Annotated in this window: 43 protein-coding genes; 32 read left to right on the top strand and 11 right to left on the bottom strand. The window is 37.2% G+C overall.

The features are described 5' to 3' along the window. The first annotated feature begins 163 nt into the window (after window positions 1-163). The 6 genes from mnmE (at window position 164) to SOP96_RS08000 (ending at window position 5,884) form a co-directional block, all read left to right on the top strand. The gene (gene mnmE / locus SOP96_RS08025) at window positions 164-1,549 is read left to right on the top strand and encodes a tRNA uridine-5-carboxymethylaminomethyl(34) synthesis GTPase MnmE (protein WP_326320467.1); all 1,386 of its coding nucleotides are present in this window, start codon (window positions 164-166) and stop codon (window positions 1,547-1,549) included. 38 nt (window positions 1,550-1,587) lie between these two features. Continuing rightward, window positions 1,588-2,340 carry a helix-turn-helix domain-containing protein gene (locus SOP96_RS08020; protein WP_326320466.1) on the top strand — a complete coding sequence of 251 codons (753 nt, stop codon included), beginning with the start codon at window positions 1,588-1,590 and terminating at the stop codon, window positions 2,338-2,340. Between the two features lie 22 nt (window positions 2,341-2,362). Then, window positions 2,363-3,523, top strand: a complete 1,161-nt coding sequence (locus tag SOP96_RS08015; protein ID WP_326320465.1) for an FAD-dependent oxidoreductase — start codon at window positions 2,363-2,365, stop codon at window positions 3,521-3,523. A 144-nt stretch (window positions 3,524-3,667) separates the two neighbouring features. After that, a complete protein-coding gene (locus tag SOP96_RS08010) occupies window positions 3,668-4,123 on the top strand; it encodes an Hsp20/alpha crystallin family protein (RefSeq protein WP_326320464.1) in 456 nt (151 codons plus the stop codon). Window positions 4,124-4,212: 89 nt separating this feature from the next. Further along, window positions 4,213-5,385 (top strand): cation:proton antiporter, encoded by a 1,173-nt coding sequence (locus SOP96_RS08005; protein WP_326320463.1) that lies wholly within the window; start codon window positions 4,213-4,215, stop codon window positions 5,383-5,385. Between the two features lie 250 nt (window positions 5,386-5,635). Continuing rightward, window positions 5,636-5,884, top strand: coding sequence for a hypothetical protein (locus tag SOP96_RS08000; RefSeq protein ID WP_326320462.1), 249 nt, complete (start codon window positions 5,636-5,638; stop codon window positions 5,882-5,884). Between the two features lie 245 nt (window positions 5,885-6,129). On the opposite strand, the gene SOP96_RS07995 is transcribed toward SOP96_RS08000, so the two are convergent. Then, window positions 6,130-6,474 carry a helix-turn-helix domain-containing protein gene (locus SOP96_RS07995; RefSeq protein WP_326320461.1) on the bottom strand — a complete coding sequence of 115 codons (345 nt, stop codon included), beginning with the start codon at window positions 6,472-6,474 and terminating at the stop codon, window positions 6,130-6,132. A 1,151-nt stretch (window positions 6,475-7,625) separates the two neighbouring features. Here SOP96_RS07995 and SOP96_RS07990 point away from each other — a divergent pair. Next, complete coding sequence (locus SOP96_RS07990; RefSeq protein ID WP_326320460.1) at window positions 7,626-10,568, top strand: sensor histidine kinase; 2,943 nt, start codon at window positions 7,626-7,628, stop codon at window positions 10,566-10,568. On the opposite strand, the gene SOP96_RS07985 is transcribed toward SOP96_RS07990, so the two are convergent. Both SOP96_RS07985 and SOP96_RS07980 read right to left on the bottom strand, forming a co-directional pair. Further along, window positions 10,569-11,204 carry a response regulator transcription factor gene (locus tag SOP96_RS07985; RefSeq protein ID WP_326320459.1) on the bottom strand — a complete coding sequence of 212 codons (636 nt, stop codon included), beginning with the start codon at window positions 11,202-11,204 and terminating at the stop codon, window positions 10,569-10,571. A gap of 299 nt (window positions 11,205-11,503) precedes the next feature. Beyond that, entirely contained in the window at window positions 11,504-11,974 is a 471-nt protein-coding gene (locus tag SOP96_RS07980; RefSeq protein ID WP_326320458.1) for an Lrp/AsnC family transcriptional regulator, read from the bottom strand. A 143-nt stretch (window positions 11,975-12,117) separates the two neighbouring features. Here SOP96_RS07980 and SOP96_RS07975 point away from each other — a divergent pair, with 143 nt between their 5' ends. Both SOP96_RS07975 and SOP96_RS07970 read left to right on the top strand, forming a co-directional pair. Continuing rightward, entirely contained in the window at window positions 12,118-13,503 is a 1,386-nt protein-coding gene (locus SOP96_RS07975) for an MFS transporter (RefSeq protein ID WP_326320457.1), read from the top strand. A gap of 139 nt (window positions 13,504-13,642) precedes the next feature. Continuing rightward, the gene (locus SOP96_RS07970; protein ID WP_326320456.1) at window positions 13,643-14,389 is read left to right on the top strand and encodes a metallophosphoesterase; all 747 of its coding nucleotides are present in this window, start codon (window positions 13,643-13,645) and stop codon (window positions 14,387-14,389) included. A gap of 107 nt (window positions 14,390-14,496) precedes the next feature. Here SOP96_RS07970 and SOP96_RS07965 read toward each other — a convergent pair whose 3' ends face one another. The 4 genes from SOP96_RS07965 to SOP96_RS07950 form a co-directional block, all read right to left on the bottom strand. Further along, window positions 14,497-16,761, bottom strand: coding sequence for a glycoside hydrolase family 3 C-terminal domain-containing protein (locus SOP96_RS07965; RefSeq protein WP_326320455.1), 2,265 nt, complete (start codon window positions 16,759-16,761; stop codon window positions 14,497-14,499). 218 nt (window positions 16,762-16,979) lie between these two features. Next, window positions 16,980-17,786, bottom strand: coding sequence for a methionine ABC transporter substrate-binding lipoprotein MetQ (metQ, locus tag SOP96_RS07960; RefSeq protein ID WP_326320454.1), 807 nt, complete (start codon window positions 17,784-17,786; stop codon window positions 16,980-16,982). A 198-nt stretch (window positions 17,787-17,984) separates the two neighbouring features. After that, window positions 17,985-18,641, bottom strand: coding sequence for a methionine ABC transporter permease MetI (metI, locus tag SOP96_RS07955; protein WP_326320453.1), 657 nt, complete (start codon window positions 18,639-18,641; stop codon window positions 17,985-17,987). Further along, the gene (locus SOP96_RS07950; RefSeq protein WP_326320452.1) at window positions 18,634-19,662 is read right to left on the bottom strand and encodes a methionine ABC transporter ATP-binding protein; all 1,029 of its coding nucleotides are present in this window, start codon (window positions 19,660-19,662) and stop codon (window positions 18,634-18,636) included. Before SOP96_RS07950 ends, metI begins: the two co-directional genes overlap by 8 nt. 465 nt (window positions 19,663-20,127) lie before the next feature. Here SOP96_RS07950 and SOP96_RS07945 point away from each other — a divergent pair, with 465 nt between their 5' ends. The 15 genes from SOP96_RS07945 to SOP96_RS07875 all read left to right on the top strand — a co-directional run bounded on the left by SOP96_RS07945 (window position 20,128) and on the right by SOP96_RS07875 (window position 35,279). Then, complete coding sequence (locus SOP96_RS07945) at window positions 20,128-21,057, top strand: ring-cleaving dioxygenase (protein ID WP_326320451.1); 930 nt, start codon at window positions 20,128-20,130, stop codon at window positions 21,055-21,057. Window positions 21,058-21,160: 103 nt separating this feature from the next. After that, complete coding sequence (locus tag SOP96_RS07940; protein ID WP_326320450.1) at window positions 21,161-21,454, top strand: GNAT family N-acetyltransferase; 294 nt, start codon at window positions 21,161-21,163, stop codon at window positions 21,452-21,454. Between the two features lie 49 nt (window positions 21,455-21,503). Next, window positions 21,504-22,451, top strand: coding sequence for a VOC family protein (locus tag SOP96_RS07935; RefSeq protein WP_326320449.1), 948 nt, complete (start codon window positions 21,504-21,506; stop codon window positions 22,449-22,451). 2 nt (window positions 22,452-22,453) lie between these two features. Next, a complete protein-coding gene (locus SOP96_RS07930) occupies window positions 22,454-23,074 on the top strand; it encodes an alpha/beta hydrolase (protein WP_326320448.1) in 621 nt (206 codons plus the stop codon). Window positions 23,075-23,106: 32 nt separating this feature from the next. Continuing rightward, window positions 23,107-23,265, top strand: coding sequence for a hypothetical protein (locus SOP96_RS07925; RefSeq protein ID WP_326320447.1), 159 nt, complete (start codon window positions 23,107-23,109; stop codon window positions 23,263-23,265). Window positions 23,266-23,627: 362 nt separating this feature from the next. Beyond that, on the top strand, window positions 23,628-25,238 hold the full coding sequence (locus tag SOP96_RS07920) for a Na+/H+ antiporter (protein ID WP_326320446.1): 1,611 nt from the start codon (window positions 23,628-23,630) through the stop codon (window positions 25,236-25,238). A 171-nt stretch (window positions 25,239-25,409) separates the two neighbouring features. Beyond that, window positions 25,410-25,721 carry a hypothetical protein gene (locus SOP96_RS07915; protein ID WP_326320445.1) on the top strand — a complete coding sequence of 104 codons (312 nt, stop codon included), beginning with the start codon at window positions 25,410-25,412 and terminating at the stop codon, window positions 25,719-25,721. A 9-nt stretch (window positions 25,722-25,730) separates the two neighbouring features. Continuing rightward, window positions 25,731-26,315, top strand: a complete 585-nt coding sequence (locus SOP96_RS07910; protein WP_326320444.1) for a Crp/Fnr family transcriptional regulator — start codon at window positions 25,731-25,733, stop codon at window positions 26,313-26,315. Window positions 26,316-27,468: 1,153 nt separating this feature from the next. Next, the gene (locus tag SOP96_RS07905; RefSeq protein ID WP_326320443.1) at window positions 27,469-28,344 is read left to right on the top strand and encodes a pirin family protein; all 876 of its coding nucleotides are present in this window, start codon (window positions 27,469-27,471) and stop codon (window positions 28,342-28,344) included. 185 nt (window positions 28,345-28,529) lie between these two features. Next, entirely contained in the window at window positions 28,530-30,647 is a 2,118-nt protein-coding gene (locus SOP96_RS07900; RefSeq protein ID WP_326320442.1) for a type IA DNA topoisomerase, read from the top strand. Between the two features lie 316 nt (window positions 30,648-30,963). Next, window positions 30,964-31,386 (top strand): PaaI family thioesterase, encoded by a 423-nt coding sequence (locus SOP96_RS07895; protein WP_326320441.1) that lies wholly within the window; start codon window positions 30,964-30,966, stop codon window positions 31,384-31,386. A gap of 64 nt (window positions 31,387-31,450) precedes the next feature. Then, window positions 31,451-31,795: a phage holin family protein gene (locus SOP96_RS07890; RefSeq protein WP_072884219.1), complete on the top strand. Its 345-nt coding sequence runs from the start codon at window positions 31,451-31,453 to the stop codon at window positions 31,793-31,795. Window positions 31,796-31,985: 190 nt separating this feature from the next. Next, window positions 31,986-33,980 (top strand): S9 family peptidase, encoded by a 1,995-nt coding sequence (locus SOP96_RS07885; protein WP_326320440.1) that lies wholly within the window; start codon window positions 31,986-31,988, stop codon window positions 33,978-33,980. Between the two features lie 82 nt (window positions 33,981-34,062). Beyond that, window positions 34,063-34,551, top strand: coding sequence for a DNA-deoxyinosine glycosylase (locus SOP96_RS07880; protein WP_326320439.1), 489 nt, complete (start codon window positions 34,063-34,065; stop codon window positions 34,549-34,551). After that, a complete protein-coding gene (locus SOP96_RS07875) occupies window positions 34,548-35,279 on the top strand; it encodes a hypothetical protein (protein WP_326320438.1) in 732 nt (243 codons plus the stop codon). Before SOP96_RS07880 ends, SOP96_RS07875 begins: the two co-directional genes overlap by 4 nt. A gap of 49 nt (window positions 35,280-35,328) precedes the next feature. On the opposite strand, the gene SOP96_RS07870 is transcribed toward SOP96_RS07875, so the two are convergent. Next, a complete protein-coding gene (locus SOP96_RS07870) occupies window positions 35,329-36,021 on the bottom strand; it encodes an AIM24 family protein (RefSeq protein WP_326320437.1) in 693 nt (230 codons plus the stop codon). A 174-nt stretch (window positions 36,022-36,195) separates the two neighbouring features. Between SOP96_RS07870 and queA the strand changes: the two genes are divergently transcribed. The 5 genes from queA to SOP96_RS07845 all read left to right on the top strand — a co-directional run bounded on the left by queA (window position 36,196) and on the right by SOP96_RS07845 (window position 41,717). After that, complete coding sequence (gene queA / locus SOP96_RS07865) at window positions 36,196-37,245, top strand: tRNA preQ1(34) S-adenosylmethionine ribosyltransferase-isomerase QueA (protein ID WP_326320436.1); 1,050 nt, start codon at window positions 36,196-36,198, stop codon at window positions 37,243-37,245. Between the two features lie 119 nt (window positions 37,246-37,364). Continuing rightward, window positions 37,365-38,399: a dual-specificity RNA methyltransferase RlmN gene (gene rlmN / locus SOP96_RS07860; protein WP_326320435.1), complete on the top strand. Its 1,035-nt coding sequence runs from the start codon at window positions 37,365-37,367 to the stop codon at window positions 38,397-38,399. Window positions 38,400-38,473: 74 nt separating this feature from the next. Next, complete coding sequence (locus SOP96_RS07855) at window positions 38,474-39,403, top strand: sterol desaturase family protein (RefSeq protein ID WP_326320434.1); 930 nt, start codon at window positions 38,474-38,476, stop codon at window positions 39,401-39,403. 269 nt (window positions 39,404-39,672) lie between these two features. Beyond that, a complete protein-coding gene (locus SOP96_RS07850; protein ID WP_326320433.1) occupies window positions 39,673-40,551 on the top strand; it encodes a hypothetical protein in 879 nt (292 codons plus the stop codon). 188 nt (window positions 40,552-40,739) lie between these two features. Further along, on the top strand, window positions 40,740-41,717 hold the full coding sequence (locus SOP96_RS07845) for a polyprenyl synthetase family protein (protein ID WP_326320432.1): 978 nt from the start codon (window positions 40,740-40,742) through the stop codon (window positions 41,715-41,717). Window position 41,718: 1 nt separating this feature from the next. On the opposite strand, the gene SOP96_RS07840 is transcribed toward SOP96_RS07845, so the two are convergent. After that, window positions 41,719-42,012 carry a hypothetical protein gene (locus SOP96_RS07840; protein WP_326320431.1) on the bottom strand — a complete coding sequence of 98 codons (294 nt, stop codon included), beginning with the start codon at window positions 42,010-42,012 and terminating at the stop codon, window positions 41,719-41,721. Window positions 42,013-42,149: 137 nt separating this feature from the next. Here SOP96_RS07840 and SOP96_RS07835 point away from each other — a divergent pair, with 137 nt between their 5' ends. Further along, on the top strand, window positions 42,150-44,582 hold the full coding sequence (locus SOP96_RS07835) for an alpha-ketoacid dehydrogenase subunit alpha/beta (protein ID WP_326320430.1): 2,433 nt from the start codon (window positions 42,150-42,152) through the stop codon (window positions 44,580-44,582). Between the two features lie 201 nt (window positions 44,583-44,783). Next, window positions 44,784-45,323 carry a hypothetical protein gene (locus SOP96_RS07830; RefSeq protein WP_326320429.1) on the top strand — a complete coding sequence of 180 codons (540 nt, stop codon included), beginning with the start codon at window positions 44,784-44,786 and terminating at the stop codon, window positions 45,321-45,323. Between the two features lie 9 nt (window positions 45,324-45,332). Here SOP96_RS07830 and SOP96_RS07825 read toward each other — a convergent pair whose 3' ends face one another. Beyond that, window positions 45,333-45,722 carry a winged helix-turn-helix transcriptional regulator gene (locus tag SOP96_RS07825; protein WP_326320428.1) on the bottom strand — a complete coding sequence of 130 codons (390 nt, stop codon included), beginning with the start codon at window positions 45,720-45,722 and terminating at the stop codon, window positions 45,333-45,335. A gap of 500 nt (window positions 45,723-46,222) precedes the next feature. On the opposite strand from SOP96_RS07825, the gene SOP96_RS07820 reads away from it, so the two are divergent. Continuing rightward, window positions 46,223-47,284, top strand: a complete 1,062-nt coding sequence (locus tag SOP96_RS07820) for an NADH:flavin oxidoreductase (protein ID WP_326320427.1) — start codon at window positions 46,223-46,225, stop codon at window positions 47,282-47,284. 279 nt (window positions 47,285-47,563) lie between these two features. Here the strand turns inward: SOP96_RS07820 and SOP96_RS07815 are convergent, their stop codons facing one another. After that, window positions 47,564-48,766: a C1 family peptidase gene (locus SOP96_RS07815; RefSeq protein ID WP_326320426.1), complete on the bottom strand. Its 1,203-nt coding sequence runs from the start codon at window positions 48,764-48,766 to the stop codon at window positions 47,564-47,566. Window positions 48,767-48,930 lie beyond the last annotated feature (164 nt).

The raw sequence follows: 48,930 nt of genomic DNA, 5'->3' as shown, positions 1-48,930 counted from the left end.
GCAGCGAAGCCCCCCCCCCGAAACAATCTAAATAGCGAGTGCGGAAAGCCGGAAAAAGCTCCTGATTCGGTTTGTGGGCTTAGCGTTTAAGATTTGAGTTTTATGAATGACCGCAATAGAAAAAGGATATTTTTGTTTGCGGTGAAAAACGTAAATTTGCACCATGAATAACGATACCATTTGTGCACTGGCTACGGCCAACGGAGTAGGAGCTTTGGGAATCATCCGGGTTTCCGGAAACGATGCTTTACCGGTCGTTCAGAAAAGTTTTCCGGGAAAAAAATTATCGAAACAGAAATCGCACACGATCCATTACGGATATTTTATGGATGGTGATGAAGCGATTGATGAAGTGATGCTTTCTATTTTTCTGGCTCCTAAAAGCTTTACAACAGAAAATTCGGTGGAAATTGCTTTTCACGGATCTCCGCACATTGGTAAGCGTATTCTGGAAACGCTCATTAAAAATGGCGCAAGGATGGCAAAAGCCGGAGAATTTACCCTGCGTGCTTTTATCAACGGTAGAATTGATCTTTCCCAAGCCGAAGCAATTGCCGATGTTATTGCTTCTGAAAATGAGGCTTCCCGAAAAGTGGCAATCAGTCAGCTAAAGGGTGGAATTACCAATGAAATTTCCCTGCTGCGAACCGATCTTCTGAATTTTGTTTCGCTTATAGAACTGGAGCTGGATTTTGCAGAAGAAGATGTGGAATTTGCAGACCGATCTGCATTGACGCAGCTGCTGAATAAAATTGAGGTAAAGCTTCATTCTTTAATTGAAAGCTTCCAGTACGGAAATGCCATTAAAAATGGAACTGCAGTGGCCATCATAGGAAAACCCAATGCCGGAAAATCTACCCTTCTGAATGCTTTGTTAAAGGAAGAGCGGGCTATCGTCAGCAATATTGCAGGTACAACGCGGGACACAATTGAAGAAATTCTGCATATTAAAGGCCATGCTTTTCGCCTTATCGATACGGCCGGACTTCGGGAAACAGTCGACGAAATTGAAGCTATTGGTGTGAAAAAAGCAAAAGAAAAAGTAGAAAATGCAAATATCCTTGTTTATCTTACAGACGCAGGAACGATAGATTTCTCTGAAGATATCGACATGCTGAAATCTTTATTGCGTGATGATCTGAAACTTATTATCTGCGCTACAAAAATTGATGAAGTTGTTCCGACTCAATATGAAAAAATGGAAGATATTTTCAGAAAAGAGATTGATCATGAGTTTGAATTTATTACGATTTCTGCGATAGAAAATCAAAACATCCAAGATCTGAAGAATGAATTATCCTCTTACGTTGAGCAGTTAAAATCTTCGGAAAATAATGTGGTAATTACTAATCAGAGACACTTTGAGGCGCTGCAGAAATCTCTGAATGCTGTGGATAAAGTTAACGAAGCCATCTCTTTCCAGATCTCCACCGAACTTCTAGCCTACGAGCTAAGAAATGCGCTGGAGCATCTTGGAGAAATTTCCGGTGAGGTAACGAATGATGAGGTCTTGGGGAATATTTTTTCTAAGTTTTGTATCGGAAAGTAACGGATCAATATAACTTATTGTAGAAATTGTCCTAAGAAATGCACCCATCCCTACAATATCAATTTAAAAAGCCAGCCGAGCAGCTTGCTGATTTTGTATATGGATTTTCTTCATTAAGCAATATTTCCCATTGCAAAGAAGGAGTCATCATTCCGAATGGAAGAATTGATCTTCTTTTATGCCGTACAACAGACGGCTGTTTTTTTACAGTATTGATGGGTCTTGAAACAAAACCTAAAACGATGCCGCAGCAGAATATTTCCATGTTTTTCTCCATCAGTTTTAATCCGCTGGCGTTGGAATATATTCTTAATGAATCAATTGCTAAACTGGTCAACAACGGAAAAGAACTTCCTGAAAATTTTTGGGGTTTCCGGGAAGAGGATCTCGATAATTTTGAAGAATTTTGCTGCAAAGCTTCCGATGTGATAAAAAAGCATCTCAGCAATTCAATTGATGAACGAAAACAAAATTTATTCCGACTTATTTTTGAGGCGAACGGTGAGATCAGTATTAAAGAATTGTCAGAAACCATACATTGGAGCGAAAGACAGATCAACCGATATTTTACAAAATATTTGGGCGTTACCTTGAAAATGTATTGCAAAATACTGCGTTTTCAGAAATCCTTAGAGTATATTAAAGATGGGATTCTTTTTCCCCAGCTCAATTTTTCGGATCAGTCGCATTTTATCAAAGATGTTAAAAAACTTTCAGGCGTTTCACCAAAAGAGCTTTTTAAAAACAATAATGACCGATTTTTACAATTTTTAGTTTTTCCTAAGAAATAAATTTGCAGCATAATTTACAACTATGCTGATAAAAAATAAATTCGTTGCCATCATCGGTGGCGGCCCCGGAGGATTAATACTGGCCAGACTTTTACAGATGAAAGGAGTACAGGTAAAAGTTTATGAAAGAGATTTTGATAAAAATGCCCGCGTTCAGGGTTCTCTGCTTGATATGCATCAGGATTCCGGACTGGCTGCAATCCGTGCTTCAGGTTTGCTGGAAGTATTTAAGAAAAACTTTATGATTGGAGCGGATAAAACGCAGATCATGGATGAACAGGCGAAGGTTTGGTTCAGCGATGATATTAAATCTGATGAAAATTTTGAAGAAGAACACTTCCGGCCGGAAATCGACCGAGGAACTTTAAGAAAAATCCTTCTGAATTCCCTGGATGAAAATACCGTAGTGTGGAACAGTCATTTTGTGTCGATGGAGAAAGAAAGTGAAGGCTGGATGCTGCATTTTAAAAATCAGCCTCCAATATATGCAGATATTGTGATCGGCTGTGATGGTGCAAATTCAAAAGTCCGTCCTTATATCACGGAAATCAAGCCTTTCTATACGGGAATTGTAATGTTGGAGGGAAATATTCCGGATGCTGATGTGAATGCTCCTGAAATTAATAAGATGTTGAAAGGCGGAAAAATTATGGCTTTCGGAAACCAGAAAAATCTGCTGATCGGACAAAAAGGAAAAAGAGCAATCGGTTTTTATGCCAGTTTTAAGGCTGATGAAAATTGGAACTCCACAAACGGACTGAATTATTCCGATAAGGCTGAAGTCATTGATTGGTATAAAAAAACATATCCTGAATGGAACAGCATCTGGCTTGAATTGTTTAAAAGTACGGAGGTACCGTTCATTCCACGTCCTATTTACTGTATGCCGTTGGATCAGTACTGGAAGCCTTCAGGAGATGTTACGCTGATTGGCGATGCAGCACATGTTATGCCTCCGTTTGCGGGAGAAGGAGCGAACATGGCGATGAAGGATGCACTGGATCTGAGCAAATTTTTAACCTCGGAAAACTATTCAACAGTACAAGAAGCTATTGCCGGCTATGAATCGGAAATGCGAATTAGAGCATCCTTAGCTGCAGAAGAATCCGTTAAGAATGGTGAGATCATGCATTCTGAAACGGCTTTACAATCGATGCTGGATTTCTTTGGCAATTTTAAGTGATTTCAGAGTGAAATTTTTTCATACTGACTGTCAGTTTTTCAGTTTAAAAATGACAAAATTTCAGAATTTAATGGTGGTATGTTGTTTGTAATTAAAGTGTTACGATCATTAGTATATTGTTTAACCTTTAAAAACTCGTACATTATGTCAATCGTTAAGAGAAACAATGGCAGTTTGCTCCCTGCAAATCCACGTACACTGTTCGATGACTTTTTTAGCCGCGAACTTTTTAACTGGGGCAACAACAATTTTTCTTCAACCCTTACCACACTTCCTTCGGTGAATATCCGTGAAAATACCGAAAATTTTGAAGTGGAACTGGCTGCTCCGGGAATGGAGAAACAGGATTTTGAAATTACGCTGGAAGGAAATTTACTCACTATTTCTTCCTCACGAAAAAATCAGAAGGAAGAAAAAGATGAGAACTATATCCGCAGAGAGTTCAGTTATCAGTCGTTCCGAAGAAGCATTGAGCTTGCTGAGAATGTAGTGGATGAAGAGCACATTGAAGCAAAATACGAGAACGGTGTTCTGAAACTCACCATTCCGAAATCGGAAAAAGCGAAAAAACAGGCGCCTCGCCTTATTGAGGTTCAATAATCAATTATTATTCAGTTTATAGATTGGTTTTCCTTTTGGGAAAACCAATTTTTGTCGTACCTGTTTCATTTTATTCTAAACAATAAGCTATGAACGGATTACTTTGGTCAGTATCAATCCTATGTCTTACAACGTTAGGAATTATGTTTATTCTTAAAAAATTTAATCAGCCTTATCTTATTGCCTATATATTAGTGGGGATTATTCTCGGTCCTCATATTTCAGGAGTTTTTACAGATCCGGAACAGACGGAGACAATCGGTGAAATAGGAATTCTGCTGCTGATGTTTTTCCTCGGAATGGAGATTAATGTACCGGATAACAGGAGTCTGCTTGTAAAACCGGTTGTAGCTCAACTTATCAAGATTGTTCTGAGCATAGCCTGTGCATTTTTGGTAGGGCATTTCGCCGGGTTCCATATGAACAGCATTTTGCTTATTGCTATTTTATTCATATTCAACAGTACGGCGGTGGTCAGCGAATTTTTAAACAAGCATAAGACTTTGAAAACTACCTTCGGAATTATGGTTTTGAATATATTGATATTCCAGGATCTGCTGCTGGCTCCTGTGCTTACTTTATTGAAAGCATGGAATAAGGATGATTTTCATATTTCCAGTATCATTTTTCCGGTTGTGTTGTGCGGTGCTATTTTCCTCATTCTCAAAAGGATCAGAACAGTGCGTGAAATCAGGCTTCCGAAATTTTTCGTTTCGATTGAAAAAGATCATGATCTGCAGGTATTTTTTGGGTTGTTTGTATGTCTTATTTCCGGGTTGGTAGCTGAAGCAGCAGGAATGAGCAGTGCGCTCGGAAGTTTTATAGCTGGTGTTTTAGTAGGAAAAGTAAAGACATTTAACTGGCTGGAGCATTCTTTAGCACCTTTTAAAGTATTTTTTGTTACGCTCTTTTTTGTTTCTATAGGGTTAAGACTTGATATTCCCTATCTTTTTTCCAATTTCAGTATCATTCTTCTGGGAACTTTTTTTGTTTTGATGAGCAATAGTATTATGTCTGCATTAATTTTCAGGATGTTGAAATTCAATTGGAAGGAAAGTTGGTATGGCGGTGCTTTGCTGTCGCAGACGGGTGAATTTGGAATTCTGGCTCTGTCGGTTGCCTATAAATCAGGGATTATAGAATATAGTCTTTATAAATCAGGGCTTGGAATTACCTGTCTTTCACTTTTATTTTCAACTGTTTGGATTGCTGTGCTCAGTGAGATAATGAAAAAAAGTAAGTTGATAAGAAAAGTTGTATAAACATGCTCTCAGGTGAATTAATGTAACATAATTATTACAAAATGTAATAATTATCAGGAGGATTGAAACAATAAAGTTGTACAGGCTTTTTTTTATAAGTGTTATAAATTTAACTGTGATCATATTAAATGCATCAATACTGAAAATCTGATATAAATTTTTTTGCATTTCACATCCGCATGACGGATGGCCGTTTCTTTAGGATTAATGGTAACCTCTAATATTGTGATTAACATAAACATAACCTGAAATGAAAAAAAGAGCTAAAAAAAGTGAAGAAAATTCTTTCATTCCCAATCTTCACCACATGAGCAAGGAGGAAGTGCTTGCTACTTTTGAGCTTTACACAAGAGTTATGGACAATGAAGATACTTTGATATTTCAGCTCAAAAAAACCTGGTACGGAGAGAAAACCCTGCTGTATGTTTTTTTTAATGAAAATAAAGTCGAATGGTACACGAAAAGATTTCGTTTGTGGTTCGAAAAATTATCGCTTTAAAAATTTTAAAACAATCTTTATAGAAAAAGGGGAAGTGATATAATAAATAAAGCCTTTCAGAACAGCGGGAATCATTAAACTATCAACCAATTTATCCCGGTAAATGCATTAAACATTTTACTTTCTGCACTGTTTGCGTACATCGCTGAAACCCTGATTGTACCGAAACATTTTTACAGTAAGAATCTGTTCTGAAAAAGGCTGTTAGTATGTTCTTTTTGACCTTTTGAAACGGAAGAAATACTTCAGAGAAAATTATTTTGTGCAGATGAAGAAAATGTTTTTTTCCATTTGCTTACGGTACTTCTGCTTAGATTGAAGTGTTTTGATACTGCAACATTACTGAGGTTGTTTTCTTTCTGGTAATTAAGAATTTTATGTATTGTATCGGTATCGTAGCTTTTGTGCTTTTGATTTGTGCTTTCCGATTCTCTGTTTTTATCAAATATAATATCATTAAGCTTAAGGACATCCATCGTAGAGATTTCACTTTTATTAAGAAGGTGTGCACAAAGCTCATATTTCTCAGGACACTTTCTGCTGATGATGTCTTCGAAGATTCTTTTATAATTAGGTACAGATCTTTCCATAAATTTATTATGATATCCTAAACTAAATTCTTATGAAGCTGAATAATGAGCCGATTAAAAAAGTAAACTTGTAAAATCAGACATCGGAAGGTTAGTCATTATTAATTTTCAATTTTAGTACACTTTTTTTGTCTAATTACTGGGGGTGAAACTGATATTTTATTTATACCGATGCCTGATTTCTGAATACTTAAAAGAATAGTTTGGGTTGTTGTTAATATTTTATTTGTATTATTCTCAAGGTGTGATGATTAAATCCAGTGGTAGTTTCTTTCAAAAGATGCAATACACTTTGGGTTTTGAGCTGCGGAACGAAGTAAAGTATTCTGCTTAACGATTCGTTCCGTAGAATGAACCTCTTAAAATCATCTGGGAAATTATATACTCAAAATTTTAAAGAAGACATTTGTGTATATGGGAGTTTATTTTTTTTCATCATCTATATTTTTGGTTGTTGTTGTTTCTTCATCTAAGTTTTCAGACTGCAGAGTATAAATCTCTGCGATGTCTGAATACTTATTGATCATTATGTGTTTTAGAATCTTATAAGGGATTTCGTTTCATACGATAAGTTTAATTATTATGATTTCTTCTTTTTAAACTTATCTGATTTCTTTTCGATTTCAAAAGATTATGATGCTTCCTTTCGTAAATTTGTGATAATGAAATGGTGAAAATCATAATATTTCTTTTTAAATCGTATAATACTTTCATAGAATTGAGTATAGTTGTAATCATTATTCAACTCCTTATTGAAACGTATTGTATTCATTTCTTATACCGTTTCCAAAGATGACCTGATTTCTATTTGTCTTTTACAGGCCATCTTAAGATCCGGAAATCCGAAGTTAATTTTTTCTCATTATTTGCTTTTTTTAGGCTCCTATATTTAGGCTGTGTTTTTATTTTTAATATTGTATTAATTATTTTGTTTTAATTGTAATATTTTTATCATACTATTGATGTGAAATAGTATAAAAAAATGTATTTTTGATGTATATTTTATAGTTAGCTAACTGTAAAACTACAAGCACAAAGTTATTTTTATGAAAAGATAGAGTATGTAATACTATTTTAATATTTATTAAGTATTTATACTACACACTGTAGTATTAGTATTACAAGTATTAACTGTCTTATTGCAACACAATATGAAATATCTCTGCTTATTATCCCTCGTCCTTCTATTTGTGCGATTTTCTGCGCAGCAGGAAACTTACTATGAAAAATGGTATAATGCTGATGAAAGCAAACTTCCTCAAAATACCATAAAATCTATTGTAAAAGATAAATATGGATTCATTTGGCTTTCTACCGAAAATGGTATCGTAAGATATGACGGCAGAAGTTTTCTCACCTACGATATCAATGTTCCGTCTGTAGAAAACAGAACTCTGATGATAGATGGCTCTGCAGATGACGACTGGCTGTTTACATTTTATAATTCAGGAGAAATCCCCGCGCTTATTACAAAAAGAAAATTTTCTGTAATTTCTGATACCGGTTCACTCATATTTAAACAGTTAAAACCGCACGGTACTGAGAATCTCTGGAAAGTTTTAAAGGAAAGCCCTGAATTTATACATAAAGGGAAATTCTTTTTTTATATCTCAAAGAATGAGTTTTATTATATCGATAACTATAAGCTTTTTTACCAAAAAAACGGTAAGAAGAAGTTCGTAAGGAATGTAAAAGGATACCTCTTCTACCGCTTCTTTTTATTGGAAAACCAGCTGTTCTATTTAAAGGATGATGCTGTGATAGAAAAAAATGAAAAAACCGGGTTAGTGGAGGAACATCAGTCTGGAATAGTATGCAAAAAAGACTTCGATTACTTTATCAATACGCCGAACAAACAGCTTCTGATTAGAAATGATAATAAAATTTATTTAATTGAATATAAAAATAAAAAGATATTATCTACGCTCGTCTGTAGCAGTAAAACAATTAAAGGGCTTGCTGTTACCTGCATGTATTATGATAAACCTACCCGAACGCTTATCGTCGGTACTGTTTCCCAGGGATTTTTATTAATCAGGAAAAATTTTATCAATTCCTATAATGCTCCGGATCAAACCATTTTTCATGCATTGGCACCCTACAGTGCTGAAGAAATAATTACAAGCAGAGGCGATATCTTCGGCTCAAAAGGATATGTTAAGAAGCTTCAGTTCCCTAATAGAGACCCTTATGGCATTCTTGCACTGGGTAAAGATGAATTTATTTTGAAAAATGAACATGGCATAGTATTGTGGTCACAAAATAAAGCTAAAACACTTCGATATTTCGGTAAAGACGCAGCGGTAAACGGATTCAGCACCATTCCCGGAAATAAAATATGGATTTCGCTATTTTCGGGAAATAAGAATCTTCTCGGCTATATTGTCGTTAAAAATCAGGAAATTATAAGAGAGAAATTTTATGCAATCAATATTCCTGTAAGAGGAATTGCTCAGGTTGATAATGAAGAATTCCTTCTTGCAGCTCACAACGGGCTTTATTTGTTTAATGAAAAGAAAAGTACCAGAAAAACACTCGTCAAAGACATAAGTTTCAGAAGTATAAATAACAACAACGATAATCTTTTTTGGGTACAGACATACGGAAAAGGGCTCTATCTTTATAAAGAAGGCAGGCTTTATGGGCCGCCAAAGAAAAACAGCATACTGTCATCCGTGCACAGTGTAATCGATGATGGGAAAGGTTATTACTGGCTGTCATCAAACAAAGGCCTTTTTCAGGTAAAAAAAGATATTTTAATACGCTCTTATATAAAGCAAAATTCAGATTTTTATATTCATCGATACAGCCGTAAAGACGGTTTGCTTACTTCTGAATTTAATGGAGGGGCCAATGTCAATGGCTTACTAAACAATGGCTTTGCCATATTTCCATCCATGAACGGACTGGTATATATTAACACGAAAAATGCTTTTCCTGTTCTGCCCGGTTCAGAGTATTACATAGACAGGGTTGCGGTTAACGAAAAAGAAAAAAATGTTGCCGGCGTTCTAAATCTTGAAAATAATTTCGGATATGTTAAAATTTTTGTAGATTATATCAATTTCGGAAATCAGGGAAACGATTATATCGATTATAAGATAGACGATAACAAATGGCAGCCGTTGCCGGATAACAGGGTTATCAGTATAAATTCCCTTACTCATGGAAATCATAGGATATATGTAAGGAAGCTGAAAGATTTTTCGTCAAATTATCATTATAAAACACTTGAGATATTTGTAAAACCGGCATTCTGGGAAACAACTTTTTTTAAGTTATTTGCAGTTATAATAATGCTGTTGATATTTTATTCGTTTTACAGGATAAGGCTGAAACAAATTGAAAAAGAATCTCTCATTCTTAATGCAAAGATTGATGAACGAACCCGGGAGCTCAAAGAAACAATAGGTTCATTATCGAAAACCCGGGAAGAACTCTATGCACAGCTTTACCGGCAAAAAAAGCTTGTGGCTGCTATAAGCCACGATATCAAAAGTCCGCTCAAATTTATCAATATGAGTACCGAAATTCTTGAAGATAGTATTGATGATGATTGCTATGAAAAAAAGGTCATTGCATCCATAAAAGAATCTTCTGCACAGATCCTTGATTTTATAGATTCCACCATCAATTACAATAAAATTTTTATTTACGATAATTATAAAACCAGGGAAAATATCAAGCTGCGGGATTTTATTTTCCAAAGAATGCGGCTATTTACCAATACTGCAGACTTTAAATTTATCCAAATACAAAATAACATCAGTGAAAACGATGTATTGGTAAGCAATCCTGATGTTTTAAGCATTGTCATTCACAATATTCTGGATAACGCCATCAAATACACCGATCAGGGCTTTATTTACATTTACGGAATTACCAATGAATGCCGTTATGATCTGGTCATTGAAGATACGGGGCTTGGAATGTCGGAAGAAGAGCTGGCAAAAATAAAACCTGCTCAGGATTACTCAGGCTCAAGGCTGGGCATGAAGATTGTAAAGGAACTTTTACCTTTAATCGATGTATCCTTTGATATTGAAAGCAAAAAAGGAGAAGGAACGAAAATAATTTTAACGTTTGAAGTATAATTAATTAAGATTGAAAATATTCAGAAGAGCAGGGATGTTGTTAATTCCAAGTTTCTCAAAAATTCTGGTCTTATAAGTGCTTACCGTAGATTTGTGGATGTAAAGTTTGGATGCAATTTCATTATTTGAAAATCCGGCAACCAGAAGCCTTGCAATTTCAAGTTCACGGCTGGACAACATTTCGATAGGTGAAATACTGCTTTTTCGGATCATATTGTCAAGAAGCCTTTCTTTAAGCTCATCGCTTAAAAATTTGCCCGTATCAAAAAATTTATTAAATGCCCTTACGATTTCTTCCTGTTCGGAAAGCTTGCTCAAATATCCATGGGCACCCGCTTTTATAAAATTGAATGCATAAATAGTTTCTTCAAGCGCAGAGAAAATAAGCGTTTTGATGCTGTCGCCGTATTCTATGGAAAGGTTTTCAACAAAATTTAAACTGTTGCCTTCGGGAAAATTAATATCAAGTATGATGAAGTTTATATTCTCCTTTTTAATGATTGCTTTCCCGTCGCTTAATGTAGACGCTTCAAATATATCGGTGTTTGCAAAATGCTTTCTGATGAGCAGATAAACGCCCTGCCTCACAATACTGTGATCGTCAATAATTAAAACTTTCCTTTTGTTGGTCTCCATTGATGCAGTTTTCACCATGTTTACAGTTCAAATATATTAATATTTTTTCTAAATACGGTGAATCTTTGAATTTGTGTGGAATGAATTTTATGAGATATTGTTTTAATAATTAATTTAAATGGATGCCTGTAATCATTGAAAGGCCTTCGAGTTCTTCGCTGAGTGTTATAGCTTATCCTGAAACTGCCGAAATGCCTTCCAAACCTAAAAACAGTTCATAATAAACAAAATCTTGCGGAATCATTGCATTAAAATAAAAACGATGATTAATAACAGATAATCAATTAATTAATAATGAATTAAAGAATCTGTACGCTTTCCTTAATGCTGTTCATCACGAAAATACTTTTTGTCTGTCCGATTCCCTCAATTTCTGAGAGCTTGTTTACAAAAAATTCATGAAACTCATCCATGTTAGGAGCCAGGATCTTCAGCATAAAATCAAAATCTCCGCTGATGTTGTAGAACTCAACCACTTCTTTCAGCTTTGAAACTTCTTCAATAAATTTTCCTGCCATTTTTTTATTGTGCGCATTCAGGGCGATCATGCAGATCACCATCATTCCTTTATTCACTTTTTTACGATCCACCACCGTTGTGTATTCTTTAATAATTCCTGATTTTTCCAACCTTTTAATGCGCTCATGCGTCGGTGTGGCACTAAGGTTTATTTTTCCCGCAATATCCCGCACACTCAGCTTGGCGTCTTTCTGAAGAATTCTCAGGATGGCAAGATCTTTCTCATCCGGAATATAATTTTCTGTAGCCATTTGTTCTGTTTTACGATATTAAAGTTTAAATATAAGAATAAATGTTCTTTAAATTTGTTATTATTTTTTAATTTGTTCTAAATTCTAAGTTAAATTTTAATAAATGTTCTATTATAACTAATTTTGCAGCATAAATGAACTATATGGACAGAAAGAAGCTCATACTGATGGTTGCATCGGCAGGAACGTTTGTAGAAGCGTTGGATATCGCAATTATTAACCTTTCAATTCCCGCCATTCAGGAGCAGTTTGGTATCGGTATCGAAAACGTTCAGTGGCTCCAGACCCTGTATGTGCTGTTTTTCGGAGGATTTCTCATTATTGGCGGAAAGCTTTCGGATCAGATCGGGCGAAGGAAAATTTTTCTGTCAGGTTCATTCATTTTTATGCTGGCTTCTTTGGGCGCAGGTTTATCCACGGGCTTTGAAATGCTGGCCATATTTCGGGCATTGCAGGGATTGGGTGCAGCATTCATCATGCCTTCCGCAATGTCTATCGTTACCAATACTTTTACCGAAGACCAGGAAAGAAACCGTGCGGTTGGGATCTTCAGTTCATTTGCTGCCATCGGTTCCGGAAGCGGACTTTCTTTAGGTGGAATTATCAGTACTTACCTCAGCTGGCATTGGGTTTTTCTGATTAATATTCCGGTTTTAGCAATCACTTTGATACTTGCCTATTACTATCTTCCGAAAGACAAAAGTTTAGAAAAATCAAAAAAAACAGATGTTTTATCAGGTATTTTGCTTGTGCTGGGATTATTAAGCCTTACTTACGGAGCACATGAACTTATTCATATTACTGAAAATACGGCAATAGTTGTTTCTTCCTTTATTGCAGCTGTTTTATTATTAGCCATACTGTTTTACCGTTTAAAATCTGTATCACAGCCACTGATCGATTTATCATTGATAAAAGAAAAATCATTAAAAGTTTCCGGATTGGGTTTTGTAGCATTGGGAGCTTTTTTTATAGGCTTTTTATTTCTGATTTCATTAATGCTCCAGAAAGATATGAGGCACAGTGCGGCTTCGGCAGGATTGATGCTTGTTCCGTTCAGTATCATGTCTGCACTGGTGGCAAAATTTATTCTGCCCTATGTTTCAAAAAGGCTTGATTCTGCACAGATGGCTGTTTTCGGATGGGGTTTTATGCTAACAGGAGCTTTACTGCTTTTGATTTCAGTTTTTGCCGGACATCCTTTACCGTTGGTTTTAATCGGGGCAGCCTGTATTTCCGGTATCGGAATGACGTTTTGCTTTACCGCACAGTCGGTATTAGGCGTTCAGGATATTCACCCTTCAGATTACGGAGTAGCTTCAAGTGTAGGATCTACAAGCTATTTTTTAGGTGCCGGAATTGGGCTTTCGTTCATGACTTTAATGAGTCAAATGTTTCCATCGGAATGGGCTGTCGGAAATTTAAGTTTAATGATTCTGATTATGTATGCTTTGTCTGCAATGGGAATATTATTCTATTTTATCACCGTGAATATAAAAATAAGAAAAGCGAAAGTAGTGGTTGAATAGTATTTTACATTATATCTGGCGGATAATTAAAAGATTATATCTTGAATATTGCATTCAATTTTACAATTTAAAAATACCTTTATGATGAAGGATAAAAAGCATCTGAGCAAAGTGCAGGTTATTTTTTTATTTTAGCGGAATGAAAATACAAATCATCAGTGATCTGCATCAGGAATTTGGGGTAACCGATTTATCTTTTGATAATTCTGATGTGGTAATACTGGCTGGAGATGTCAACCTGGGAACAAAAGGAATTGAATGGATTAAAAACAAGATTCCTAAACAACCTGTAGTGTATGTGCTTGGAAATCATGAATATTACAAAGGCTCTTATCCTAAAACTTTACATAAAATAAAAGAAGCTGCCACAAATTCCAATATTTTCGTTCTGGAAGATAAATTTGTAGATATTGAAGGCGTGCGTTTTCACGGATCAACTTTATGGACAGATTTCTCAATTTTCGGGGATCCCAGATATTACGGATTTCTTTGTCAGACAGGAATGAACGACTATAAGCTGATCCGTCGAGATCCTTCCTACTCAAAAATCAGATCGATTGATGTCTTTAAAATTCATCATTTCTCCAAAGCCTGGCTGAAAGAAAGTCTGGAAAATGCTAAAGAATTTCGCAATATTGTTGTTACCCATCACGCTCCAAGTCTTCAGTCGGTACCGGAACATTTCAAAAAAGATCCGCTGACTTCAGCCTATGCTTCAGATCTGGAAGATTTAATTCTCGAATATCAACCGTTATACTGGATTCATGGGCATATTCATACGCCTTGCAGGTACAAAATCGGAGAAACCGAAATCATCTGTAATCCGCATGGTTATGTTACGGAAAAGTACAACGGATACCAGAAGGAATTGATTGTTGAAGTTTAATTTTAAATTAAAATAATTGTTTGATAGTGTCAAATGATACTGCCACACCATAAAAATGCCCGGATCTTTTCCGGGCATTCACGTTTTAGAAATATAAATAAGTAAAACTACTTTAAAGTAAACTTCACCTTGGTTTTAATAGCATCCGAAGAATTGCCTATTAAGGCCTCAAAATCTCCGGGTTCTGCAACCCAGTCGTGTTTTTCGGCATCGAAGAAACTTAAAGCTGTTTTATCGATAGTAAATGTTACTTCCTTTTGCTCTCCCGGATTCAGGAATACTTTTTCAAAACCTTTCAGTTCTTTGGCTGGCCGCTGAACGGATGATTTAAGATCGCTGATATAGAGTTGTGCCACTTCGGCTCCCGCTTTTTTACCAGTATTTTTAACCGTTACCGCAAAAGTGATTTTGTCTTCCTGCGATATTTCTTTTTTATCTGCTTTTGCTTTTCCGAACTCAAAAGTGGTGTAGCTCAAACCATGTCCGAAACTGAATAAAGGTTTGATTTTTTTCGTATCGTGCCATCTGTATCCTACCAAAATCCCTTCATTGTATTTGATATTGATCGGATTTTTCTGATCTTTTCCTTTTCCGGCAGCCAGCTCTTCTTTATTTCCCGGATATTCACCCATTTGGTGAGCTGCATTGTCTTCAAGCTTTACAGGAAAAGTAAACGGCAGCTTTCCGGACGGATTGGCATCGCCCGCCAATACGGCAGCCAGCGAATTTCCTGCTTCAGAACCCAAATACCAGGCCTGAACGATTGTAGGAACTTCTTTCACCCACGGCATAGCAACTGCATTTCCGGATACCAGAACTACGGCAAGATTTTTATTGGCTTTTGCTAATGCAGAAATCACGTTATCCTGATTGTATGGCAGTCCGTAGCTTTTTCTGTCGTTTCCTTCACTGTCCTGGAAGTCAGCTTTATTCAATCCGCCTACAAAAATGACGTAATCTGAAGATTTAGCCAATGCTACAGCTTCTTCCAGAAGAGCTTCTGGAGAGCGGTCTTCCTTCAGGTTTTGTCCGGATTTCACGCCGTTGTATTCTCCGCCAATGTCTCCTACATATCCTCTTGCATACTGTACATCTGCCTGTTTCCCGAATCTCGCCTTAATTCCGTCCAAAGGAAGCGTTTCATATTTTACCTTTAAAGAGGATGAACCTCCGCCAACAGTCATTATTTTGATGGCATTTTCTCCGATAACGGCAATTTTTTTAGCTTTATTAATATCAATCGGAAGAACATTTCCCTGGTTTTTCAACAGTACAATCCCTTCCTCACCAATTTCTCTGGCTACAGCTTTATGCTCTTCAGAGGCAATATTTCCGAAAGGCTTATTCCTGTTCATTGTGGTTTTATAGGCAAGACGTAAAAGTCTGGTCACTTTATCATCAAGCTCTTTTGTTCCTACTTTTCCTTCTTTAATGAGCTTTAAATAAGGTTGTGCTAAATAATAGCTGTCATACGCATTGGAATGCCCTTCTGATAAACCGTTGGTCCAGCTTCCAAACTCAAGGTCAAGACCATTGTGGATGGCCTGTTCGGTATTGTTTACCGCGCCCCAGTCTGAAACAACAACACCTTTGTAGTTCCATTCTTTTTTCAGAATATCATTAAGGAGGTATTGATTCTGGCTTGCATATTGCCCTTTGTACATATCATATGCTCCCATTATCGTCCAGGAATCTCCTTCGGTAACGGCAGCTTTAAAAGGCGGAAGATAAATTTCATACAACGTTCTGTCGTCTACAATGACATTGCTGGTGTGACGGAACATCTCCTGATTGTTCAGGGCAAAATGCTTTACGGAAGTTGCTACGCCGTTGGATTGTACTCCCTTAATGTAAGGCACCACCATTTTTGAGGTTAGAAAAGGGTCTTCTCCCATATATTCAAAGTTTCTTCCGTTGAGGGGCGTTCTGTAAATGTTGACGCCTGGTCCCAGAAGAATGTCTTTTTTTCTGTAACGGGCTTCTTCACCCAATGCTTTACCGTAATTCCAGGACATGTTTTTATTCCATGTTGCGGAAAGTGCGGTGAGGGCAGGATAGGCAATGATGGAATCATTGGTCCATCCGGCCTGGTCCCATTCGTCCCATTTTACTTCAGAACGTACGCCGTGCGGCCCGTCGGTTGTCCAGAATTCAGGGATTCCCAGTCTTGGTACTCCGGGAGAGCTGAACTTGGATTGTGCATGAAGCATGGCAATTTTTTCCTCAAGCGTCATTTTGGAAAGAGCATCCTGAATGCGCTGTTCAACAGGTTTTGATTCGTCTAAATAAACGGGAAGTGTCTTGGTATTTTGAGCCATATACGAAGCGGAAATAAGTGTAAATAAACTTACAATGGCGGTTTTCTTTAACATAAAAAGCCTTTTTTAGATTAAAAGCAAAAGTAGGGAATTTTTTTATTATCTCAAATTGAGAAAATGTAATTTAATACAATTGGTTATCTTTCAGGATTTATAAAAAACAAAAAGCACCATTTCTTGAATAAAATGATGCCGCAAAAATATTTAAATAGCAAAAATTTTCACCAAACAATTATCTTAAACTGGAAGTGATATTTACTCCTGAAATTGTTTTAGTTCCAGCCTTTAACAGCGCCGCCTTTGAAAATTTCTTCTGCCTTTTTCAATACCTCATCAGATTCGTAAGCCTTTACAAAATTTTTCACTTTTTCTGAATTTTTATTATCCTCTCTTGAAACAATTACATTAACGTACGGAGAATCTTTATCTTCTTTTAGAATTCCCTGCTTTTCTGCATCCAATCCTGCCTGTGCTGCAAAATTATTGTTAATGATTGCCAATACAACTTCCTTATCATCCAATACTCTCGGTAGCTGCGGTGCTTCAATTTCAATAATTTTTAACTGTTTTGGATTTTCAGTAATATCAGTGACTTTAGGAAGCAGGCCGACGTTATTTCTCAGATTTAGCAAACCGTTTTTCTGCAACAATAGTAAAGAGCGCCCTCCATTGGTCGGATCATTTGGAATCACAACGGTACTTCGATCCTGCAGCTCGCTGATATTTTTGATCTTTTTGGAATAGGCAACAATAGGATAAACGAACGTATTTCCCACAACAGCCAGTTTGTATCCCCGCTGTTTCGACTGTTCATTCAAATAGGGTACATGCTGAAAAGCGTTGGCATCGATATCTCCGTTGTTCAGCGCTTCGTTGGGTACAACATAATCATTGAAGGCAACGAGTTCCACATCAAGGTTGTATTTTTCTTTGGCTACTTTTTTGGCAGTCTCAGCAATTTCCTGCTCCGGACCTGAGGTAATACCCACTTTAATGGTATTGGGATTATCTTTACCGGAATTACAGGATGCAAATAAAAGCGCTGCACTAATGAGTCCTAAAATCTTTCTTTTTTTCATTTTTTAAATTTTTCTTTTTTTCCAATGGTAAGAAAGCGAAAATCACGGAAGAGTATTAATCTCAGGGTGCCCCGGAAATTCGCTCTTTACCACCAGTGACAAAGTTTTGCAATGCCACCACACTATTTCACATTCACATTATATCAAATCTTTAAGCTAATATTTTAGCTTACATTATTATCTTTTCTTATTAATAATTTATCGGTGGTCAAATCTTTTAGCCAGTCGGTCACCCGAAAACTGGATGATAAAAACAATAGCCACCAGTAAGCCAAGCACAAGATTCATAATGACTGCATCATAACCGATATACCCGTACTGATAACCAATCTGTCCCAATCCGCCGGCTCCCACTGCTCCGCCCATTGCAGAATACCCTACTAAAGTTATTAAAGTAATCGTTGCATTGTTGATTAAAGAGGGAAGTGCTTCCGGCAACAGAATTTTCCTGATGATCTGAATTGGGCTGGCTCCCAGTGCTCTGGCGGTTTCTATTAGTCCGGACGGAACTTCCAGCAGGCTGTTTTCAACCAGTCTGGCAATAAATGGTGCTGCCCCGATGCTCAGTGGAACCAATGCTGCATTCACACCTATTGATGTTCCCACCAGACCTCTTGTGAAGGGGATCATCCATACAATCAGAATAATAAAAGGTATAGAGCGGAAAATATTAACCAGAACCGACAAAATTCTATTATAAATACTGTTTTCCAGAAGCTGTCCTTTTCTCGTCAGGAACAGAAGGATCCCAACGGGCAGGCCTAAAACAAATCCGAAAAATCCGGATACAAATGTCATAAAAACTGTCTCCCAAACTCCCTTTGAAAGGAGCGCAATCACCGTATCACTAAGCATAACCTCTTACTCTGTTTTGGATTTTGTTCTGATTCAAATAATAAATCGCCTGCTGGTTTTCTTCTTCACCGCCTTGCAGCTGTAACAAAAGCTTACCGAAATTGGCATCACCCAAGTATTCTACATCTGCTTTCAGAACTTTATAAGGGATTTTGTATTTATCATACACAATGGAAAGAAGCTCTTCAACAGAAATGGCTTCGTTTACTTCTACTTCTATGAGAGGAAAAAGACCGTCTTTCGGTTCCTTTTGCATTTTTTTATTAAGTTCTTGCGGTATGTTCATAACACCTGAGTTTAAAAATTGTCTGATGATGGGATGATCTTTTTGTGAAATAATTTCACGTAAAGTTCCTTTTGTAATAAGTTTTCCTTTGTCTATAACAGCAACATGGTTGCAGACCGAGCGAATAACTTCCATTTCGTGGGTAATCAGCAGGATAGTAATGCCAAGCCTTTGATTAATATCTTTTAAAAGCTGTAGGATTGACAACGTTGTGGCGGGATCCAGTGCACTGGTTGCTTCATCGCAGAGCAGAAGATAAGGATCATTGGCAAGCGCCCTGGCAATTGCTACTCTTTGCTTTTGGCCTCCCGATAGGTTTTTCGGGTATTCATTAGCTTTATCTTCAAGTCCGACAATCTTAAGCAGTTCATTGACTTTTTTATGAATTGCCGCTTTATCCGCCCCATCCAGTTCCAGCGGTAGGGCAATATTTTCAGAGACAGTTCTCGAAGAAAGAAGATTGAAATGCTGAAAAATCATTCCTATTTTCTTTCGTTCTTTAGCCAATTCCCTGGATTTTAATCGGGTAAAATCTTTTCCATTGATGATAATTTCGCCTTCATCCGGTTTTTCAAGCAGATTGACCGTTCTGATCAGCGTGCTTTTTCCGGCTCCCGAAAATCCGATGATGCCAACGATATCACCTTTTTCGATACTCAGGCTGATTTGATCCAGCGCTTTAAAAGACTGCTTTTTCTGATGGAAAGTTTTTGATATATTTTTTATTTCTATCATGTTTACGATTCATTATTAAACAAAAAAGGCTCTACAACTATAAGTGGTAAAGCCTTCAAAATATGTCATATAAAAGTAAGGTCAGTCACCACGATGCTCTATTTCAGGCATACAGCAATACATCATCATTGTTCTGATGGTATGCTTGATGATGAAAATATTTTTCAAACCTGTATTCACTGTTTTTTATCTTCTGATTACGGTTGCAAATATAGGACATAAATTTTCATTAGTCCACTAAAAAAGTAGACTTTTTGTAAAATAATTTTAAATTTAATTTTAATCTGTTGATTTTTAAATATTTATTTTTTTGTAAATAATATTCATTAAACAGTTTTAACCAATCTTTAATCTTAATTTAAAAATAATCACATAAATCGTCATTCAAGATAATCTCATTTATTAAACTAGTTAAATGTGAGTAAAGAGTCAACATACTACATTTGTATTATAAAATTAAACAACATGAACAATAGAATTTTAGGATTGCACCATATTACCGCAATTGCAGACAATGCCAAAAGAAATTTAGATTTTTATACTCAGGTATTGGGAGTAAGACTCGTTAAGAAGACCGTTAATTTTGATGATCCGGGAACCTATCACTTTTATTTCGGAAACGAAGAAGGAACACCCGGAACGATTCTTACATTCTTCCCTTGGGAAGGAATAGGTAAGGGCACCAACGGATCAGGGCTGGCTACTCACATCGGATATTCAGTTCCGAAAGGAAGCCTCGGTTTCTGGAAAAGCAGGTTGCAGCAGTTTAATGTTAATGTAGAGGAAGGAGAAATATTTGGTGAAAATTTAATTTCATTTCAGGATCCGGATGGTTTGCAGCTTCAGTTTATCGAATCTTCCACAGACGAAAGAAAAGTCTGGACAACAGCGGATATCAAAGAAGAAAATGCCTTGAAAGGATTTCATAATGTAACGCTTTCATTGAAAAAAGCAGAACCTACCATTAAGATTTTGACCGATATCTTCGGATATGATCTTCAGAAACAGGAAGGCAAAAGATACCGTTTTGCCACAGATGCTGTAGAAACGGCCAATCTCGTTGATATTATTGAGAACGATAAATTATTAACCGGAAGAAATGCGGCAGGAACCAATCACCACGTAGCTTTCAGGGTTAAAGATGATGCTGTGTTGATGGAATTTCGCGAAAAAGTACTTTCCGCAGGACTGAACATCACTCCTAAAATCGACAGAGATTACTTCTACTCACTATATTTCCGCGAACCGGGCGGTGTTTTATTCGAAATTGCTACCGATAATCCGGGATTCACGGTAGACGAACCTTTAAACGAATTAGGAACAAGCTTAAAACTCCCTAAACAGCATGAAGGTTTACGTCAGAAAATAGAAGAAGTATTGCCGAAGTTATCATAGATCATCAGCCATTTTCAGCAAACGCAGTAATTTAGCAGTAAGGAATAAGCAATAAACAATTTGCTATTAACAAACAACTATCAACCAACAACTAAAAAATATTATGGAAACAACGAAAGTAGTTTTAGGAAACGTAAGAGGAGAAATACAGCTTTTTTCAGACGACAGTAAGGCCGGGAAAATGGATATTTCAGTAATAGGAAAAAAATTAACAGTATATCACACCGAAGTAAACGAAGAATATTCAGGAAAAGGTTTTGCCAAAATATTATTGGATAAGCTGGTCTCCTATGCAAGGGAAAATGATCTTAAAATCGTACCGTTGTGTCCGTATGTTCATGCCCAGTTCAAAAAAAACCCGGAATTGTACAACGACGTTTGGTTAAAAGAAGAATAATTTATTTAACTTCAACCTCAACCTCAACCATAAATCAAAAACCATGACAATGATCACAGGACTTCACCACGTTACAGCCATTACCGGCGATACACAGGAAAATATAGACTTTTATACCGGAATTTTAGGACTCCGGCTGGTAAAAACAACCGTTAATTTCGATTATTCAGAAGTATATCATTTTTACTTCGGGGACGAATTCGGAACTCCGGGAACCATTATGACCACCTTTCCATACGGAAAAGGACTGGTCAACGGAAGACACGGAAAAGGAATGCTGAATACAACAGCGTTTTCCGTATCCATCGATGCGCTGGATTACTGGGTAGACCGCCTGAATCAGTTTAATATTCCTTTCAAGCAGCCTCAGCAAAGATTTTCCGGTGAAGTATTTATTTATCTTGAAGATTTTGACGGGCTCGGACTGGAACTGGTTTTCAATGATAAGGATGAACGTAAAGGCTACAATAACCATTTTATCCCTAAAGATTTTGCCATTAAAGGAATTCACCATGTGGAAATCTGGCTGGATGCCTACGAGAGAACAGCAGCATTATTAACTACTCAGATGGATCATCAGCTTATTAAAGAAAGTTCAGACCGGTTTAGATACGCAGTTCAAGATGCTCCCGGAAAATATATAGATCTCGTTTGCACTCCGAATGCTCTGAAAGGACTTGCCGGAAGAGGAACGGTTCATCACGTTGCCTTTGCTACGCCGGATGCGCAAACCCAGCTTGAAATGATTGATAAGCTCAATATATTCGGACTGGAGCATACTGAAGTGAAGGACCGCAAGTATTTTACTTCCGTCTATTTTAAAGAGCCGGGTGGTGTTTTGTTTGAAATTGCTACTTCAGGTCCCGGGTTTGATGTTGATGAGGAGCTCGCTTCATTAGGTGAACATTTAAACCTTCCTCCACAGTTTGAAGAAAAAAGAGAACATTTGGTGGAAGTTCTCCCGAAATTTAATTATCCAACAGAAAAATACAGATAAACATGGCCCATATTTTAGATATAAAAACAGCAGGAAAACCATTGAATGAAGCAGAAAAAGCTTTAATTATGATACACGGAAGAGGTGGAAGCGCACAGGATATTTTGAGTTTATCGCAATATTTAAACATAAAAGAATATGCATTGCTTGCTCCACAAGCTACCAATGGAAGCTGGTATCCGCTTAGCTTCATGGCTCCGGTAGAACAGAATGAACCCTGGCTTTCATCGGCATTGGAAATTATTGGAAAAACCGTGGAAAAAGCTTTAGCAGAAGGAATTAAACCTGAAAATATCTATTTTTTCGGATTTTCACAGGGAGCCTGTCTTACCCTGGAGTTTTTAGCCAGAAATGCTCAGAAATTCGGTGGGGCAGTGGCAATTATCGGCGGAGTAATTGGTGAAAAGATCAACCGGGAAAATTATAAAGGCGACTTTGCAAAAACCCCTGTTTTCCTCGGAACCAGCAATCCCGATTTTCATGTGCCGGTAGAAAGAGTATATGCGACGGCAAATATTTTCAGGGAAATGAATGCAGACGTTACCGAAAAAGTCTACCAGAATTTTGGACACTCTATCAATCAGGAAGAGATTGAAATGGCGAATTCACTGATTTTTGTATAGATAAAAACTTACTATTTATTTTTCTAAACGTCATGATGATCACAAGAATATTTAGTGATGAAAAAGGAGAGTCTCATTTTGAAGATCTCGACATTCCTTTAATCGATCAGGGGGAAATAGGATATTTATCTGAGAACTTTGAAGTTAAAAAATTACAGTTCAGTTTCAAACCGGTGAAATTTTTATGGTAGAAGACACAGCCGGAAAAGGTCATAAAACCAGAAACCTGGAAAAGAAGGAAAGAACGTCATTATTCATACATTTGTAAGAAAAAGACCGGAAGATAATAGACGAATAGATAGTAGATAACCAATAACAAAAGAGTAAATAAGTTAAAGAAAACGACCTGTGAAGCTGAAGCGTAAAGAAAATTACTTTTGCGAACATAAAGAAAATTCTACTGTCCGAAGCGCGATAAAAATATAAAACCGAAGAACCAGCATTGAATTTGCAAGTTTTAGAATTTTAGAGAGCAGAAGAAATTTTTAGCGTAAGGTTCCAGTCTTGAACTTTTTTAAGACAAAAGAAAATAATACATAGAAAAATAAAAACCATGCACGAACAACTACTCCTTATATTGGGTCTTCTCCTCATTGTGATGCTCCTCGTCATGCTGGCGCAGCACATAAAAATTGCATATCCTATATTTCTGGTATTGGCCGGATTAGGTATCAGCTTTATTCCCGGAGTTCCTGTTCTAAAATTGGATCCGGAAATTATATTCCTGATTTTCCTTCCGCCGATTTTATATGAAGCAGCCTGGTATACCTCCTGGAATGACTTCTGGAAATGGAAAAGAACCATCGCACTTTTAGCTTTCGGATTGGTTTTTTTTACTTCTCTGGTCGTGGCATTCGCTTCACAGGCTTTAATTCCGGGCTTCACATTAGCATTAGGCTTTTTGTTGGGCGGTATTGTATCACCTCCCGATGCGGTTGCCGCAACAACAGTTCTGAAAGGATTGAAAGTTCCCAAACGTACCATTGCCATACTGGAAGGAGAAAGCCTTATTAATGATGCTTCATCACTTATTGTTTTCAGGTTTGCCCTTGCTGCGGTAATGACCGGTGTATTTTCCATGCAGGAAGCAACCGGGCAGTTTTTTCTGGTGGCAGGAATGGGCGTAGTGGTAGGTATTGCCGGAGCGCACGTTTTTTATGCTATTCATCGGTTTCTGCCCACAACTCCGGCAATTGATGCAGCACTTACCGTAATTACACCCTATATTTTATTTTTGTCTGCAGAATATTTTCACTTTTCGGGTGTTATGGCGGTGGTGAGCGGCGGGTTGTTTATGTCATTCCGTGCCCATGAAATATTTAAAACCGGTACAACAAGGGTTAATATGTTAGGCGTCTGGAATACCCTTATTTTTGTGATGAATGCATTGGTCTTCGTACTGATTGGGCTTCAGCTTCCTGATATTATAAACGGCCTCGGAGAAACCTCATTATTAGAAGGCATAAAATACGGCCTTATCATCAGTGCTATTGTCATTGTCGTAAGAATGATCTGGATTTATCCCGTGGCGCATATCCCGAGATGGCTTAGCAAAAATATCCGAAAAGACCCGACACCGGGCTGGAAAAATCCGCTGATTATCGGTTGGGCAGGAATGAGAGGCGTTGTTTCACTGGCAACAGCGCTTTCAATTCCTGTAATGATGAACGAACAGTCGGAATTTCCTATGAGAAACCTCATCCTGTTCATCACCTTTGTGGTTATTTTTGTGACCCTGGTATTTCAGGGGCTTACGCTGCCTTTAATTATAAAACTTATCAGAATTGAAGAGATCGATCCTATTCAGCCATCCCATGAACAGCAGGCGGGAATACAGATCAGGCTTGATAAACTGGCACTTAACACACTTCACGAAAAATATCAGGAGCATATTAATCGTAACAGCCTTGTTGAAAATTTTAGAAATACTGTTGAAAGCGATATTAAGCTTAGAAAAAACCACTTAACTTCAATCGAAATGTGCACGAACAGGCAAAAAGACCTTAAGGAATACCATGAAATCATGCTGAAGATTTTTGCGCTTCAGCGGAAAGAATTGTTTAAAATGAAAAGAGAAAAAAGCTTCAGCGACGACGAGATCCGGAAAGCAGAATCACAGCTGGACCTGAACGAACTAAAAATCACAGGAAGTAAACATTTGTAAAGCAATTATTGGAAATGAAAAATCCAATGATTTGTAATCTGTCATACTCAAGAATCGTGATCTTTATTAGGTGAAATGACTTTGTGTAACTTAAAGCAGAAAATATCTAAAAATATTTGTGCCCCCTTTACATTTTAAAAAATCTGGCAAATAATAAATAAAAAAGTAAAAATGAATACCTTACAATTCTTAGTCATCGGAAAAAACCAGGAGATCCTTGATACCCTGAAAAGAATCATTGAAAACAATGAAGGCTGGAAAGCAGCCATCCAGACTGATGAAAATTCATGCTATGATGTGATCAGAAATAATGATATTGACGTTGTCCTTCTAAGTTCCGGTCTCGACGAACAGTTTGAAAAAGATATTAAAGTATTTTGCAAAAATCTGGAAAAAGAGGTAAAGATAATTGACCATTATGGCGGAGGAAGCGGATTATTAAAGAACGAAGTTTACACACTTTTTCCTAATTTGCAGCCTTAAACTGCAACTATGTCTGAAAACATCATTGGAAACGTAACACGATTCATTACTCTCGATCCTAAAGAAAAACAATTTTTTACAGATTTACTTACCCTTCAGACCTTTCCCAAAAAGACTGTGCTGCTACGCGAAGGAGAAATCTGCCAGTTTGAAGGATACATTCAGAAAGGCTGTGTAAGAGTATATTATCTTGATGACAATGGCTTTGAAGTCACCATCCTGTTTGCCATAGAAGACTGGTGGATCAGTGATATTGCTTCATTTCAGGATCAGAAGCCATCTCATTTATACATTGAAACGCTGGAAGATTCGGAAATTTATATGCTGAATCCGGAAACCAAAGAAAAACTATTAACCGAAATTCCCAAATTTGAAAGGGTTTTCAGAATGCTCGTTCAGAGGAACCTTTCCACACTCCAGCACCGTCTCGTGAATACCATTTCCAAAAGTGCTTCAGACCGTTACCTGGAATTCATAAAAGTCTACCCTTCCATTCCGCAAAGAGTGGCACAATACTATATTGCTTCCTATCTCGGCGTTTCCAAAGAATTCGTAAGCACCATCCGAAAACGCCTCGCTTCAAGACAAAAATAATGTTCAAAATTCAATAACGCGCGCGCAATTCCCCTCCTCCAGAGGGGTGGCAAAATTTGGAGAATTTTTGACGGGGTGGTTTTATCATCACAATTTCTTTTCATGTTTAATGTTGCACGCTGTCATCCTGAGCGCGAAGCAGTCGAAGGATCTCTAATATAACGCTATAAAAAAACGAACTAGGAAACTGAAGCGTGAAGAAAAATAGTTTTATGAACGTAAATAAAATCCCACTGTCTGAGTGCGACAGTAATAATAAACCGAAGAACCAACAGTAAATTCGCACGAGTTTTGGGATTTTTAGAGAATAAAAATATTTTTTAGCCTTCAGGTTCCAGTCTTGAATTTTTGTTTCTTTTGTTTTAAGACAAAAGAAATTAACAGATAATAATCTTTGTTATCATTGAATTTCATTTTCACGACAAAAGAAATTGAAAAATGCTTGTTGAGATTCTTCCAGAATGACCAACTTTAATATGCCCACTATAAAATTGACCCAGGAAACTGAAGCGTCAAGAAAAATAGTTTTATGAACGTAAAGAAAATCCCACTGTCTGAGTGCGACAGCAATAATAAACCGAAGAACCAACAGTAAATTCGCACGAGTTTTGGGATTTTTAGAGAATAAAACTATTTTTTAGCCTTCAGGTTCCAGTCTTGAATTTTTGTTTCTTTTGTTTTAAGACAAAAGAAATTAACAGATAATAATCTTTGTTATCATTGAATTTCATTTTCACGACAAAAGAAATTGAAAAATGCTTGTTGAGATTTTTCCGGAATGACCAACTTTAATACACCCACTATAAAATTGACATAGGAAACTGAAGCGTTAAGAAAAATAGTTTTATGAACGTAAATAAAATTCCACTGTCTGAGTGCGACAGCAATAATAAACCGAAGAACCAACAGTAAATTCGCACGAGTTTTGGGATTTTTAGAGAATAAAAATATTTTTTAGCGTAAGGTTCCAGTCTTGAATTTTTGTTTCTTTTGTTTCAAGACAAAAGAAATTAACGACTAACAATAAACAATTCTTTTTAGCATTGAATTTCAATTTCAAGACAAAAGAAATGAATTTATTAAACTAGTTAAATGCACAGGAATTTCCATCCACCTAATTTTGTCCTACCAAAAGAATAAATAACATACAGATATGGACAGAAAAGATTTTTTAAAAAAAGGATTATTGGGAACAGGAATGTTCGTGGCATCAGCATCGTTAGGAAATACGATGAAAAATGAAATTGATGAAATTGAGCCGCTGGAACCGATTGGCTACAACCATCTTCCCAATCCCGATTCAAAAATAAAAGACAACTCTGTTATTCATAAAGCAGATACAAGAGGGAAAGCAGACCACGGCTGGCTGGTGAGCCATCATACCTTCAGTTTTGCCAATTATCATAATCCGGAAAGAATGCATTTCGGGGTATTACGAGTTTTAAATGATGATAAAGTAGAAGCGGGAAGGGGTTTCGGAACACATCCTCACGACAATATGGAGATTATCAGCATTCCATTGGAAGGCGATCTGGAACATAAAGACAGTATGGGAAATACAGCCGTTATCCGAAGCGGTGATATCCAGGTAATGAGTGCCGGAACAGGAATTATGCACAGTGAATTCAACAAAAACCAGGATCAGCTGGTAAAATTTCTTCAGATCTGGGTGTATCCGAATAAAAGAAATGTGACGCCAAGATACGATCAGATTACTTTAGATAAAACGAAAAGCAAAAACAAATTCCAGCAGATCCTTTCTCCGAATCCCGATGACGAAGGGGTATGGATTCATCAGGATGCATGGTTTCATTTAGGAAGCTTTCAAAATAACAGCGAAACCACCTATCAGATTAAGAAAAAAAGCAATGGCGTGTATGCATTCATCATCAAAGGAAGTGCTGAAATCGAAGGCCAGAAGCTGGAAGAAAGAGACGGCTTCGGCGTTTGGGATATTTCGGATTTACAGATTAAAGCAACATCAGAAAATACGGAAATTCTTCTCATGGAAGTTCCGATGACAATGTAAAATAAAATAAATTCATGAACCTGGTTCATAAGTATTGTTGGTGAGCTCTCTTTTTAAGGGAGCTTTTTATTCAACGGCCACACACTCAGCAATCAACCATCAACCAACACTCATCCGCCATCAACAAATTAGCAAAATCCAAAAAAAATCCCGATTTTTGCCCTCTTCAAAACTCCAAAAAATTCATGAAACTTTGTATTGCCGAAAAACCCAGTGTTGCCAGAGATATTGCCAAAGTATTGGGCGCCACCACTCCCAAACAGGGATATATGGAAGGAAACGGCTATTGTGTGACATGGACATTCGGGCATCTCTGCACCCTTAAAGAACCGCACGATTACGGTCCGCAGTACAAATCCTGGAATCTTTTTCTGCTACCCATTATTCCCCATAATTTCGGGATCAAATTAATTCCGAATAAAGGGGTTGAAAACCAGTTTAAAGTTATTGAAAAATTAGTAGCCGAATGTGATGAGGTCATTAACTGCGGGGATGCCGGACAGGAAGGAGAGCTCATCCAAAGATGGGTATTGCAGAAAGCGAAATGCAACAAACCCATTCAGCGTTTGTGGATTTCATCTCTTACCGAAGAAGCCATTAAGGAAGGTTTTGCCAGTCTGAAACCAGCCGAAGACTACAAAAATTTATATCTCGCCGGAAATGCAAGGGCGATCGGCGACTGGCTTTTAGGCATCAATGCAACAAGGCTTTTCACCAAAAAATTCGGGGGAAACAAAGCGGTGCTTTCTATCGGAAGAGTGCAGACTCCTACACTGGCCATGCTGGTTCAGCGTCAAAAGGAGATTGATGCCTTTACCATAGAAGAATATTGGGAACTGAAAACGAAATACAGAGACGTTGTTTTTAATGCCGCCATCGACCGTTTAAAAACATTAGAACGCGCCGAAAAAGGCCTGGAATATTTAAAAGAAAACCTTTTTGAGATCGTTTCTTTCGAAATTAAAGAGGGTAAAGAAAAAAATCCGAGATTGTTTGACCTTACCGGACTTCAGGTCGAAGCCAACAGAAAATATGGTTATTCCGCAGAAAATACATTGAATTACATCCAAAGCCTTTACGAAAAAAAGCATGTCACCTATCCTCGTGTAGATACAACGTATTTATCTGAAAGCTTATATCCGAAAATAGAGGGAATCCTAAGAAAAATGACATTCTACCAGGAGCTTGTTTCACCATTGCTGCAGGCACCTATTCCCAAATCCAAAACGGTTTTTGATGATACGAAAGTCACGGATCACCACGCGATTATTCCTACGGAAGTTCCGCCTTCCCAAAATCTGAGCAGAGAGGAAAAACTGGTGTATGATTTAATTGCTAAAAGATTTATTTCTGTTTTTTATCCTGAATGTAAAATTTCAAACACCTTGGTAGAAGGAAAAGTAGGAACCATTCCTTTCAAAACCAGCGGAAAACAGATTATCGAACCGGGATGGAGAGCATTATATGCGAAGGAACCGAAAGATGAATCGGAAAAATACAAAGATAAAGAGGAAGAACAGACCGTTCCGGAATTTACCGTAGGAGAAATCGGACCGCACGATCCGATGATCCATCAGGGTAAAACCTCACCGCCAAAACCTTACACTGAGGCAACACTTCTCCGGGCCATGGAAACAGCAGGGAAACAGGTGGAAGACGAAGAACTCCGTGAATTGCTTAAAAACAACGGGATCGGAAGGCCATCAACCCGAGCCAATATCATCGAAACTCTTTTTAAAAGGAAGTATATCGAAAAGAAAAGGAAAAACCTCATCGCTACCCAAACCGGTATTCAGCTTATTGATACCATCGAAGACGAACTCCTGAAAAGTCCGGAACTTACAGGAGAATGGGAATTCAAGCTCCGAAAAATTGAAAAGGGTGAATATGAAGCCAATCAGTTTAAAGAAGAACTGATCCGAATGGTAACGGAACTTACAGAAAAGGTAGTATATGGTAAAGGAAAAGTAATTAATCTGGAAGAAGAAAAAGCAGGTAAAGAAAAGAAAAAACGCGAACCTGCCGTTAAAAAAGAGCTGCAATCCTGGGAAGAAACAAAATGCCCAAAATGTAAAGAACACCATCTTATGAAGGGGAAAACAGCTGTAGGATGTTCAGACTTTAAAAACTGCGGATTCAAAGTAACCTTTGAAATATTCGGTAAAAAATTATCGGATAAGCAGCTGATGGATTTGGTATTAAAAGGAAAAACTTCAAAGTTAAAAGGGTTTATAACCCATCCCGAAAGTTTGGCGGAAGGTGTTTTGTCTATGGATGAACATTTTCAGATTATTTTAAATTAATTAAGGTAAGATTTTTACCTCCGCTCAGCAAAGGCTGTTACAAAATAGTATTAAATAAGAACTGTTAGTATTTGCAATGTCATGCTGAGCTTGTCGAAGTATCTGTACAACAAGCAAAGAATAGAATTTTTCACTGCGAACATCAATAGCAGCGGACTTTAGTCCGCTTTCAAATAAAAACTTCAAACGGCTTTAGCCAAAACTTACTGCAATCTTAACTGCTTAGATTACCATAATGGTTTAATCAAAATAATAACGGAAATATATTTGCATTGTTTTTTAAAATTGTATTTACATTTACCTTTAAAATCAAAACATGACCCCCGAAAAAAAACAGCTCATCACCAATAGTTTCAACCGCTCCGAAACATTGAAATTCTACAAAGCAGAACTTTTGGAAGTTGAAACCGACTTTATCTCCATGAAAATTCCTAAAATGGATCTGATGACCCGAAAAGCCGGAATGTTCAATGGAGCCATGATTGCTTCTTTGGTTGATGTCTCTTCCGGATATGCTGCAGTAAGTCATTATGAAGAAGATTGCTATGTTGTAACCGTAGAATTAAAAGTGAATTATCTGAGACCGGCCATCGGTGATGCATTGGTTTCAAAGTCGTACGTTATCAAAGGTGGCGCAAAAATCAGCGTTATTCGTACTGAAATCTATACTGTTGATGAAAACAATGAGTCTGAAAGTCACGTTGCCACTTCACTCGTTACCATGATGAAAATAAAATAATTTTCGAAAATTTTGCTATATTTAAAGTAACAAGTTTTTTGAACTGAACTAAAAAAATAAAAATATGAACTTAATTATTCGCCTGCTGGTAACAGCAATTGTAGCTTATCTGCTCACCATGATTTTACCGGGAGTCCATTTTTCAGGATTCGGAGGTGCTATTATCTTTTCCATCGTATTGGGAATTTTAAACCTCATTGTAAAACCGATTCTTAGCCTTTTGGGCTTGCCTTTAACGATTATTACTTTAGGATTATTTGCCCTTGTTATCAATGCCATTATCATTCTTATTGCAGATTACTTTATAGACAGTATGGTCGTCGACGGATTCTGGTGGGCGCTGATTTTCAGCATTCTTCTTTCCCTGATCACTTCTCTGGCCAATTCGATGTTTTCGGACGGAGATTAATTGTAAATCTATCAAACGTTGATAATGAGTGGGCTTCGGTTCACTCTTTTTTATGAAGACAATACACGATTTTGCTTAAATTTTATATCTGAATATTCTCTCCGTGTATGCTAAAAATAAGTACCTTTGAAAACTTTGAAATAAACTGGATTATGAGCTTTATATCATAATCAAAAATTCGATCAACAATATGAAACTTAAGTACAGTCTGCTCGCTTTAGCAGCGCCGCTCTTAATGAATGCACAAAAAGTAATGACGCCTGAAATCCTCTGGACTTTAAAAAAAGTCGGAGTACAGGCCGTTTCACCAGATCAGTCTTCGCTTATTTATAAAGTGGGACAGGTAGATCTTAAAACAGAGAAAACAAAAAACGAAAGCTATTTCCTGAATGTCCTCAATAACCAGTCCGCAAAAATGGATTTGGGTAAAAAAGTTTTGATTCAATGGGATAAAAATGGGATCTATGCCCAAGAAGGCGATAAGATTTTTCTTTCTAAAGACAACGCCAAAACCTGGACGGAATTTTATATGATCGGGGAAGCAGATAATATTGTCATTTCTCCCGACGGTAAAAAAATAGCCTTCAGCAGACAGGTACTGGTGGAAAAAGTAATGGGGAAAGACAAATATTCCGATACCCCGAAAACTACAGCACAGGTGTATACCGACCTCAATCACAGGCATTGGGATTATTTTAACGAAGGAAAATACAATCATGTTTTTGTGGTGAATATTTCCGATAAAGCTGATGCAGCAAAAGATCTTCTTGAAGGTAAAATGTGGGACGCTCCGCAAAGACCGTTCGGAGGAGCTGAAGATTTTATCTGGAGCCCGGATTCTTCACAGCTCTTATATGTAACAAAAGCGAAAAGCGGAAAAGAGTATTCCACCAGTACAAATACAGACATCTTCGCTTACGATATTGCAACAGGGACTACCAGAAATTTAACGGAATCCAATAAAGGCTATGATGTGAATCCTAAGTTCAGTCCGGACGGAAAATCACTCATTTGGCAGAGCATGGCAAGAGACGGTTATGAAGCAGATAAAAATGATGTAAAAATCATGGACTGGAAAACCGGAAAAGTGACAAATCTCACTGCCGGATGGGACGAAAGCGTTTCCGGTGACGTCTTCTGGAGCGCAGATTCCAAAACGATTTATTTTACGGCTGCTTTTAGAGGGACAAAACAGCTTTTTTCATTAGATCCGAAAAACGCTAAAGTTCAGCAGATCACAAAAGGTGATTTTGATGTGAATGAAATATTTGCGGATCAGAAAAAATCTTTATTAGTAGGAAGAACAGACATTAACCACGCAACGGATCTGTTTTCGGTAAATATCAAAAACGGAGAAATGCAGCAGGTAACCGAAGTCAATAAAGACACGTACGCAAGCCTGGCACAGGGGAAATCTGAACTTAAAATGGTGAAAACTTCCGACGGTAAAGAAATGGGGGTATGGTTCCATTATCCTCCCAATTTTGATCCGAATAAAAAATACCCGACACTGGTATATTGCCAGGGCGGACCACAGTCTGCATTAACACAATTCTTTAGTACAAGATGGAATTTCGCCTTAATGGCTGCCAACGGATATATTGTTGTGGCACCAAACAGAAGAGGAATGCCGGGCTGGGGAACAAAATGGAATGAAGAAATATCCAAAGACTGGGGAGGCCAGCCGATGAGAGATTACCTTGCCGCAACGGATTATGCCAAAACATTGCCTTATGTAGATGGTGAAAGAGTAGCCGCGGTAGGCGCAAGCTATGGTGGTTACAGTGTATTCATGTTAGCCGGAATTCATGAGAATAGATTCAAAACCTTTATTGCACACGACGGATTGTTTGATATGAAATCATGGTATCTTACAACGGAAGAACTTTGGTTCGCCAACTGGGATCTCGGTTCGCCTTGGGAAAACCCCCTTCCGAAAGCATACACAGAGTTTAATCCAAGTAATTTTGTGGATAAATGGAATAAGCCGATCATGATCGTTCAGGGAGGAATTGATTACAGGGTTCCTTACGAGCAGGGACAGGAAGCTTTCCAGGCCGCCCAGCTTAGAGGTTTGAAATCAAAGCTGGTATATTTCCCGAACGAAAACCACTGGGTGCTTCATCCACAGAACGGTCTTGTTTGGCAGAGAGAATTTTTCGAATGGTTAAAAGAAACACTATAAAATATCAATAGAAGCGGGCTTTAGCCCGCTTTTTGTTTGTGAAAAATGAAAAGGCTTTAGCCAAAATATAAAAACCTTAATCATGCATAACAGAATTTTCTCTTTTCCTCCAATTATTGATGATCATTCTGAAATTATAATTTTAGGTTCAATTCCAGGTATTCAATCCCTGAAAAAACAACAATATTACGGCCATCCGCAAAACAAATTCTGGAAGATTGTTTTTGAATTGTTCAATGAAGAATTTACGGAAGATTATGATCAAAGAATTCAGATCTTAAAAAAACATCATATTGCGCTTTGGGACGTCATTGATTCGTGCGAAAGAAAAGGAAGCCTTGATTCTGAGATTAAAAACGAAGAAGCCAATCAGATTGAAGAACTGTTGGAAAATCATCCCAATATAAAAGCCATATTTTGCAACGGTGGAAAATCATATAAAAATGTGCAGAAAATTTTAGGAAAGAATTATAAAATTCCGGTATTTTTGCTGCCCTCAACAAGCCCTCTTCATACGGTTTCTTTTGAAAGAAAACTTGAGGATTGGATGAAGCTAAAACAATATTTATGAAAAAACGGACCCTGTTATTTTTCTTTATTTTTATTTCTGTAAATATATTTTCTCAACACTACGAATTTAATTATTATATAAGGTCAAAAATTGAAAATACCGGTACAAAATACATACAGGTTGAAGATAATCTTCTCAATTCAAATGAAAAATCGTATTTCGCTAAGATAAATGATGCTTATGAGAAAGGTTTTCGGGAGATTACGGTTTTTGATTATAAAAGAGAATTAATACATTTTTTCAGGATAAAAAGTACAGGTAACATATTTGAGTCAAAGAATTATACATATTATTACAGTGCTTATCTTATAATCGATAATTCTGAAAAAGATAAATTGTCAAAGCTTATTTACAAGCAAAATGATATAAGTTCTGATTCAGGTGTTAAAAAAGTAACAATAGAAAAATATAAAAAGGCAACATCTCAAAAACCACAGCTTACGATCACCGCAGAAATGAAAAGATCCAAAGGGGATTTAAGAAATTTAGCAATTATGTTTTTAATGTCTACACCATTCCCATATATCAATTTTGAAGCACAGGATAATGTATTTATCAGTCATGCAGATATGAAAATCAATAAAGCAGATATCAAATTAGATTCAGAAATACTGGATGAAGGAAACCTCGAACTGGTTGTACGTCCTTACGAAATTAAGCTGCCGAAAGAAAAGCCGGGACCAGTACAAGATCATATTGAAAATATTTTAAAAGGCATCAAAAAATAAAAGCAAAAGCAGAATTTTTGCTTTTGCTCTTACTAATAGTAGAATTATATTATTTCTCAATTCTGTACACTTCCTCATAAGGCTGTATCAAAACCCATCCGTTACCGGAAAATTTCATCTGGAATTCCTCACCGCTCCCTCTACCCATAAGACTTTTAAACGAAACGTTAGTCTTCAATTCCGGAGTTAAATTTCCCGACCAGGCAACCGTTGCATTAGGATCTGTGAAAACCGGAGCATCCGGAGTGACCAGTAAAGTCAATGGCTCACCATGAGTAGTAATGGCAATATGCCCCGTTCCGGATAATCTTACCTGGAACAATCCGCCGGACATAACGCCTGCAATGCTTTTCAGCATGGTGATATCACTTTTTACGCTCTGTTCGTGTGCCAGTACATCATTTCCGTTTACACAAACCGCTTCATTGTTAAGATAAAGAATTCGAACTTTTTTTCCTTCGTCAGCAACATATAATTTTCCGGTTCCTTCGGCTTTCATCAGCCGCGCTCCTTCACCGCTTATTGCTTTTTTCAGGAGATTTCCCAAGCCGCCCGAAAGCATTCCCTGTCTCTCAAAATTGATATTTCCCACATAGCTTACCATGCTTCCGGCCTTAGTCCATACTGCCTGATTATTGAGATTGATTTCAAGCAAAGCAGGCTTTTCCAGCTCAAAATAATCACGCTCATTAGGATTTTCCTTAGTTTCGTTTACGAAAGATTCAATTGAATATTTGCTCATAAGTGTATATTTTAAACCGCAAAATACAACTTTTCAGCCTTAATCTTCCCCGTAAAATCACGGTTTTTTGCCCGATTGTAAATAATACTTGACAAAGGGGTGCCGAATGTTGTATATTTGCAGTCCGAAAATTACATCTTGTAATTGGTTAATTTTTAAACCGTAATTTAAAAAATGAAAACATCAGATTTTAATTTTGATCTTCCTGCAGAATTATTGGCAGAACACCCATCCGAACACAGAGACGAAGCAAGGTTAATGGTTTTGAACAGAAAAACCGAAACCATCGAGCATAAACTGTTCAAGGATGTTGTCGATTATTTTGATGAAGGAGATCTTTTCATCTTCAACAATACCAAGGTTTTTCCGGCACGTCTTTATGGAAATAAAGAAAAAACAGGCGCAAAAATCGAAGTTTTCCTCTTAAGAGAACTTGATAAGGAAACCAGAGTTTGGGATGTATTGGTAGATCCTGCAAGAAAAATCAGAATCGGAAATAAATTATTCTTTACCGAAGACGAATCTCTGGTAGCGGAAGTTATTGATAATACCACTTCAAGAGGAAGAACATTAAGATTCTTATTCGACGGTTCTTATGAAGAATTCAGAGCTAAATTAAAAGAGTTGGGAGAAACACCGCTTCCGAAATATATTAAAAGAGAAGTTGAACCGGAAGATGCAGAAAGATACCAGACCATCTACGCAAAAGTGGAAGGGGCGGTTGCTGCACCTACGGCAGGACTTCACTTCTCAAAACATCTGATGAAGAGACTGGAAATCAAAGGAATTGATTTTGCAGAAGTAACTCTTCACGTTGGATTAGGTACATTCAACCCGATTGAAGTGGAAGATCTTTCCAAGCACAAAATGGAATCTGAGGAAATTTTTATTGATGAAAAAAATGCCCAGATCATCAACAATGCCGTTGATGCCCATAAAAGAGTTTGTGCTGTAGGAACCACAACAATGAGAACACTGGAAACTTCCGTATCTTCAAACAAGAAAATTTCTGCATTCCACGGTTGGACAAATAAATTCATTTATCCTCCTCACGAATTTGGGGTTGCCAACTGTATGATCACGAATTTCCACACGCCGAAATCTACATTAATCATGATGATTGCAGCATTTGCAGGAAGAGATTTCGTAATGCATGCTTATGAAGAAGCCGTGAAAGAGAAATATAAATTCTACTCGTACGGAGATGCAATGTTAATTTTATAAAAAAGTAAAAAGAGCCAGGTTAAAAGTAAAAGATAGTGTTGAAATAAGAGTAAACGTTTTAGTTTTCACTTTTAACTTTTCACTTCTTACTTCTTACTTTTAACCTAGCCTTACATAGTATGAAAGATATCAGAACTTTATCACTCGACCAGCTTAAAGAATATTTTGCTTCTTTAGGAGAAAAGCCTTTCCGAGCGAAGCAGGTGTACGATTGGCTGTGGAGCAAAAACCTCCATTCGATTGATGAGATGACGAATCTTTCGAAAAACCTTCGTGAAAGAATTTCCGAAGAATATACCATCAATCCGGTATCTGTTGACCAGCTCCAGAAAAGCACCGACGGAACCATCAAAAACGGAGTAAAGCTACATGACGGTTTATTGGTGGAATCTGTTTTAATTCCTACGGAAACAAGAACCACTGCCTGCGTTTCTTCCCAGGTAGGATGCTCCTTAAACTGCGAATTCTGTGCAACCGCAAGGCTTAAAAGAATGAGAAACCTTGAAGTGGCAGAAATTGTAGATCAGGTTGCCTTAATCGACAGCCAGAGCAAAATGTATTTCAACAGGCCGCTTTCCAATATCGTTTTTATGGGAATGGGAGAGCCGATGATGAACTACAAAAATGTGGTGGAAGCCATCAGGAAAATCACACAGCCGGAAGGTTTAGGAATGTCACCTAGAAGAATTACCGTTTCTACATCAGGAATTCCTAAAATGATCAAAATGCTTGCTGATGATGATTTAAGAGTGAAACTTGCCTTATCACTTCACTCTGCTATCGAATCAAAACGTAATGAGATCATGCCGTTTTCCGATAAGTTTCCTTTAACGGAAATTATGGAAGCACTTCAATACTGGTATCAGAAAACAGGTTCTGTCATTACTTTTGAATACTGCGTATGGAAAGGGATCAATGACGGAGATGAAGATATTAAAGCACTCATTAAATACTGCAAACAGGTACCTTCTAAAGTTAATTTAATTCAATATAACCCCATTGGTGACGGAAAGTATGACCAATGCAACAAGCAGGCAGAGGAAAACTATATCCGCCAGCTTGAAAATGCAGGTATTGTCTGTGTCGTACGAAAAAGCCGTGGCGGAGATATTGATGCAGCCTGTGGACAGCTTGCCAATAAAACTGCGGATTAAAATTTTATTAAATATTCTCGAAATATTCTTAACGTTTTCTTTAAATCTTACCTTTGTGCCAAATAAAAGTGACGATGGTAGATTATTTTTTTGGTAAAGACGGTCTTGAAAACGTCTATGCCTGGTCAATTCCGGTTCACGCTACAATTATTCTTGCGGAAATGATTTACAGTCATGTCGCAGAAGCCAAACTCTACAATGGCAAAGATGTCGCTACAAGTATTTATCTTGCAGGGCTGAATTTCACTTTGGATCTTGTAATGAAAGCTTTTGCCATGGGCTTTATGTTTTTTTTCTTCAACCACAGGATTTTTTCATGGGAATATACGATCTGGTACGGATTACTTTGTTTTATCGTTACAGATTTTGCCTATTATGTCCTTCATTATGTAGACCATCATTCCAGAGCTTTCTGGGCGGTTCATATTACCCATCATAATTCCGAATATTTTAATATAACAACAGGTTTCAGAAGTCCGGTTCTGCAGCCGCTGTACCGGTATCTTTATTTTTCACCATTGGCGTTTTTAGGATTTAATCCGTGGCACATTATGGTGGCTTATGCTATAGGCCAGGTCTATGGAACATGGGTTCATACACAAGCGGTAAAAAGGATGGGAATTCTGGAATACATTCTGGTTACGCCTTCTCATCATCGTGTTCATCACGCCTGCAATATCAAATATCTGGACAGAAATATGGGAATGTGCCTGATTATCTGGGATAAAATTTTCGGGACTTTTGAAAAAGAAGATCCCAATGTACCTGTAAAATATGGTATTTATCCTAAAATGCCTGACAATAAGCCGGATACCGTTCTTCTGTATGAATGGCGGAAAATCTGGAAAGATATCAAACAACCGGGTTTGAAATTTTCCGACAGGCTCAATTATATCTTCAATTCTCCCGGATGGCGACACGACGGGACCGGAAAAACAGTAAGACAATATCAGAAAGATTATTGGGCCAAGAAGAACCAGCAATCTAAGAAGAAAACGGCGTAAGTTTTTATACCATTAATAGATTTCAATACAATCTATATAATCAATTCAGGCGGTTTTGCCCGTCTTTTTTATTGAATTCTTTGATATTTATATAGACTTTGCTGAATGGAACATTAATTAGTAAAAAATAAATTAATATCAGATTTTGCTGTCATTCGCTGAGTGAAACGCCTTTGCGAAGGAAAAATAAACAAATTATTTTTTTTTAAAAATTGCGTCCATTGCGTTAAAAAGATTACCATTACCGTCATTTATAATATTTTTACCTAATGAAAAAGCTTTTCTTTACTATTGCAATCACAATTTTTACGTTCTCATTTTCCCAACAATCTGAACCATTAAAGATCAGGAAGTTCAGAATTGCTTATCTGGATGAAAAAATTAAGGAAACATCAGGTTTAAGCTTATTGAACGGAAAGCTGTACACCTTCAACGACAGCGGAAATTCACCGGAAATTTTTGAGTTGGATAAAACCACAGGAACAATCATCAGCACCATACAAATCAACACTGAAAATAAAGATTGGGAAGCGCTGACTAACGACGGGAGCAATTTCTACATCGGGGATTTCGGAAATAACGGAGGGACGAGAAGAGACCTGGAAATTTATAAAGTACCATCTGAAAACGAATCTTTTAAAAACGATTCTATTACATTAATTCCATTTGAATATCCTGAACAAAAAGAGTTTACACCTAAATATTCATCAACAGATTTTGATGCGGAAGCAATGATCTACCTCAACGGGAAAATTCATCTTTTCACAAAGGAATGGAGCGCAAAATCAACGACACATTACACTATTGATCCTAAAGTTCCGGGAAAGCAGCAGGCATTGAAAACAGAAACTTTCAAAACCAATTTTTTAGTGACCGATGCTTCTTATTACAATAAAAAGCTGTACCTCATCGGCTACACAAAAAAGACGGAAGTATTCCTGAATATTTTCAGGGAAACCGAACCGGGCGTTTTTTTCAATGAAGATCCGGAAAGATACTATCTTGGAAGTTCCCTTTCCATCGGGCAGATTGAAGGAATTGCTGTAGATGAAACAGGTGTTTATATTTCCGGTGAAAAATTTCATTCGCCTTTCGGAACGGCAAAACAGAGTCTGTATTTTATTCCAACTGACAAGCTCAAAGATTAATAATTTAAACGTTTGTATCACTTGCTGAGCTAAGCGCCTTTGCGGATGTAAAAATATTCAAATAATTATATAATTCTCTGCGACTTTGCGTTAAAACTAAAAAAATGATATTCGTATTAAATTACCTTAAAATTGCCTGAAAAAAATTATCTTTGTGGTAATTAATAATTTATCCATCATCAAAGATTGTGGCGAACACTGTAGAAGAAATTAAGCGACCGATCAATGAGGAAATGAAACTTTTCGAGCAGAAGTTTTATGAATCCATGCAGAGTAAAGTACCTTTATTAGATAAAGTCACACGTTTTATCGTTACTACAAAAGGGAAGCAGATGCGCCCCATGTTCGTTTTTCTTTGTGCCAAGCTTGTTGGAGATGTTAATGAAAAAACCTACCGAGGTGCTTCCATGATAGAGCTTATTCATACTGCAACGCTGGTACACGATGATGTGGTGGATGAAAGCTTTAAGCGACGCAATTTCTTTTCAATCAATGCGTTGTGGAAAAATAAAATTGCTGTTTTAGTCGGCGATTACCTGTTGTCAAAATCGGTTTTATTATCAACAGACCATAAAGATTACGATTTACTCGGAGTTATTTCCAGAACAATCCGTGAAATGTCTGAAGGTGAGCTTCTGCAGTTGGAAAAAGCGCGCAAACTGGATATTACGGAAGAAGTGTATTACGAAATTATCCGTCAGAAAACCGCAACCCTTATTGCAGCATGCTGCGAAATCGGCGTTTTGTCAAACAATGCTGATGCAGATCTGGCTAAAAAAATGATGGATTTCGGAACCTTTACCGGAATGGCTTTTCAGATTAAGGACGACCTTTTCGACTACTTAAGTTCTAATGTTATCGGAAAACCTGTAGGCATCGATATCAAAGAACAGAAGATGACTTTACCACTGATTTTTACCCTGCGAAACGCCACCGAAAAAGATAAGAAATACTATTTCAATACTATTAAACGCTACAATACCGATCAGAAACGTGTGAAGGAACTTATTAGCTTTGTGAAAAGTTCCGGAGGGCTGGATTATGCCATTTCTGTGATGAAGGATTTTCAGCAAAAAGCCAAAGATATCCTCAATGAATTTCCCGATTCTGAAGCCAGAAAATCTTTACATATTATGCTGGATTACGTAATTGAGCGAAAATTTTAAATTAAATTATTTTCATCGTTACAATAATAACAGCTGAAACTATGCAAAATAAAGCGGTTAAAAATAAATAATCCGCAATAGTTTCAAACTTGTTGCCACGCTTTTCGTGTGTGGATCGTATTGCCAGAAAAGAAAAGAAGCAGCTGAACGCAAAAAACAGGCAGGCTACCCCCGCAAATTCGTCCAAATGTGTACTATGGCTCATTTTAGTGATCTTCAAAGAAGTGATAATCACCAGTGAAAATCCCAGTAAATTACTCGAAGCATTCAGAATATGAGTGGATTTCTTCTCCATCTGTACAATTTTTTTTCAATATAAATACAATTTTTTTTATTATCAAATTTTTAAAAAAGATTATTAAAAATTAAAATTAATTTAAAAAGTGTATATTAGCAAAATACTTCAAGAATTATAAAATTTTTTATCGGGCTATGCAGACAACCTATATTGAAACACAGCAAATTTCCTTTCAAGACTTTAAAAATCAGATACTTGAAGATTATAAGTTAGGAAGGGTTTCTCGCGAAATGTCATATTTGGGCAGAAGAGAAGTTCTTACGGGAAAAGCTAAATTTGGTATTTTTGGGGATGGTAAAGAACTTCCTCAGCTTGCAATGGCGAAAGTTTTCAAAAATGGAGACTTCCGTTCGGGATATTACAGAGATCAGACCTTTGCGCTGGCTGTTGATGCGTTAACTGTTGAAAGTTTCTTTGCACAGCTGTATGCAGATACCAATGTTGAAAGAGAGCCTGCTTCTGCGGGAAGACAGATGAACGGGCATTTTGCTACGCGAAGCCTTAATGAAGACGGAAGCTGGAAAGATTTAACAGCTCAAAAAAATATTTCTTCAGACATTTCTCCCACTGCCGGACAAATGCCAAGATTATTAGGTTTAGCGCAGGCTTCCAAAATATATAAATCAGTAAAATTTGAAGGTTCGGAAAAATTCTCCAAAGACGGAAACGAAATCGCTTTCGGTACCATCGGAGACGCCTCCACAGCAGAAGGACACTTCTGGGAAACGCTGAACGCTGCATGTGCGCTTCAGGTTCCGATGATTGTTTCAATCTGGGACGATGGATACGGAATTTCAGTTCCTACCATGAAGCAGAGAGCCAAAGCAGATATTGCGGAAATGTTAAGCGGTTTCCAGAGAAAAGAAGGTGAATTCCAAGGATGTGAAATTATTCAGGTGAAAGCATGGGATTATCCTTCATTGCTGGATGCCTACGCCAGAGCAGAACAGTTTGCAAGAATGGAAAGCATTCCGGTAGTAGTTCACGTGGTAGAAGTTACGCAGCCTCAGGGACACTCTACTTCAGGATCTCACGAAAGATATAAAAATGAAGATCGTCTTGCTTGGGAATCCCAGTTTGACGGATTGGTTAAATTCAAAGAATGGATTTTAGATTATTCTATCGAAATCGACGGAAAAGAAGAAGTATTGGCAACGGCTGAAGAGTTGGATGCTATTGATGAAGAAGCTAAAAAAACGGTAAAAGCCGGACAGAAAGCTGCCTGGGAAAACTATCAGAAGACCATCACGGATTTAATCAGTTCTGTATTGCCTTTTGTTGAAAATCTTAAAGGACAAAATTCTGATATTGAAAACTATATCAGCCAGTTTAACAAATTGGTTTCCAAAGCGAAAAAAGATGTTTTCCATTTGGTGAGAAAATCTTTGCTGGCAACAAGAGGAACGAATTCTGCAGAAAGAAATCAGCTGATGCAGAAATACAATGAGATTTTCGAGGTGGAAAAAGACAATTATTCGTCTCACTTATATTCTCAGTCTCAGTGGAAAGCTGAAAACGTAAAAGAAATCAAGCCAGTCTATTCTGAAAATTCTGAAGATGTGGACGGAAGAGTAGTAGTAAGAAATAATTTCGATAAAATTTTCGAAAAATATCCTGAAACTTTAGTATTTGGTGAAGATGCCGGAAATATCGGTGACGTCAACCAGGGACTGGAAGGGATGCAGGAAAAATATGGCGAAGTTCGTGTAGCTGATACCGGAATCCGTGAAGCTACGATTCTTGGACAGGGAATCGGTATGGCGATGAGAGGTTTGAGACCGATCGCTGAAATCCAATATTTAGACTATATTTTATACTGTTTGCAGGGAATGAGCGATGATCTGGCGACGGTTCAGTACAGAACCAAAGGAGGACAGAAAGCTCCGGTAATCATCAGAACAAGAGGTCACAGGCTGGAAGGGGTTTGGCATTCCGGTTCTCCGATGGCGGGAATTCTTAATCTTTCCAAAGGGATTTTAGTTTTGGTTCCGAGAAACCTTACAAAAGCTGCCGGATTCTATAATACCATGCTTCAGAGCGATGATCCTGCCGTAATTGTTGAATGTCTGAATGGATACCGATTAAAAGAGAAACAGCCGGATAATTTGGGAGAATTCACCGTTCCTGTAGGCAAAATTGAAGTAACCAAAGAAGGAAAAGATGTGACGTTGGTAACGTACGGTTCTACGTGGAGAATTGTTATGGAAGCAGCCGAAGAGCTTGAAAAATTAGGAATTTCTGCGGAAGTGATTGATGTTCAGTCATTGATTCCATTCGATTTAACCCATGAAATTGCTGAATCTGTGAAGAAAACCAACCGATTGGTGGTGATTGACGAAGATGTGGAAGGTGGAACCTCAGCGTTTATTTTACAGCAGATTTTAGAAAAGCAGAAAGCCTTCAGGTTTTTAGATTCTGATCCTTTGACGATCTCTGCAAATGATCACAGACCGGCGTATGCAAGTGACGGAGATTACTTCTCTAAGCCATCTTCAGACGATATGGTAGAAAGAATCTATACGATGTTTAATGAAACAAATCCTCAGAAATATCCCGCGATATTTTAATTGAGATTTTACATAAATTTTGAAACCGCTTCTTTTGGGAGCGGTTTTGTTATAAATATATTATGAAATTGATTAAATTAGATTATGAATAAAAAAAACTTATCTAAATAAGAAATTAAATTTTATGAAAGTATATTTATTTTATATAAATGTAAGCAAGCCATCAATAATTTATGGAATAAATTAAAACAAGATAATGGCTTGCTAAAAGGATTAGATTATTCTGATACACCATTATTGTATCATATAATTCTTGAAGTTGTTAATTTTAATGAAGAATATAATTCATATTTTAATAAAACGTACTTAAATATCTATGAAGATAGAATCCAAGAAATAAGGGATATAAATAAGCCTATTTTTAAAAAAATTAATCAATGGAAGTTAAAGTATTTTAGAAATAATATTATTGCTCATACATGGAGAAATAAAAATAAATTTGCCCATCCAGACTCTGATGTTTATTTCATTCCAAAAAATGCACTTGAATTTTCATTGCTTGTAAATTATATTAATTATGCATGGAACTTAATAGAAAATGAATTTGAAATTGAATTAAATCATGCAATGAATTACATGATTTCAATTGCTACTAATATTCCGAATAGAGATAAGAATTATAGTAATTTAAATAATGAGCAAATTAAGTTGGTTGATGAGGTTAATTTAAAATGTATGGAGTATAAAAAAAGTTATCGTTTAAGTGTTTATTTATTTGACTTTTCTGAAATTGAAAAATAGTCAATACCATTACACAAAACTCTTCTGCATCTTCTTTCCTTCCATAATCATCTTACAATCCTTCTCTTTTTCCGGATCGTACACATGATATTTCGTTTCCCATTCCTCAAGCTGGTACAAAATAGGAAGCAATGCCAACCCTTTCTCCGTCAGAGAATATTCAACCCTCGGCGGAATTTCCTTGAATTCTTCACGAATCACCAATCCGTCGGCTTCCATCTCTCTCAGTTGATCGGTCAAAACTTTTCTGGAAATAACATTGATGCGCACTGCAAGTTCTCCAAAACGCAGTTTCCGGTCTTTGATCACCAATACAATAATCGGTTTCCATTTGCTTCCCAGTGCAGACATTGCTTTACCGAGAGGACAGCTGTATTGCATTAATTCGTTCTTTTTCATAAAAAGTTTATTTTAAATTTTGTTGGTCTTTTTTGAACACAAAGGCCACAAAGATTTTTTTAAATATGTTCTGTTTTTAAGTCTCACAAAGCCGTTCTGCTTATAAGAGGGCGCAGAGATTCTGATTCGATCAATTTCCACGATATTCGAGCTGAACTCATCGACATCTTTTAACCTTAATCTGCCATCTTCCTGAACACGAAGCTCACAAGAATTTCTATCTGCTAACTGTTTTAAGTTTCACAAAGCCGTTCTGCTTATAAAAGTGTACGATGGGTTTGAACTTATGTATTCTTAATATGCAGTTTTATATAAAATAAGCATACGCTTATCTTTTGTTCCTTTTGAGGTTAAAACCAACTTACAGAGTAGCCTTAAGTGTTACTTTAAAGTTACTAATGTAAGTTACCACAAAGTTACTACTTTTTTTCTTTAAAAGATACAAATATGAACTATTATTAGTTACTTTGTGTAACAATTATAAAAAAGTAAATCTAAAAATGAGTACAGAATCCTTATTTGCCCCTTTTAAATATAAAAATTTAGAATTAAAAAATAGAATCGTAATGGCTCCGATGACGAGAGCTCAATCCGACAATGGAGTTCCTACACAGCAGATCACAGACTATTATGCAAGAAGAGCGGCAGCAGAGGTCGGGTTAATCCTTTCTGAGGGAACCGTAATCAACAGGCCTGCTTCAAAAAACATGCAGAATATCCCGGATTTTTATGGAACAGAAGCTTTAAACGGATGGAAAAACGTCATTAATGCCGTACACGAAAACGGTGGGAAAATGGGACCTCAGATCTGGCACGTAGGAGACACCAGAAATAACCCTGATTATCCGGCTGTAGACATGGAAAAAGCGTCTACAATGACACTGGAAGACATTCAGGATACGATTGCTAAATTTGCTGAGTCTGCAAAATCTGCAAAAGATCTTGGTTTTGATGTGGTTGAAATTCATGGCGCACACGGTTATCTGATTGACCAGTTTTTCTGGGACGGTACCAATACCCGAACTGATCAATACGGCGGAAAAACCATTAAAGAAAGAAGCCGGTTTGCAGTAGATGTTGTAAAGGCAATCAGAGCGGCTGTAGGTGAAGATTTCACCATCATCATTCGTCTTTCCCAATGGAAGCAGCAGGATTATTCAATCAAATTAGCCCATACCCCTGAAGAAATGGAAGACTGGCTGCTGCCGTTAAAAGATGCCGGAGTCGATATTTTCCATTGTTCGCAAAGAAGATTCTGGGAACCGGAATTTGAAGGTTCCGACCTCAACTTTGCAGGCTGGGCCAAGAAAATTACCGGACAGCCAACCATTACAGTAGGATCGGTGGGCTTAAAGGGAGATATTACAGGTTCTTTTGCAGGCCAGGGGACAGAAAAAGAAGATTTAACTGAACTTACAAGAAGACTCGAAAGGGGAGACTTCGATCTGGTTGCTGTAGGCCGTGCGCTGCTTCAGGATCCGGAGTGGGCAAAAAAAGTTAAAGAACAAAATACCGAAGCGCTTCTTGACTTTTCTGCAGAAAGCCTCGGCGTATTATATTAAAGTTTGATTATCAATGGTGAATCTGCTTTTCTGCCCATTTGATTTTGACAACTTTTCTGAATGAGCAGTTCCTATTCACTTACTGAGCAAAATTCACTATTGATGATTTTACCATATCTTGATTACCTATTTAAATTTTTTTACCAAAAACCGCCTGAAGATTATTTCTGAAGGCGGTTTTCTTTGAAAAGCAAAACCACTTTCCGGAATATGGAAAGTGGCTTTTTTAACAGATTTAAATATCTAAAATGTCAGATTTGATTCTGACAAAAAGTGATTTTATAAACCGATACTTTTAGTAGGCTTAAGTTGCTTTCTGATGCTTTTAGGAAGCGCATCTTTGTGAACAAGAATAGCGGTAGATTTGTACTCCACGTAAGGTTTTGTAACATAAATATAACCTTCAAAATCATTCGTTACGCCCCAGGAATTTTTTACCATGTAATATTCTTTTCCGCTCTGGTCTTTTGCCAGTCCTACGATATGCATGCCGTGATCGTCGGTTGTTGAAAGGTTGTTTAAAGCCTGCTGGCGCATATCTTCCGTAATGGTCTTATCTTTTTTAGGCTCGGTGAATAAAGTCACTTTGTTCTCATTATTGATCTGGTCAAGATTCATATCCGGAACGTAAGCCACCCCGTTTTTATACGAAAAGTACGGTTCGGAAACATCAGTTGCCCAGCCTATGGAATAACCTTTGTTTACAGCATTATCGATAATCGCTGTTAAATCTTTCATCGGAACATTCCAGTCGGAATCATGGCTCCAGTTATCCGGAATCGGAACAACGAATTTTTGGTAATACGGATAATCTTTGTATGAAGAAATTTCAACATAATCTTCCGGGTTAATTCCTACAACTTCTTTTGCAAAAGATTGCGGCGTGTAAGATTTTCCTTCATAGGTAAAATTAGCCGGAACTTTTCCCAGGTATTGATCTAAAATCGCATCTACGGAAGCCATCCAGTTATCCGATAATTTTCCCTTAGATGATGCCTGTACCAAGCTGTCCAGAACAGGTTTCAGTTTACCCTGCATTTCAGAGAAATTATTCAGGGTCTGTCCCTGTTTCAATCCAGTGTAAACATCCTGTGGAACAGCACCGTATTTTTTGTACATATTGATCACATCGTGCAGCTCACCGCCGTCGCCCCAGTTGATTGCTCCGTTGTTTAATACATATAATTTTGCTTTGTCGTGGTAAGAATTTCTTGCCGTGAAGATTTCTGCAAGATCAACAGGATTTTTGCCCATTCTCTGCATTTCAGACTCCAGGAAAGAGTTTCCCGAATAGCTCCAGCATGTTCCTGAAGAACCCTGGTTTTTTACCGAAGTCGCGCCAACGTCTTTCAGTGTGGTAAACTGGAAATTGGCATTTTGAGACTGGTTGTTTTTTAGCTTATTGATTAAGTCATCCTGAGCAAACATCATACTTCCTGCAGACAAAACAAAAAGTAATGATACAAATTTGGTATTTTTCATTACTATAAAATATTATTTATACAAATAGTCGTTCATATTACAAATTTGTTACAAAGACAAAGGTTAAATTTAATCCTGAATTTTAGGAGCTGTTTCGCGCTTTCGCTACTCGCTTTTTTCTGGATTCGGGGGGGGGCAAGCCGCCGCCCRAAACAGAAAAAAAA

This window comes from Chryseobacterium salviniae (assembly GCF_035819015.1).
In the GTDB taxonomy this organism is placed as follows: Bacteria; Bacteroidota; Bacteroidia; order Flavobacteriales; family Weeksellaceae; genus Chryseobacterium; species Chryseobacterium salviniae.
The sequence above is the reverse complement of the archived record's forward strand: the minus strand, read 5'-3'. Positions and strand labels throughout refer to the sequence as shown.

Bases quoted from the DNA above. Each gene is read 5' to 3' on its own strand.
- SOP96_RS07890 (WP_072884219.1), top strand. From the start codon at position 31,451: ATGAACTTAATTATTCGCCTGCTGGTAACAGCAATTGTAGCTTATCTG.
- SOP96_RS07970 (WP_326320456.1), top strand. From the start codon at position 13,643: ATGAAAATACAAATCATCAGTGATCTGCATCAGGAATTTGGGGTAACC.
- SOP96_RS07840 (WP_326320431.1), bottom strand. From the start codon at position 42,012: ATGGAGAAGAAATCCACTCATATTCTGAATGCTTCGAGTAATTTACTG.
- SOP96_RS07965 (WP_326320455.1), bottom strand. From the start codon at position 16,761: ATGTTAAAGAAAACCGCCATTGTAAGTTTATTTACACTTATTTCCGCT.
- SOP96_RS07950 (WP_326320452.1), bottom strand. From the start codon at position 19,662: ATGATAGAAATAAAAAATATATCAAAAACTTTCCATCAGAAAAAGCAG.
- SOP96_RS07910 (WP_326320444.1), top strand. From the start codon at position 25,731: ATGTCTGAAAACATCATTGGAAACGTAACACGATTCATTACTCTCGAT.
- SOP96_RS07995 (WP_326320461.1), bottom strand. From the start codon at position 6,474: ATGGAAAGATCTGTACCTAATTATAAAAGAATCTTCGAAGACATCATC.
- SOP96_RS07980 (WP_326320458.1), bottom strand. From the start codon at position 11,974: ATGGCTACAGAAAATTATATTCCGGATGAGAAAGATCTTGCCATCCTG.
- mnmE (WP_326320467.1), top strand. From the start codon at position 164: ATGAATAACGATACCATTTGTGCACTGGCTACGGCCAACGGAGTAGGA.
- metQ (WP_326320454.1), bottom strand. From the start codon at position 17,786: ATGAAAAAAAGAAAGATTTTAGGACTCATTAGTGCAGCGCTTTTATTT.
- metI (WP_326320453.1), bottom strand. From the start codon at position 18,641: ATGCTTAGTGATACGGTGATTGCGCTCCTTTCAAAGGGAGTTTGGGAG.
- SOP96_RS07905 (WP_326320443.1), top strand. From the start codon at position 27,469: ATGGACAGAAAAGATTTTTTAAAAAAAGGATTATTGGGAACAGGAATG.
- SOP96_RS07940 (WP_326320450.1), top strand. From the start codon at position 21,161: ATGGAAACAACGAAAGTAGTTTTAGGAAACGTAAGAGGAGAAATACAG.
- SOP96_RS08015 (WP_326320465.1), top strand. From the start codon at position 2,363: ATGCTGATAAAAAATAAATTCGTTGCCATCATCGGTGGCGGCCCCGGA.
- SOP96_RS07935 (WP_326320449.1), top strand. From the start codon at position 21,504: ATGATCACAGGACTTCACCACGTTACAGCCATTACCGGCGATACACAG.
- SOP96_RS07875 (WP_326320438.1), top strand. From the start codon at position 34,548: ATGAAAAAACGGACCCTGTTATTTTTCTTTATTTTTATTTCTGTAAAT.
- SOP96_RS08010 (WP_326320464.1), top strand. From the start codon at position 3,668: ATGTCAATCGTTAAGAGAAACAATGGCAGTTTGCTCCCTGCAAATCCA.
- SOP96_RS07855 (WP_326320434.1), top strand. From the start codon at position 38,474: ATGGTAGATTATTTTTTTGGTAAAGACGGTCTTGAAAACGTCTATGCC.
- SOP96_RS07870 (WP_326320437.1), bottom strand. From the start codon at position 36,021: ATGAGCAAATATTCAATTGAATCTTTCGTAAACGAAACTAAGGAAAAT.
- SOP96_RS08005 (WP_326320463.1), top strand. From the start codon at position 4,213: ATGAACGGATTACTTTGGTCAGTATCAATCCTATGTCTTACAACGTTA.
- SOP96_RS07835 (WP_326320430.1), top strand. From the start codon at position 42,150: ATGCAGACAACCTATATTGAAACACAGCAAATTTCCTTTCAAGACTTT.
- SOP96_RS07820 (WP_326320427.1), top strand. From the start codon at position 46,223: ATGAGTACAGAATCCTTATTTGCCCCTTTTAAATATAAAAATTTAGAA.
- SOP96_RS07925 (WP_326320447.1), top strand. From the start codon at position 23,107: ATGATGATCACAAGAATATTTAGTGATGAAAAAGGAGAGTCTCATTTT.
- SOP96_RS07975 (WP_326320457.1), top strand. From the start codon at position 12,118: ATGGACAGAAAGAAGCTCATACTGATGGTTGCATCGGCAGGAACGTTT.
- SOP96_RS07900 (WP_326320442.1), top strand. From the start codon at position 28,530: ATGAAACTTTGTATTGCCGAAAAACCCAGTGTTGCCAGAGATATTGCC.
- SOP96_RS08000 (WP_326320462.1), top strand. From the start codon at position 5,636: ATGAAAAAAAGAGCTAAAAAAAGTGAAGAAAATTCTTTCATTCCCAAT.
- SOP96_RS07915 (WP_326320445.1), top strand. From the start codon at position 25,410: ATGAATACCTTACAATTCTTAGTCATCGGAAAAAACCAGGAGATCCTT.
- SOP96_RS07825 (WP_326320428.1), bottom strand. From the start codon at position 45,722: ATGAAAAAGAACGAATTAATGCAATACAGCTGTCCTCTCGGTAAAGCA.
- queA (WP_326320436.1), top strand. From the start codon at position 36,196: ATGAAAACATCAGATTTTAATTTTGATCTTCCTGCAGAATTATTGGCA.
- SOP96_RS07920 (WP_326320446.1), top strand. From the start codon at position 23,628: ATGCACGAACAACTACTCCTTATATTGGGTCTTCTCCTCATTGTGATG.
- SOP96_RS07850 (WP_326320433.1), top strand. From the start codon at position 39,673: ATGAAAAAGCTTTTCTTTACTATTGCAATCACAATTTTTACGTTCTCA.
- SOP96_RS07895 (WP_326320441.1), top strand. From the start codon at position 30,964: ATGACCCCCGAAAAAAAACAGCTCATCACCAATAGTTTCAACCGCTCC.
- SOP96_RS07815 (WP_326320426.1), bottom strand. From the start codon at position 48,766: ATGAAAAATACCAAATTTGTATCATTACTTTTTGTTTTGTCTGCAGGA.
- SOP96_RS07945 (WP_326320451.1), top strand. From the start codon at position 20,128: ATGAACAATAGAATTTTAGGATTGCACCATATTACCGCAATTGCAGAC.
- SOP96_RS07930 (WP_326320448.1), top strand. From the start codon at position 22,454: ATGGCCCATATTTTAGATATAAAAACAGCAGGAAAACCATTGAATGAA.
- SOP96_RS07885 (WP_326320440.1), top strand. From the start codon at position 31,986: ATGAAACTTAAGTACAGTCTGCTCGCTTTAGCAGCGCCGCTCTTAATG.
- SOP96_RS07985 (WP_326320459.1), bottom strand. From the start codon at position 11,204: ATGGAGACCAACAAAAGGAAAGTTTTAATTATTGACGATCACAGTATT.
- rlmN (WP_326320435.1), top strand. From the start codon at position 37,365: ATGAAAGATATCAGAACTTTATCACTCGACCAGCTTAAAGAATATTTT.
- SOP96_RS08020 (WP_326320466.1), top strand. From the start codon at position 1,588: ATGCACCCATCCCTACAATATCAATTTAAAAAGCCAGCCGAGCAGCTT.
- SOP96_RS07990 (WP_326320460.1), top strand. From the start codon at position 7,626: ATGAAATATCTCTGCTTATTATCCCTCGTCCTTCTATTTGTGCGATTT.
- SOP96_RS07880 (WP_326320439.1), top strand. From the start codon at position 34,063: ATGCATAACAGAATTTTCTCTTTTCCTCCAATTATTGATGATCATTCT.